Origin of the sequence: Pseudoxanthomonas putridarboris, from assembly GCF_038321125.1 — a bacterium.
In the GTDB taxonomy this organism is placed as follows: Bacteria; Pseudomonadota; Gammaproteobacteria; order Xanthomonadales; family Xanthomonadaceae; genus Pseudoxanthomonas_A; species Pseudoxanthomonas_A putridarboris.
This window is the reverse complement of the sequence record NZ_JBBWWT010000002.1, coordinates 463241-520911: the sequence shown is the minus strand read 5'-3', so window position 1 is coordinate 520911 and position 57671 is coordinate 463241. Positions and strand designations below refer to the sequence as shown.

General features: G+C 68.8%; 41 protein-coding genes and 2 tRNA genes (2 of these 43 running past the window's edge). 13 read left to right on the top strand and 30 right to left on the bottom strand.

Going from position 1 to position 57671, the window contains the following annotated elements:
- The 4 genes in view from AAD027_RS06335 to AAD027_RS06320 are tightly spaced (each overlapping or abutting the next) and all read right to left on the bottom strand, a layout consistent with a single transcriptional unit that may run on beyond the window.
- A protein-coding gene (locus AAD027_RS06335) for a serine aminopeptidase domain-containing protein (protein ID WP_341725169.1) crosses the window boundary here: on the bottom strand, window positions 1-410 show its 5' portion. The gene continues 445 nt to the left of window position 1, outside the view; 410 of the gene's 855 nt are visible here — the first part of the coding sequence; its start codon is at window positions 408-410; its stop codon lies beyond the left edge, outside the window.
- Window positions 410-1216, bottom strand: a complete 807-nt coding sequence (locus AAD027_RS06330; protein ID WP_341725168.1) for an alpha/beta hydrolase family protein — start codon at window positions 1214-1216, stop codon at window positions 410-412. Before AAD027_RS06330 ends, AAD027_RS06335 begins: the two co-directional genes overlap by 1 nt.
- Window positions 1216-7824 (bottom strand): amino acid adenylation domain-containing protein, encoded by a 6609-nt coding sequence (locus tag AAD027_RS06325; protein ID WP_341725167.1) that lies wholly within the window; start codon window positions 7822-7824, stop codon window positions 1216-1218. Before AAD027_RS06325 ends, AAD027_RS06330 begins: the two co-directional genes overlap by 1 nt.
- Window positions 7821-15335 (bottom strand): amino acid adenylation domain-containing protein, encoded by a 7515-nt coding sequence (locus AAD027_RS06320; RefSeq protein WP_341725166.1) that lies wholly within the window; start codon window positions 15333-15335, stop codon window positions 7821-7823. Before AAD027_RS06320 ends, AAD027_RS06325 begins: the two co-directional genes overlap by 4 nt.
- A gap of 144 nt (window positions 15336-15479) precedes the next feature.
- Here AAD027_RS06320 and AAD027_RS06315 point away from each other — a divergent pair, with 144 nt between their 5' ends.
- A complete protein-coding gene (locus AAD027_RS06315) occupies window positions 15480-16133 on the top strand; it encodes a J domain-containing protein (RefSeq protein ID WP_341725165.1) in 654 nt (217 codons plus the stop codon).
- Between the two features lie 12 nt (window positions 16134-16145).
- Here the strand turns inward: AAD027_RS06315 and AAD027_RS06310 are convergent, their stop codons facing one another.
- The 3 genes from AAD027_RS06310 to AAD027_RS06300 all read right to left on the bottom strand — a co-directional run bounded on the left by AAD027_RS06310 (window position 16146) and on the right by AAD027_RS06300 (window position 19899).
- A complete protein-coding gene (locus AAD027_RS06310) occupies window positions 16146-17501 on the bottom strand; it encodes a TIGR03013 family XrtA/PEP-CTERM system glycosyltransferase (RefSeq protein WP_341725164.1) in 1356 nt (451 codons plus the stop codon).
- Between the two features lie 162 nt (window positions 17502-17663).
- The gene (locus AAD027_RS06305; protein WP_341725163.1) at window positions 17664-18431 is read right to left on the bottom strand and encodes a 4'-phosphopantetheinyl transferase family protein; all 768 of its coding nucleotides are present in this window, start codon (window positions 18429-18431) and stop codon (window positions 17664-17666) included.
- A 13-nt stretch (window positions 18432-18444) separates the two neighbouring features.
- The gene (locus tag AAD027_RS06300; RefSeq protein WP_341725162.1) at window positions 18445-19899 is read right to left on the bottom strand and encodes a right-handed parallel beta-helix repeat-containing protein; all 1455 of its coding nucleotides are present in this window, start codon (window positions 19897-19899) and stop codon (window positions 18445-18447) included.
- A 271-nt stretch (window positions 19900-20170) separates the two neighbouring features.
- On the opposite strand from AAD027_RS06300, the gene AAD027_RS06295 reads away from it, so the two are divergent.
- Genes AAD027_RS06295 through AAD027_RS06275 form a run of 5 tightly spaced genes read left to right on the top strand, consistent with a single transcriptional unit; the run spans window position 20171 to window position 26767 of the window.
- On the top strand, window positions 20171-21349 hold the full coding sequence (locus AAD027_RS06295; RefSeq protein WP_341725161.1) for a glycosyltransferase: 1179 nt from the start codon (window positions 20171-20173) through the stop codon (window positions 21347-21349).
- 15 nt (window positions 21350-21364) lie between these two features.
- Window positions 21365-22564: a glycosyltransferase gene (locus tag AAD027_RS06290; protein ID WP_341725160.1), complete on the top strand. Its 1200-nt coding sequence runs from the start codon at window positions 21365-21367 to the stop codon at window positions 22562-22564.
- 56 nt (window positions 22565-22620) lie between these two features.
- The gene (locus tag AAD027_RS06285) at window positions 22621-24105 is read left to right on the top strand and encodes an alkaline phosphatase family protein (protein WP_341725159.1); all 1485 of its coding nucleotides are present in this window, start codon (window positions 22621-22623) and stop codon (window positions 24103-24105) included.
- A 36-nt stretch (window positions 24106-24141) separates the two neighbouring features.
- A complete protein-coding gene (locus tag AAD027_RS06280; RefSeq protein ID WP_341725158.1) occupies window positions 24142-25377 on the top strand; it encodes a glycosyltransferase in 1236 nt (411 codons plus the stop codon).
- Between the two features lie 40 nt (window positions 25378-25417).
- Entirely contained in the window at window positions 25418-26767 is a 1350-nt protein-coding gene (locus AAD027_RS06275; RefSeq protein WP_341725157.1) for a nucleotide sugar dehydrogenase, read from the top strand.
- A gap of 64 nt (window positions 26768-26831) precedes the next feature.
- Here the strand turns inward: AAD027_RS06275 and AAD027_RS06270 are convergent, their stop codons facing one another.
- The 9 genes from AAD027_RS06270 to lexA all read right to left on the bottom strand — a co-directional run bounded on the left by AAD027_RS06270 (window position 26832) and on the right by lexA (window position 35426).
- The gene (locus tag AAD027_RS06270; protein ID WP_341725156.1) at window positions 26832-28535 is read right to left on the bottom strand and encodes a hypothetical protein; all 1704 of its coding nucleotides are present in this window, start codon (window positions 28533-28535) and stop codon (window positions 26832-26834) included.
- A 148-nt stretch (window positions 28536-28683) separates the two neighbouring features.
- The gene (locus tag AAD027_RS06265; RefSeq protein ID WP_341725155.1) at window positions 28684-29151 is read right to left on the bottom strand and encodes a hypothetical protein; all 468 of its coding nucleotides are present in this window, start codon (window positions 29149-29151) and stop codon (window positions 28684-28686) included.
- 312 nt (window positions 29152-29463) lie between these two features.
- A tRNA-Arg gene (locus AAD027_RS06260) sits at window positions 29464-29540 on the bottom strand.
- 188 nt (window positions 29541-29728) lie between these two features.
- A tRNA-Ser gene (locus AAD027_RS06255) sits at window positions 29729-29821 on the bottom strand.
- A 77-nt stretch (window positions 29822-29898) separates the two neighbouring features.
- Complete coding sequence (gene csrA / locus AAD027_RS06250) at window positions 29899-30108, bottom strand: carbon storage regulator CsrA (protein WP_341725154.1); 210 nt, start codon at window positions 30106-30108, stop codon at window positions 29899-29901.
- A gap of 150 nt (window positions 30109-30258) precedes the next feature.
- The gene (alaS, locus tag AAD027_RS06245) at window positions 30259-32910 is read right to left on the bottom strand and encodes an alanine--tRNA ligase (protein WP_341725153.1); all 2652 of its coding nucleotides are present in this window, start codon (window positions 32908-32910) and stop codon (window positions 30259-30261) included.
- A gap of 93 nt (window positions 32911-33003) precedes the next feature.
- The gene (gene recX, locus AAD027_RS06240) at window positions 33004-33513 is read right to left on the bottom strand and encodes a recombination regulator RecX (protein WP_341725152.1); all 510 of its coding nucleotides are present in this window, start codon (window positions 33511-33513) and stop codon (window positions 33004-33006) included.
- 46 nt (window positions 33514-33559) lie between these two features.
- Window positions 33560-34594 carry a recombinase RecA gene (gene recA, locus AAD027_RS06235; protein ID WP_341725151.1) on the bottom strand — a complete coding sequence of 345 codons (1035 nt, stop codon included), beginning with the start codon at window positions 34592-34594 and terminating at the stop codon, window positions 33560-33562.
- A 190-nt stretch (window positions 34595-34784) separates the two neighbouring features.
- A complete protein-coding gene (gene lexA / locus AAD027_RS06230) occupies window positions 34785-35426 on the bottom strand; it encodes a transcriptional repressor LexA (RefSeq protein WP_341725150.1) in 642 nt (213 codons plus the stop codon).
- Window positions 35427-35526: 100 nt separating this feature from the next.
- Between lexA and AAD027_RS06225 the strand changes: the two genes are divergently transcribed.
- The gene (locus tag AAD027_RS06225; RefSeq protein ID WP_341725149.1) at window positions 35527-36075 is read left to right on the top strand and encodes a hypothetical protein; all 549 of its coding nucleotides are present in this window, start codon (window positions 35527-35529) and stop codon (window positions 36073-36075) included.
- Window positions 36075-36287 carry a helix-turn-helix domain-containing protein gene (locus tag AAD027_RS06220; protein WP_341725148.1) on the top strand — a complete coding sequence of 71 codons (213 nt, stop codon included), beginning with the start codon at window positions 36075-36077 and terminating at the stop codon, window positions 36285-36287. Before AAD027_RS06225 ends, AAD027_RS06220 begins: the two co-directional genes overlap by 1 nt.
- Window position 36288: 1 nt before the next feature.
- Here the strand turns inward: AAD027_RS06220 and AAD027_RS06215 are convergent, their stop codons facing one another.
- The 5 genes from AAD027_RS06215 to AAD027_RS06195 all read right to left on the bottom strand — a co-directional run bounded on the left by AAD027_RS06215 (window position 36289) and on the right by AAD027_RS06195 (window position 43683).
- Window positions 36289-37974, bottom strand: a complete 1686-nt coding sequence (locus AAD027_RS06215) for an ABC1 kinase family protein (protein WP_341725147.1) — start codon at window positions 37972-37974, stop codon at window positions 36289-36291.
- A 43-nt stretch (window positions 37975-38017) separates the two neighbouring features.
- Window positions 38018-38509, bottom strand: a complete 492-nt coding sequence (locus AAD027_RS06210; RefSeq protein ID WP_341725146.1) for a CinA family protein — start codon at window positions 38507-38509, stop codon at window positions 38018-38020.
- A gap of 136 nt (window positions 38510-38645) precedes the next feature.
- Window positions 38646-41276: a TonB-dependent receptor gene (locus tag AAD027_RS06205; RefSeq protein WP_341725145.1), complete on the bottom strand. Its 2631-nt coding sequence runs from the start codon at window positions 41274-41276 to the stop codon at window positions 38646-38648.
- Window positions 41277-41617: 341 nt separating this feature from the next.
- Window positions 41618-42559, bottom strand: a complete 942-nt coding sequence (locus tag AAD027_RS06200; protein WP_341725144.1) for an alpha/beta fold hydrolase — start codon at window positions 42557-42559, stop codon at window positions 41618-41620.
- Between the two features lie 32 nt (window positions 42560-42591).
- Window positions 42592-43683: an Acg family FMN-binding oxidoreductase gene (locus tag AAD027_RS06195; protein ID WP_341725143.1), complete on the bottom strand. Its 1092-nt coding sequence runs from the start codon at window positions 43681-43683 to the stop codon at window positions 42592-42594.
- Window positions 43684-43986: 303 nt separating this feature from the next.
- On the opposite strand from AAD027_RS06195, the gene mutS reads away from it, so the two are divergent.
- The 3 genes from mutS (at window position 43987) to AAD027_RS06180 (ending at window position 50180) form a co-directional block, all read left to right on the top strand.
- Window positions 43987-46587, top strand: a complete 2601-nt coding sequence (mutS, locus tag AAD027_RS06190; protein WP_341725142.1) for a DNA mismatch repair protein MutS — start codon at window positions 43987-43989, stop codon at window positions 46585-46587.
- A gap of 550 nt (window positions 46588-47137) precedes the next feature.
- Window positions 47138-49390, top strand: coding sequence for a catalase/peroxidase HPI (gene katG, locus AAD027_RS06185; protein WP_341725141.1), 2253 nt, complete (start codon window positions 47138-47140; stop codon window positions 49388-49390).
- Between the two features lie 172 nt (window positions 49391-49562).
- Window positions 49563-50180, top strand: a complete 618-nt coding sequence (locus AAD027_RS06180; RefSeq protein ID WP_341725140.1) for a DUF937 domain-containing protein — start codon at window positions 49563-49565, stop codon at window positions 50178-50180.
- Between the two features lie 233 nt (window positions 50181-50413).
- On the opposite strand, the gene AAD027_RS06175 is transcribed toward AAD027_RS06180, so the two are convergent.
- The 8 genes from AAD027_RS06175 to ffh all read right to left on the bottom strand — a co-directional run bounded on the left by AAD027_RS06175 (window position 50414) and on the right by ffh (window position 55934).
- A complete protein-coding gene (locus tag AAD027_RS06175) occupies window positions 50414-50821 on the bottom strand; it encodes an RNA-binding S4 domain-containing protein (RefSeq protein ID WP_341725139.1) in 408 nt (135 codons plus the stop codon).
- 19 nt (window positions 50822-50840) lie between these two features.
- The gene (locus tag AAD027_RS06170) at window positions 50841-51137 is read right to left on the bottom strand and encodes a hypothetical protein (protein ID WP_341725138.1); all 297 of its coding nucleotides are present in this window, start codon (window positions 51135-51137) and stop codon (window positions 50841-50843) included.
- Between the two features lie 108 nt (window positions 51138-51245).
- On the bottom strand, window positions 51246-51644 hold the full coding sequence (gene rplS / locus AAD027_RS06165; RefSeq protein WP_341725137.1) for a 50S ribosomal protein L19: 399 nt from the start codon (window positions 51642-51644) through the stop codon (window positions 51246-51248).
- 148 nt (window positions 51645-51792) lie between these two features.
- Window positions 51793-52563, bottom strand: coding sequence for a tRNA (guanosine(37)-N1)-methyltransferase TrmD (gene trmD, locus AAD027_RS06160; RefSeq protein WP_425605402.1), 771 nt, complete (start codon window positions 52561-52563; stop codon window positions 51793-51795).
- Between the two features lie 82 nt (window positions 52564-52645).
- A complete protein-coding gene (gene rimM, locus AAD027_RS06155; RefSeq protein ID WP_341725136.1) occupies window positions 52646-53173 on the bottom strand; it encodes a ribosome maturation factor RimM in 528 nt (175 codons plus the stop codon).
- Between the two features lie 38 nt (window positions 53174-53211).
- Window positions 53212-53469 (bottom strand): 30S ribosomal protein S16, encoded by a 258-nt coding sequence (gene rpsP / locus AAD027_RS06150; protein ID WP_341725135.1) that lies wholly within the window; start codon window positions 53467-53469, stop codon window positions 53212-53214.
- A 117-nt stretch (window positions 53470-53586) separates the two neighbouring features.
- Window positions 53587-54387, bottom strand: a complete 801-nt coding sequence (locus AAD027_RS06145; RefSeq protein WP_341725134.1) for an aminotransferase class IV family protein — start codon at window positions 54385-54387, stop codon at window positions 53587-53589.
- Window positions 54388-54563: 176 nt separating this feature from the next.
- On the bottom strand, window positions 54564-55934 hold the full coding sequence (ffh, locus tag AAD027_RS06140) for a signal recognition particle protein (protein WP_341725133.1): 1371 nt from the start codon (window positions 55932-55934) through the stop codon (window positions 54564-54566).
- A gap of 158 nt (window positions 55935-56092) precedes the next feature.
- On the opposite strand from ffh, the gene AAD027_RS06135 reads away from it, so the two are divergent.
- Together AAD027_RS06135 and AAD027_RS06130 are read left to right on the top strand one after the other, a co-directional pair.
- Window positions 56093-56884: a cytochrome C assembly family protein gene (locus AAD027_RS06135; RefSeq protein ID WP_341725132.1), complete on the top strand. Its 792-nt coding sequence runs from the start codon at window positions 56093-56095 to the stop codon at window positions 56882-56884.
- Window positions 56881-57399, top strand: a complete 519-nt coding sequence (locus AAD027_RS06130) for a demethoxyubiquinone hydroxylase family protein (protein ID WP_341725131.1) — start codon at window positions 56881-56883, stop codon at window positions 57397-57399. Before AAD027_RS06135 ends, AAD027_RS06130 begins: the two co-directional genes overlap by 4 nt.
- A gap of 145 nt (window positions 57400-57544) precedes the next feature.
- Here AAD027_RS06130 and radA read toward each other — a convergent pair whose 3' ends face one another.
- A protein-coding gene (gene radA, locus AAD027_RS06125; protein ID WP_341725130.1) for a DNA repair protein RadA crosses the window boundary here: on the bottom strand, window positions 57545-57671 show its 3' portion. 1268 nt of this gene lie beyond the right edge of the window; the window shows 127 of its 1395 coding nt (coding positions 1269-1395); its start codon lies beyond the right edge, outside the window — the gene reads right to left on this strand; its stop codon occupies window positions 57545-57547.

Genomic DNA, 57671 nt, shown 5'->3' with positions numbered 1-57671 from the left:
TCGCCATCGGCCAACCGGAAGGCGTCGTCGGCGCCGGAGCAGATGCCGGCCAGCACGAAGCGGCCGATGCCGGTCTGTTCGGCGACCAGGCGCATCGCGGCATCGGCTTCGGCATGCTTGCGCTCGGGCCCGGTGACCACGCCCACGCCGTTGGCGCTGTCGCCCAGGCCCGACTGGTCGAAGCGGAGCACCGCGAAGCCGCAGCTCGCCAGCGCGCGCGCCAGCTGCGCGTAGACGCGGAACGGACCGGCGCGATGCACCAGCCCCGCGTTGAGCAGGATCACCGCCGGACGCGCGTCGCCCACCTCGCGCGGGCGCGCCAGTATCCCGACCAGCCCTTCGCCGAAGACGTGCGCCGTCTCCACCACCCCGCCTTCCTGCAGCAATCCCGCCTCGGACTGCGACGGCATCATGCCCATTCGCCCACCTCCGCCAGACGCGCCGCCAGCCTGGCCGCCGCGCGGCGCGGGAACAACTGGTTCTCGAACTGCATCGGGTCGTCCCATGCCGGCGCGTCGCCGGTGTCCAGCGGCCACCACTCCGCCCGCACGCCCGACCGCGCCAGTCGGTCGATCCACGCCTGCATGCCTTCGCCCGGCTCCCAGCCCGTGACCAGTACGCGACTGCCCGCGGGCAGCGACGCATCGTGCAGGTCGCAATCGTGCAGCGCGCGCAGGAAGGCGGCATCCGGATCGAAACCGAGCAGATCGTCTTCGCCCGGTCCGGTGGTCGAAAACGGATAGCGGCCCACGCCGGTCAGCTGCGCCTGGTGCATGCGCTTCCACTCCGCCAGCAGCGCGGCGCCGGACAGGATCGGGTCCCACAGCACCAGGTCCACCGGTTCGGCCGAATGCGAAGCGGCGAGCAGCAGCCCGAACGCGCCGCTGCGCAATCCCAACTGGCGCACGCGGTGCGGCGTGCGCCCGTTCCACCAGCCAGCGGCGGCGGCGGCGTCCTGCGCCAGCCCTTCCAGCGTCATCTGCTGCGACGCGCCGCCGGAATCGCCGCTGCCGTACCAGTCGAAGCGCAGCGAGGACACGCCCGCGCCGGCCAGTTGCTCGCACAGCCACCACAGCGCGCGCTGCGTGGCGATGCCTTCCTGCAGCAGCGGCGGCGCCACGGTGACAGCGCGCGCGGCGTCGGCGCCATTGCCGGGACCATGCCGCATGCCCAGCAGCGTCCGTTGCGGCGGGCCGAAATACAGCGGTTGCACCATCAGCGCTTCTGCCCTGCTCCGCCGAACAGGCGGGTGATGCCCTTCAGCATGCGTCCACCCCAGCCGCCCTTGCGCGCATTCCCTGCCGACTGCGCCGCCGGCAGCGTCATCGCGATCTGTTCCAGCGTCTGCGTGGCCAGCGGCATCAGCTTGATGCGGAAGCCGGTATCGCGCGCCACCCGGTTGGCCATCTGCACGGCCAGCATCGAATGCCCGCCCAGGTCGAAGAAATTGTCCTGCGCGGAAGCGGGAATCCCCAGGATTTCCGACCACACCAGCACCATGTAGGACACGCGCGGGTCCTCGTCCGCGCCCGCCGCGGCCATCGCCACGAGCGCGGCCGGCTGCGCGATGGGAACCACCGCCGCCGGCGCCGCCGCCGCCACGACGGGGACGGGCGCCGCCTGCGCCTGCGGCGCGGGCAAGGCATTGCGGTCCACCTTGCCGTTGGGCAGCAACGGAATCGCATCCAGCACCAGCAGGTGCTGCGGCACCATGTAGCCCGGCAGCGCCTGCCGCAGCGACGCCATCAAGGCCGCTTCGTCGATGCGCCGGCCGGCGGCCGCCACCACGTACGCCACCAGCCGCACGTCGCCGGGCCGGTCCTCGCGCACGATGACCAGCGACCGCGACACCGACGGATCGGCCGCCAGCCGCGATTCGATTTCGCCCAGCTCGATGCGGTAGCCGCGGATCTTGACCTGGTGGTCCAGCCGGCCCTGGTGCTCCAGCACGCCATCCGGGCGCCAGCGGCCGCGGTCGCCGGTGCGGTACAACCGTGGCGACGCCGCATTGCCGCGGGCGACGAAGCGGTCGGGCACGAAGCGTTCCGCGGTCAGCTCGGGACGGTCCAGATACCCTTGGGTCACGCCATCGCCACCGATGAACAGTTCGCCGGTCACGCCCGGCGGACACAGCATGCCGCGCGGGTCCAGCACCCACACCGTGGTGTTGGCGATCGGCTTGCCGATATGGATGTCCACGGCGCCCGCGGCACCGGCCACGACGCGCGAGCAGGTCGACCACACCGTGGTTTCGGTAGGACCGTACATATTCCACAGCTCGGCGCAGCGCGGCAGCAGGGTGGCGGCCAGATCCTGCGGCAGCGGTTCGCCGCCGCACAGGGCCTTGAAACCGGGACTGCCGGGCCAGCCCGCGTCCAGCAGCAGGCGCCAGCTGGACGGCGTGGCCTGCATCACGGTGATGCGGTGGTCGCGGATCAGTGCCGCCAGCGCCTCGCCGTCCAGGGCGGATTCGCGGCTGGCCAGCACCACTTCGGCGCCGACCGACAGCGGCCCGTACAGTTCCAGCACGGCGATGTCGAACGAGGTGGTGGTGACGGCCAGCAAGCGATCGTCTTCGCGCAGGCCGGGCTCGCGCGCCATGCTGGCCAGGAAGTTGACCACCGCGCCGTGCGGCACGCACACGCCCTTGGGCTTGCCGGTGGAACCGGAGGTGTAGATGACGTAGGCGGTGGTGTCCGCCGTGCCCAGCGTGTTTTCGCGCACCGCGGCCACCTCCGGCGCGGCCGCGATCGATGCCGCATCGGCATCGAGCAGCAACAGGCGCTCGCGCGGCCACCGCAGCGGCGTGGCCAGATCGCCTTCGCCGACGATCAGGCGCAGGCCCGCGTCCTCGGCCATGAAATGCAGGCGGTCCGGCGGATACGCTGGATCCAGCGGCACGTAGGTCGCGCCCGCCTTCCACACGGCCACCATCGCGGCCACCAGGTCGGGCGTGCGGTCCAGGCAGACGCCGACACGGTCGCCGGGCCGCACGCCCTGCTGCACCAGTGCGTCGGCGATGCGTGCGCTGCGCGCGTCCAGCTGCGCGTAGGTCAGCGACCGGTTCTCGAAACGGATCGCCACGCGCTCCGGCGCACGCGCCGCCTGCGCGGCCAGCAGCGCATGCATCGTGCGTTGCGGCGGCGTGGGCGCGGCGGTGGAATTCCAGCTCGCCAGCTGCGAGCGGTCGTGCTCCGACAGCAGGTTGGCATCGCCGATGGCCTGCTCCGGCTGGTCGCACAGCGACTGCAACAGGGTGACGAAGCGGTCGCCGATGGCGCGCGCGCCATCGGCCGACAGGATGTCGGTGTTGTAGCCCATCGCGCCGGACAGGCCGTTGCCGTGCTCCAGGAACCAGATGCCCAGGTCGTGGGTCATGCCCTTCTGGAACATCAACAAATGTTCATGCTCCAGTTCGCCCCAGCGCAGGTTGCGCGCGCGCACGTCCTGGAACGAGAACAGCGCCTGGTAGATCGGCGAGCGGCTGGGATCGCGCGGCACCTTCAGTTCGCGCACCAGGTGCTCGAACGGCACGTCCGGATACTCGAACGCCTCCACCACGCCGGCCTTGATCTCCTGCACCAGTTGCAGGAACGGCATCGCCGGATCCAGCCGGCGCCGCAACGGCAGCATGTTGACGAAGAAACCCATGACCTTTTCCATGGCCTCGGAATGCCGGTTGCGGAACGGCAGCCCCACCACCAGGTCGCCCTGCCCGCTGAGCCGGTGCAGCAGCACGTAGTAGGCGGCCAGCACGGTCATGAACAGCGTCGCGCCGGCGCGCGTGCCCACCTGCCGCAGCGCCTCGGTGGTGGCCGCGTCCACGTGCACCCAGTCGGTACCGCCGTTACCGCTGCCCTTGGCCGGGCGCGGCTTGTCTTCCGGCAGGTGCAGCGGTTCCAGTTCGCCGGCCAGGTGCTGCTTCCAGTGCTGGATCTGCCGCTGGAGGGCGTCGCCTTCCAGGCGCTGCAGGTGCCACGCGGCGAAGTCGCCGTAACTGACCTCCAGTTCGGGCAGCGGCGACGGTTCGCCGGCGACGAACGCTTCGTACAGCGCGGACATCTCGGTGTAGAACACGTCGAACGACCACCCGTCCCAGATGATGTGGTGGGTCATGAAATAGAGGACGTGGTCCTCTGCGCCCAACCGGTAGAACCTGGCGCGGAACAGCGGCGCCTGGTCCAGCACGAAGGGCTGCGCGGTCTGCGCCTCCAGATCCTCCATCAGCGCGGCCATGCGCTGCGGTTCCGGCAGGTGCGACAGGTCGGTCAGCGGCAGCAGCGGCATGTCGACGCGGTCCAGCACCTTCTGCACGGCGGAATCGCCGTCGGGCACGATGATCGTGCGCAGCGAGGCCTGCCGGCGGACCATTTCCTGGAACGCGCGCTCGAACGCCTGCACGTCCATCGGCCCGTGCAGGCGGTGCGCGGACGGCGTGTTGTAGGTCACCCCGCCCGGCTCCATCTGCTCGAACACCCACAGCCGCTGCTGCATCAGCGTCATCGGCGCGGTGGACGGGTCGGCGCGACGCGGCACGGCCAGCGCCGCCGAGGCCGATTCGTGCGGCTGGGCCACCTTCTCGCGCAATGCATCGGATAGGTGCTGGGCGCTGGGCGCGTCGAACAGCAACCGCAGCGGCACCTGCACGTCCAGTTCGCGGCCCAGGCGCGCGCACAGCTGCGCGGCCAGCAGCGAATGGCCACCGAACTCGAAGAAACCATCGTCCATGCCCAGGCCGGGACGCCCCAGCACGTCCTCCATCGCCTGCAGCACGCGCGATTGCAAAGCGTCGCGCGGCCGCGCCGGCTCCGTCGCCACGGCCACGGCCGCGTTCGCCGCCGCCTGCGCCGGTTCCGGGGCAGGCAGCGACTTGCGGTCCACCTTGCCGTTGGGCAGCAAGGGAATCGACGGCAGGCGCACGAAATGCTGCGGCACCATGTAGTCGGGCAAGCGCTGCTTCAGGTGCGAGATCAGGGTGGCATCGGTCACCTCGATGGACGGCGCCGGCACCACGTAGGCGACCAGGCGCACGTCGCCGGGACGGTCCTCGCGCGCCATCGCGACCGCGCGCGACAGCGCGGGATGCGCCAGCAGCGTGCTTTCGATCTCGCCCAGCTCGATCCGGTAGCCGCGCACCTTGACCTGGAAATCCAGGCGGCCCAGGTGTTCCAGGTTGCCGTCCGCGCGCCAGCGGCCACGGTCGCCGGTGCGGTACAGCGTGGGCGCGGCGATGCCGGTGCCGAAGCCCTTGCCGGCGTCCGCGAACGCGTCGGGCAGGAAACGGTCGGCGGTTAGTTCCGGCCGCGCCAGGTAACCCAGGGTGACGCCTTCGCCGCCGATGCAGATTTCGCCCGGCACGCCGCGCGGACACGGCTGGCCGTGTTCGTCGAGGATCCAGACCTGGGTGTTGGCGATGGGCCGGCCGATGTGGATGTCGGGAAGGCCGCCCTGCCCCGCCCGCACGCGCATGCAGGTGGACCACACCGTGGTCTCGGTGGGACCGTACAGATTCCACAGTTCGCCGCAGCGCGGCAGCAGCGCCTGCGCCAGGTCCGGCGGCAGCGGTTCGCCACCGCACATCGCCTTGAAGTCCGGGCTACCCGGCCAGCCCGCTTCCAGCAGCAGGCGCCAGGTGGCCGGCGTGGCCTGCATGGCGGTGGCGCGCGAGGACTGCAGCAGCGCCGACAGCGCCGCGCCGTCGATCACGGTGTCCTTGCCGGCGAGGACGACTTCGGCGCCCACGCTCAATGGCAGCATCAGTTCCAGCACGGCGATGTCGAACGACAGCGTGGTGACCGCCACCAGCCGGTCGTCGATGGCCAGGCCGGGCTCGGCCTGCATCGCGGCGATGAAGTTGGAGACGGCGCGGTGCGGCACCTGCACGCCCTTGGGACGACCGGTGGAACCGGAGGTGTAGATGACGTAGGCGGGCGATTCGGGATCGGCCGCGCCGGCATCGCGTCCCAGGCGGCGCTCCGGCTGCGCGGCGAGTTCGTCCGCCAGGCCGTCCAGCGCCAGCACCGGGCGGCCGCGCAGATCGAACTGCGCAGCGTGGCGCTGCTGCGTCAGCAACGCCGCCAATCCGGCATCGCTGGCCATGTAGGCCAACCGGTCGGCCGGGAACTGCGGGTCCAGCGGCACGTAGCCGGCGCCTGCCTTGAGGATGCCCAGCAGCGCGGCCAGCATGTCGGCGCCGCGGTCCATCGCCAGGCCCACCAGCGCGCCGCGCTGCACGCCCCGCTGGCGCAGCAGGTGGGCGATGCGGTTGGCGCGCGCCTCCAGTTGGCGGTAGCTCAGCGCCTGTTCGTCGCTGCGCACGGCGGTGCGGTCCGGCGCGCGGTCGCACTGGCGCTCGAAATGCTCGTGCATGCGGCAGTTGCGATCGAAGGCGGTGGCCTCGGGTTGCAGCGCGGCGAGTTCGGCGAACGCCGGCGCGCCCACCAGCGGCAGCCGCGCGATGCGCTCGTCCGGGTTTTCGCAGGCGGCGCGCAGCAGGCTTTCGTAGGCGGCCAGCCAGCGGCGCACGGTCTGCGCGTCGAACAGGTCGGTGTTGTACTGGGTTTCCAGCCGCAGCTTGCCATCGACCTGCACGGCGTTGATGGACAGTTCGAAGTTCTCGTACCGGCGCGGATTGGTGGCGAAATCCAGGGCCAGGCCGGGGAAGCCGCTCTTCTCCTGGTCCAGCGCCTGGTCGATGTTGAACATCACGCTGACCAGCGGCAGCCGCGCGGGATCGCGCGCGATGCGCAGCTTCTTCAGCAGCGTACCGAAGGTGTAGCGCTGGTGCTCGATGGCATCCAGCAGCACGTCCTGCGCGCCGTCCAGCACGGCATTGAAACTGTCGCCGGCCTGCAGGTCGAAACGCAGCGGCAGCAGGTTGACGCAGTGGCCGACCAGGTGGTCGTGGCCGTCCACCGACTGGCCGGCGGCGGGAATGCCCACCACCACCTGCTCCTGCCCGGCGATGCGCGACAGCAGCGTGGCGAAGCCGCCCAGCAGCGTGGCGAACAGGCTGGCGCCGCGCCGCGCACCCAGCCGGCGCACCGCCGCCACCAGGTCCGCGTCGAGCACGTAGTCCTCGCGCTGCGAGGCGAAGCTGCGGCGCGCGGGACGCGCGCGATCGGTCGGCAGTTCCAGCACCGGCGCCTGGCCGGCGAAGCGCGACAGCCAGTACTGCTCGTCGCGCCTGAACTCGGGACCGGCGGGATGCAGCGCTTCGGCCAGCGCGTAGTCGGCATAGCTTTCCGCCCCGGGCAGGCCGGCGGGGCTGCCGGCAGCCTGTGCATAGGCGGCGCCCAGCTCGCGCACGATCACCCACCACGACCAGCCGTCGCAGACGATGTGGTGCGCGTGCATCAGCAGCACGTGTTCCTGCGGCGCCAGTTGCAGCAGTTCGGCGCGGAACAGGCGGCCCTGCTCCAGCGCGAACGGCGTTTCCACGCCGGCGCGCCTGCGCTCGGCCAGCTGCGCCGCGCGCTCGGCCTCGCCCAGTCCGGACAGGTCGGTGAACGGCAGCAGCAGCGGCGCCGGTTCCAGCACGCAGAAGGTCTCGCCGTCCGGACCGAAGCTGGCGCGCAGCGCGTCATGGCGCTCGGCCACGGCCTGCAGGGCCTGCTGCAGGCGGGCAGTGTCCAGCGCGCCGCGCAGGTGCAGCGACACCGATTCGTTGTAGGCCAGCGACGCATCGTCGCCCAGCCGCGCCGCCAGCCACAGTTCGCGCTGCGGCTCGGTGGTCGGCACCACGCGCGTCAGCGCGCCTCCGGCGAACGGATCGTAGTCGACGGCCACGGTCGCGTTCCGCCGCACGGCCATCGGCTCGCTCATGCGCCCACCTTCAGGTACTGGCCGGGGCTTTCGGGGTTGGGCACGTACCAGGCCGGCCGGCCTTCCGGGTCGCGGCCCAGGCGCGCGCCCGCCACGACGGGCTGGCCGGCATCCATCACCGTGCGCGAGGTGGCCGCGCTGCGCGGCAGCAGCTCGGCTTCCTGCAGTTCCTGCACCGATTCCTTGTAGGCCTGGATGATGGCCTGGAAATCCGCCTCGCTGTGCGCGGTGGTGAAGAAGCACGGGAAGTTGTCGAGGATGTGGATGCCGCGGCTGCGCATCATCGCGAACAGCAGGTCCTGCAGCGGATGGTCCTCGTCGAAATGCGTCCGCCACAGCGAGGCGAAGTGCTTGATCCGCACCGGCGCGCCCACCTGTTCGCAGAACGCGTTGATCTCCTCGGCCATCGCCGTGGTGCGCTCGTTGAGTTTCTGTTGCAGGGCGGCGCCGTGCGCCTTCATGTGCAGCAGCGAGGCCTTGGCCGCCGCCAGCGTCAGCGGGTGGCGCACGAAGGTGCCGGCGAAGTAGGTCACGCCCACCGTGGGCACCGATGCGTCGCCGTACTGCCAGTAGCCGCCGTCCAGCGCGTCCATGAACTCGCGCTTGCCGGCCATCACGCCGATCGGATAGCCGCCGCCGACGACCTTGCCGTAGGTGGCGAGGTCGGCCTTGATGCCGAACAGCGCCTGCGCACCGCCCGGGTGCGAGCGGAAGCCGGTGATCACCTCGTCGAAGATCAGCGCCGCGCCGGATTCGGCGGTGATCCTGCGCACTTCCTTCAGGAACTCGACCGGCTGGAAGTCCGGGCGCCGGCTCTGCACCGGCTCCACCAGCACCGCGGCCAGCTCGTGCGCGCGCTCGCGGATGATCTCCAGCGTCTCCGGCGTGCCGTAGTCCAGCACCAGCACCTTCTCCGCCGTGTTGCGCAGGATGCCCGGCGCAGCGGGTACCGCGCGCAGCTTCCTGGTGCCGCGCACGATCACTTCGTCGTTGATGCCGTGGTACGAACCGGAGAACACCACGATGGTCTCGCGGCCGGTCACCGTGCGCGCGATGCGCATCGCGCCCAGCACCGCTTCCGAACCAGTGTTGCACAAGGCGGCGCGGTCGTGGCCGGTCAGTTCGCAGACCAGTTGCGACACCTCGCCGGCCAGCGGATGCATCGGGCCGATCTCGTAGCCGTCGTCGAGCTGTTGCCTGACCGCATCGACGACGAAATCCGGCTGCCAGCCGAACAGGCTGGTGCCGAAACCGTTCAGCGCATCGACGTATTCGTGCCCGTCGATGTCCCACACGTGCGACCCCTTCGAGCGCTCGACGACAATCTGGTAGACGATCTCCTTGGTCAGCGGACGGAAGCCCGTGACCACGCGCGGGTCGGCCATGTGGGGGCGGTGCTGCTGGGTGTAGGCCTTCGACTTCGGGGTGCGCGCGGTGTAGCGGCGGATGAAACCGTCCAGGCGATCGCGCTGGTGGGCGTTCAGCTCGATGCCGCCGGCCGCGTCGATGCGGGCGATGGCGCCGAAGGCCTTCTTCACGTCGTAGCGCGTGTGCGCGAGCGCGGTGGCTTCCTCGTCCGTCGGCGTGGCGGCGGGTGCGGGCGTTGCGATCTGCGGTGCGGGCGCGGCAGCGGCGGGCGCGACCGGGACAGGTGCCGCCACCAGAACAGATGCGGCAATCGGAGCAGGCACCGCCGGCACCGCACCGGCCAGCAAGGCCAGCTGCTGCGACATCAACTGCATCTGCTGCGCGATCAGGCCGCGCAGGGCATCGCCGTCGCCGCCCATCGCGTGGGCAGGCATCGCCGCCGGCGCGAACGCCACCGGCGCGGCGGCGGGAACCGGCGGCAACGACACCGGCGTCACCGGCACCGACGTTGCCGCCGGTGCCGTGGCAACCGGCGCGGCCTGCGCGGGCGCGGCTTCGGGCGGAAGCTGCGCGTCCAGCGTCTGCGCCAGGCGATCCAGGCTGGCGCATTCGCCCATCAACTGGCGGAAGGTGATCTTGACCGGGAACTCCTTCTGCAACTGCAACGCCACCTGGGTCAGCATCAGGCTGTCCAGGCCCAGTTCGATGAAGTTGGCGTCGCCGTCGGCATCGGACAGGTCGAAGCCGGCGACATCCTCGAACACCTCCTTCAACTGCGCCACCAGGCGCGGCTTGCGGTCGGCGATGACGGGGGCGACGGGTTCGGACACGACGGACATCAGGGGCTCCAGGGTCGCGCGCGCGACGATGGTGGGATGGGGAACGACATTGCTGGCCACCGCGGCTTGCGGTTCCACCCAATAACGTTTTTTCTCGAACGGATAGGTCGGCAGGCACAGCCGGCGGCGCTGCGCACGGCGGTCCAGCCGCTGCGGCGACAGCGCCACGCCCTGGCTCCACAGCTGGCCCCAGGCGCCCAGCAACTGGGCATGCTCGCCGTCGGCGGCGTCGGCCAGCGACGCGACGGCGGCGATGCGCTGCTTCTGCAGCAGCGGCTGCTGGCGCGACAGGGTGGCCAGGGTGTTGCGCGGGCCGATCTCCAGCAGCGCGCGCCCGGGGACGTCCAATGCCCTGGCGATGGCGGTGGAGAAGCGCACCGGCTCGCGCAGGTGGCGCGCCCAGTAGTCGGGCGACGTGGCGGAAGCTTCGTCCAGCCGGTCGCCGGTGGCCGTGGAGATGATCGGGATGCGCGGCGCGTTGCGCGTCAGCGCTTCGACCTCCGCGCGGAACACCGGCACCACCGCGTCCATCATCGACGAATGGAAGGCATGCGACGTCTTCAGCGCGCGGCAGGCCACGCCCTCGCCTTCCAGTTGCCGCTGGAACGCGGCGACGTCCTCGTGCGGGCCGGCGACCACGCAGGCGCCCGGCGCATTCTCCGCCGCCGGCGACAACGCCGCCGGCAGCCGCGGCAGCAGCGCATCCAGCGGCAGCCGCACCGACAGCATCGCGCCGGAAGGCTGCGCCTGCATCAGGCGGCCGCGGCGTGCCACCAGCCGCAGCGCGTCCGGCAAGGCGAACACGCCGGCCAGCGTCGCGGCGACGAACTCGCCCACGCTGTGGCCGACCATCGCCGCCGGTTGCAGGCCCTGCGCCATCCACCAGCGCGCCAGCGAATACTCGATGCTGAAGATCGCCGGCTGCATGATCGCCGTGGGCAGCATCGCATCGGCGTCGTCGCCGAACACGATGCCGCGCAGGTCCCGGCCCAGTTCGACGTCCAGCACCCGCGCGCATTCGTCGAACGCCTCGCGGAACGCCGGTTCGCGTTGGTGCAGCGTGCGCCCCATGCCGGCGTACTGGCAGCCCTGGCCGGGGAACATGAACACCACGTCGGCCGCCTGCACGGGCCGGCTCTTGGCCGCGGCTGCGGCCAGGTCGGCGTTGCGCAGCTGTCCGATGGCGGCTTCCACCGTTTCCGCCGCCACTGCGACGCGGTGCGCGAACGCCTTGCGGCCCACCGCCAGCGTCCAGGCCACGTCCGCCAGGTTCTGCGCAGGCTGCGCTTCCAGGTGGTCCGCCAGCCGGGCGACCGCCTGCGCCAGCGCCGCGGGCGTGCGCGCCGACAACACGAGCAACTGCGCGCCGGTGGCCGGTTCGGACGGCGGCAGCGCCGGCGCTTCTTCCATCACCACGTGCGCATTGGTGCCGCCCACGCCGAACGAGCTGACGCCGGCGCGGCGCGGCTGCCCTTCCTGCGCCGGCCAGTCGTGCGTCCGCCCGTTGACCGTGAAGGGCGTGCGCGCGAAATCGATGACCGGGTTGGCCTGGGTGAAATGCACCGTGGCCGGGATGCGCCGGTGCTGCAACGCGAACGCGGTCTTGATGACGCCGGCCGCGCCGGCCGCCATCAGCGTGTGGCCGACGTTGCTCTTCACCGAACCGACGACGCAGAAGCCGGTGTCGTCGGTGCCCAGGCGGAAGGCGCGGGTCAGTCCCTCGATCTCGATGGGGTCGCCCAGCGGCGTGGCCGTGCCGTGCGTCTCGACGTAGCCGATGCTGCGCGGCTCCACTCCGGCGTCGGCCTGCGCCATCGCGATCACCGCCGCCTGCCCTTCGCTGCTGGGCGCGGTGAAGCTGGCCTTGTGGCCGCCGTCGTTGTTGACCGCCGAGCCGCGGATCACCGCGTAGACCGGATTGCCGTCGGCGATGGCATCGGACAGGCGCTTGAGCAGCACCACCGCCGCGCCATCGCTGAACACCGTGCCGGTGGCGGCCGCGTCGAAGCTGCGCGTGCGGCCGTCGGCCGACAGCATGCCGCCTTCCTGGTAGACGTGGCCGCTGCGCACCGGGCAGGTCACCGCGATGCCGCCGGCCAGCGCCATGCCGCAACGGCCGGCGCGCAGGCTGTCCACCGCCTCGCTGATCGCGACCAGCGACGTGGAGCACGCGGTGTGCACGCTGATCGCCGGGCCGGTCAGGTTGAGCTTGTGCGAAACGCGCGTGGCGATGTAGTCCTTCTCGTTGCCCAGCATCACCTGGAACGCGCCCTGCTTCTCGATCAGGTCCGGGTGCGCCAGCACGTTGCGCTGGTAGTAGCTGGCGTTGTACATGCCGGCGAACACGCCCACCGGCACTTCGGCGGCGTCGGGCACATGGCCGGCGCGCTCGATGCATTCCCAGCACAGCTCCAGGAACACGCGCTGCTGCGGGTCCATCAGTTCGGCTTCCTTCGGCGAGATGCCGAAGAACGCCGCGTCGAACTTGTCCACGTCCTCGAACACGCCGCGCGCCGGCACGTAGGCCGGATTCTGCCGCACCGCCTCGGGAATGCTGGCATCGAGTTCGGCGGCGCCGAAACGGCTGACGCCGTCGCGGCCTTCGCACAGGTTGTCCCAGAACGCCTCCACCGTCGGCGCGCCGGGGAAGCGGCCGGCCATCGCGACGATGGCGATGGGTTCGTCGTGCGCGCGGCGCGGCATGGAAAGACGCGCGGCCTCGATCGGCGCGCGCGCATCGCCCGCCATCGCCGCCGCCAGTTGCGCCGGCGTGGGCGAACGGAACAGCGCCATCGCCGAGACATCGCCCAGGTGCCGGCGACGCACGGCCTCCAGCACGCGGATCGCGAGCAACGAAGTGCCGCCCAGGTCGAAGAAGTTGTCGTGCCGGCCCAGTTCCTCCAGGTCCAGCACGTCGGCGAAGATCGCGCACAGCGCCGTCTCCACGTCGCCCTGCGGCGCGGCGTACACACCGGCCCATTCGGGGCGCTGCCGGCCCGGCGCCGGCAGCTTGCCGCGGTCCAGCTTGCCGTTGGGCGACAGCGGCAGCGCGTCCATCTGCACGTAGGCCACCGGCACCATGTAGTCCGGCAGCTGCGCGACCAGGTGCTGGCGCAGGCGCTCCAGGTCCACCGGCGCGTCGCGGTCCACCGGCGACAGGTAGGCCACCAGCCGCTTCAGCCCCGGCACGTCCTCGCGCGCCAGCACGCCGGCCTCGCGCACGCCGGGGAAGGCCATCACCTGCGCTTCGATCTCGCCCAGCTCCACGCGGAAGCCGCGGATCTTGATCTGGAAATCCTGACGGCCCAGGTACTCCAGCTCGCCGTTGGGCAGCCAGCGGCCGATGTCTCCGGTGCGGTACATGCGCGTGTCCAGGTCGGCGCGGAACGGATCGGGCAGGAAGCGTTCCGCGCTCAGGTCGGGACGCTTCAGATAACCGCGCGCGACCACCGGGCCGGCCAGGTACAACTCGCCGACGACGCCCTGCGGCACCGGCCGCCCATGCGGATCGAGCAGGTAGACGCGCGCGTTGGCGATGGGACGGCCGATGGTCGGCAGGCGCGGCCACTCGGCCGGGTCCTCCGCCAGCGTCAGCGCGGTGACCACGTGGGTCTCGGTGGGGCCGTAATGGTTGTGCAGGCGGCAACCGGGGATGTGCTGGAAGAAGCGCACGATCTTCGGTTCGATGCGCAACTGCTCGCCGGCGGTGATCACTTCGCGCAGGTCGCACTGCACGCGCGCGCCGGGCGGCAGCGCCGCGATGTGGTTCTCCAGGCCCTCGGCCAGCATCTGCAGCGCGAAGTACGGCAGGAACATGCGCTCGATGCGCTGCGCCACGATGAACTCGAACAGCTTGCCCGCGCTCAGGCGCGTGGCCTGGTCGATCAGGTGCAGCGCGCCGCCGGTGGACAGCGTGGCGAAGGTTTCCTGGAACGCCACGTCGAACCCCAGCGCCGCGAACTGCAACGTGCGCAGCGGCGCGTCGGCGCCTGGCTGGCGCAGCTGCCACTGGATCAGGTTGAACAGCGGGCCATGCGGCATGGCCACGCCCTTGGGCTTGCCGGTGGAACCGGAGGTGTAGAGCACGTAGGCCAGGTGCGCCGCGTCCAGCGGGCACTCGGCATCGTCCAGGTCGTGCGACGGCAGGCCGGACCACGGTGGCGAGGCTTCGCCCAGGTCGATCACCGCAAGCTGCGGCGGCAGTTCGCCCAGCACGTCGCGCGCATCCTGTTCCATGCCCGACTGGGTCAGCAGCACGCGCGGTTCGCTGTCGGACAGCGTGTAGCTCAGCCGGTCCGACGGATAGGTCGGGTCGAGCGGCACGTAGGCGGCGCCGGCCTTCAGCACCGCCAGCAGGCCCAGCACCATCTCGATGCCGCGGTCGACATAGATCGCGACGCGGTCGTCGGCGCCGATGCCAAGCCGTTTCAGGTGGCGCGCCAACCGGTTGGCGCGTTCGTTCAACTGCGCGTAGGTCAGCGTGCGCGCGTCCTGCACCACCGCCACCGCACCCGGCGTGCGCGCCGCCTGCGTCTCGAACAGGCGATGCACGCCGGTGGCGGCCGGATAGTCTTCCGCCGTGTCGTTGCCATGTTCGATGGCGGCGTGGGCCTGCTCCGGTTGCAGCAGGGCCAGCCGGGCCAGCGGCAGTTGCGGATGGATCGCGAGGTCCTGCAGCAGGTTGGACCAGTACGCGAGGAAGGACGCCAGCGTTTCCTCGGCGAAGGCGCCGTTGGCGCTGCACAGCGTGGCGGTATGCCCCTCGGGCGATGCCTCCACCGTCAACGCCAGTTCGCTGGCCTGCCCGACCTGCCACCAGGGCACGTCGTCCGCCGGCATCCAGGCGAAGCCGGCCTGCAGTGTTCCGGCACGGTCGCTGCCCGCTTCCGGCAGCAGCAGCTCGCCCAGCGCCCGCGCCGTCAGTCCGGTTTGCAGGGTCGCATTCGCGCGCTGCGCTTGCCGCTGCGCCAGCGACTCCGCGAGCGTGGTCTCCGGCCCGATGCCGAAACGCACGGGCAGGAAGCGCGGCGCATCGGCATCCGCCTCCGTGACCACCGTACCGATCACCACATCGTCCTGTCCGGACAACCGCGCGATCACCGCCGCCCACAGCGCCAGCGCGATGTCGCCGGGCGCGTGGCCCGTGCCTGCCGCTGCCTGCGCCAACGTCGCCACGGCGAGGGGTGCGCACTGCGTCCGCTGGCTGGAAGCCTTCGCGGCCAGGTGGCCCGGCAGTTCGAACCGGACATTCGCACCGACCAGCAGATCCTGCCAGTCGCCGTTTTTTTCATCGAATGCGTTCAACCGCTGCCCCCGTTCCTGCCAAGCCACTGGCGACTTCCTGTGTTCTTCCCACTAAACGCATGCCGGCGCGGGTTCAGGCCACATCGGACGCGGCTGCAAATGCGACGCCAGCCCGCTAGGATGTGGTGCGGAAGGACATGCACGATGGAAAACGACTTCACCCGCCTCTACGCACAGCTCGACCTGCCTCCGGACTGCGGCCTGGACGAGCTGAAGCACGCGTACCGGCGCCGCGTGGCGGAACTGCATCCCGACCGGCGGCAGGTGGGCGATTCCGCCGACAACGCACGACAGCTGGCGCAGCTGATCACGCTGTACAAGCAGGCGCTGCGCTTCCATGCACGGCATGGGCGCCTCCCGGGCGCGACCACGGAGGCGATCACGGACGCGCCATACTCCGCCGAACCCGCGCAGACGCCGTCTCCCGCGGTGGCGACGCCGCCGGCGTCCGGCGAAGCGACAGCGCGCGCGCGCAGCGGCTGGTTGATGGTGGCGTTGTGCGTGCTCGCGGGCGGCCTGCTCTGGACGGCCTGGGAAAACCACTCCACCGCCTCGTCCGACGAACCGGACGACGTGGACGTGGTCTACGCACCGCCCAAGTCCGGACCCGACCACCTCGTCATGGGGATGGACATGGAGGCGGTGCTGCAGGTGCAGGGCGCGCCCACCCGCCAGGGCAGCACGGTATGGGAGTACGGCCCTTCGTGGGTACGCTTCGAAGGGGACCGGCTGGTGGAGTGGTACAGCTCGCCGCTTTACCGGTTGAAGACGCGCGAGACGCGCGTCGGCAGCGACTGAAGGCGCGCCGCCTCAGCGCGCGCCGCGGCCGAACAGCACCACTTCGACGGTCTGCAACAGGATCATCAGGTCGAACACCAGGCCGTGGTTCTTGACGTAGAACAGGTCGAACTTCAGTTTCTCCTCGGCGTCCTGCACCGACGCGCCGTACGGATAGCGCAATTGCGCCCAACCGGTCAGGCCGGGCTTGATGCTGTGGCGCACGCCGTAATAGCGGACCTGCTCGTTCAGCATGTCGACGAAATGCGGGCGCTCCGGGCGCGGGCCGACGAAGCTCATGTGGCCGCGGATCACCGCGAACAACTGCGGCAGTTCGTCCAGCCGGGTCAGGCGGATGAACTTGCCCACCCGCGTGGTGCGGTCGTCGTTCTTGCTGGCCCAGATGGCCACGCCGCCCTTCTCGGCATCCTGCCGCATGCTGCGGAACTTGGTCAGTTCGAAGTGGCGCCCGCGCTCGCCCACCCGCGTCTGCCGGTACAGCACCGGGCCGCCGGACTCCGCGTACACCGCCAGCGCCACCAGCAGCATCACCGGCCAGGCCAGCGCCAGCAGCAGCAGGGCGGCGGACAGGTCGAACAGGCGCTTGCTGAGCCGGCGCGGCATCGAATAGTCGAAGCCGCCGGAGAACACCAGCCACGACGGGTCCACCACGCTCAGCTGCACGGTGCCCGATTCGCGCTCGAAGAACGTGGACAGGTCCACGACGGAGACGCCGTACTGCACGCACTTGAGCATCTCTTCCATCGGCAGCGCGCCGCGGCGTTCGTCCGGGGCGATGATGACTTCGTCCACGTCCAGCTCTTCCACCAGCGTGGCCAGCGACTCGCAGTCGGTCGCCAGCAATTCCTCTTCGCGCACCACCACGGCCTGTCCGGGAATCGGCACGAAGCCGACGATGACGAACGACTTGCGGTCCGCCTGCCGGCGCATGCGGCGGTTGATCAGGTTGGCGTTGTTGCCGGCGCCGAAGACCAGCACGCGCTGCCGCAACGCCTCCACCTGCAGCAGGTTCTGCATGGTCAGCCGCATGCCCAGCAGCGCCACGAAGCCCAGGCCCAGGGTCAGCGCCAGCGGGCCGCGGCCCACGTAGGTCTGGGGCACGGCGTAGAAGATCACCAGCAGGCCGATGCCGCCGAAGAAGAACGACAGCGCCAGCCGCAGCAGCAGGTTCGCGCGGTTGTGCCGGCCATGCGCCTGGTAGAGCCCGAACGCGGCCATCGCGCCGGTGATGACCAGCGCCACCAGCAGCGCGCGCAGCGGCGCGGTCTCGATGAAGACCGCATGCCCCTCCACGTCGCCCAGGAAGCGCAGCCAGGCGGCCGCCGCCACGCACAACATCAGCACCAGGACTTCAAGCAGCCAGATCATCCGCATGACACGGTTCTTCCGGCTCGACTGCACGTGCTTCATCGACTTCCCCTGAAACTGGCTCGCAGCCGCCAACGACGGACCGGACGGGTCGCCTGTTGCGCTGTCAGGACCTGAAACGCCGTCGGGGAGGCGATCCGGCCAAGCGGCGCCGCCGCGGCATCAATGCGGCGACAGCCGGATGGCCTCCACGCGCAGCGCGGGAGGCGCGGCGACCGCCAGCAGGAACCCGGCATGCAGCGGCAGGGTTTGCACGCGCAGGGCCTCGGTGCCTTCGCAGTCGCGGTACTCGCTTTCGGCCAGCCGGGTCTCCAGCACGGCGCCTTCCGCCGCGTGGAAGCCGTTCATTTCGCAGACCAGCCCCACTCCCACCGCCTTCAGGAAGGCTTCCTTCCTGACCCACAGCGCCAGCAGGTGTTCGTCGCGCGCCGGCGGCATCGCCAGTCGCGCCAGTTCGTCCGGATGCGCCACCTGGCCGGCGATCTCCGCCATCGCTCCGATGCGCTCGCGGGATTCCACATCGATGCCGACCACACCTTCGCTGCAGAAGGCGAACGCGGCCGCGCCGGCGGCATGGCTCAGGCTGGTGCGGCCACCCCTGTCGCCCAGCCGGGGACGGCCTTCAGCGTCGCGGCCCAGCGGAACCTCCTGCGGCGCGATGCGCCAGATGGCGGCCAGGAACAGCCGGTGCAGCGCATACGCAAGGATGAGTTGTTCGCGGTCCTGCGGCCGGCGCTTGCGGGCGACGCGCTCGCGCTCGGCCGCGCTCAGCAGGGTCTCGGCCTCGGCGCGCCACGGCATCCACTCCGACAGGTCGGCCATGGCGACCAGCGCATTGCCCGCTGTCGCGGGCGGCAGGCGGCAGCGGTGCCGGAAAACCTCCTGCAGCGCAGGCATCGCTTCGCTGTGGACGTGGGCATGGGAAACCATCGGCGGCATCCGCTCACTCCCGCGACGGCGGCGTCCAGCGCCGGGCATGCGGCGCGGGTGCCGGTCCGGCCCATTTCCTGAGCTTGCCGTCGCTGCCCGCCACCAGCGCGATGGGTGCATCGGCACCGGAAAGCGCGCCGATGTCGGGGGCGGCGGGGTCGTCCTGGCGCCGGCGTTCGCTGCCGGGCTCGATGCGGGTACGCAGCGGCGGTTCGAACAGCACCTCCGCCAACGGCGAAACGAAAGCGGTGGCGGACAGCGTGGCCGCCTGCGGCACGCCCCGGCGGACCAGCGGGCTGGCCGGCCCCGGCCGCAGCGACAACTGGTCGACATCGACCAGGCCGGGCGCTTCGCCGATGACGGTCTGCGTCCATTCCGGCGGCGCCGAGGCGCCGCGCTGGATCCAGTTGCCGCTGCCGGCGACGCGCCGGCCGTCGCTCCAGGGTGCGCGTTCCTGCGGCCCGCAGGGCTCGGGCGTGTCGTCCACGTCGTTCTCGCGCACCAGCGCCGGCGTGCCGCCGATGCTCTGGTAGACCACGTTGTTGTACATCTCCAGCGAGCCGGCGCCCAACTGCACCATCACCGCATTGGCCGGACCCGGCCGGTCGAAGACGATCGTGTTGTTGAGCAGCCGCACGTGCCCTTCGCTGCGGCCGTTGAGGTCGCCGCCGATGCGGATCGCGTTGGCCCAGCGCCCGGACTGGATGATGACGTTGCCCACCACTTCGGCATCCTCGCGCTTCAGCGCGGTGGTCCAGCCTTCCTGCTGCTCCCAGCAATCCGGTCCGATCAGTTCCAGCGCCTGGTAGGCCGCGCCTTCCAGCCAGTTGTAGTGGATCTCGCTGCGCTCGTGCCGCACCTTCACCAGGTTGCCGCCCCGCCCCGCATGCAGGTAGTTGAAGCGCATGCGGAACACCGAGCCGGGAAACGCGACCTCGTCCGACTGCATGTAGATGGGATGCTGGCCCATGCCATTGCCGCTGTTGCGGATCTCGCTGTATTCCAGTGTGAACGAACCGGACAACCGGTCCGCCCCCAGGATGCCGTGGCCGGGGCAGTCGCGCACGATGACGTCGCGCACGGTGATGCCATGCGCCTCGCTGAAGATGCAGCTGTTGGGCCCGCCGGTCACCTCGAAGCCCTCCAGCGTCACGTGGTTGGACTGCTGGAACTTGATGGTGTGGTACTGGCCGCCTTTCAGGATCGGGCGCTGCTTGCCCACGCCGCGCCGCCACTGGATGACCACCGGCGCCTCGGCGCTGCCGCCGTCGTCCTCGCCCACCACGATGCCGCCGTCGTACACCGCGTCGCCGTCCACCGCGATCACGTCGCCCGGCTCCAGGTCGTTCTCCCTGAACACGTCCGCCAACTGCGTGTACTGCCTGCCCGAGGGCCCCACCGTATAGGTCTTCGCGCAGACCGCCTGGGTGGCCGCCAGCCAGAGCAGCAGCGCACACGGAAGCAGCATGGATTTCGTCACGGTGGCGGGCACTCCGTCCGCTGTCGTCGGCGGTATCTGGAACCGAACGCGAACCGCACCCGCAACCGGCCGCACTCTGTCGCGGGCTGGCCGGTTTTCCGCCAGTACGCGTTGTTTCCCTACATACCGGGCACTCGGCGAAAGCCGGTGACGCCCACCACACGGAACGACGACAGGGGAGCGCAATGTCGCGTGCATTGCAGGAAACCGGGCATGACCGCAGGCCCGCACTGCAACGCACCGGCCACGACGAATCGCCATGAACAGGGGGCTGCGTGCGTTTTCAGACCACCGGGCGGAACCCGCACCGGAGATACGCCATGTCGCGCATGGCGTGCTGTCGCTGGACCTGGGCGGGCTGGAGCGCCTGGCGCTGGCGCTGGCGCGCCGCGGCCGCGAGCACGGCCATCGCGTCAGCATGATCTGCATCGACCGGCCCGGCCGGCTGGCCGACGACGCGCGCGCGCTGGGCGCGGAAGTGCATTCGCTGGACATGGCGGGGAACCGGTCCGAAGCGACGGCGCGGGCGGCCGAACTGTTCGCGCGCCTGCGGCCGGACGTGCTGCATACCCACCAGATCGGCGCGCTGTGGCACCTCGGGCGTGCCGCCCGCCGGCAGGGCGCGATGGCCGTCGTGCATACCGAGCACAGCGACCATGCCGCCCTGGCCAGCGGCCTGCGCAACCAGTTGAAGAGCCGGCTGTGGTGGCACCGCGCCGGCAGGCTGCCGGACCGTTTCTGCTGCGTGTCGGAAGACATCGCGCGCTCGGTGCGCCGCTGGCGCACGGTGCCGGGCGAGAAGGTCTGCGTGGTGGACAACGGCGTGGATACGGCGCTCTACGCCGACCGCGCGCCGCGCGAACCGCTGCGCGCATCGCTGGGGTTCGCGAACGACCAGCGGGTCATCGGCACGGTGGGCCGGCTCAACGAGGTGAAACGCCAGGACCTGTTGCTGCGCGCCTTCGCCCGCATCGTCCCCGAGTACCCGCAGGCGCGCCTGCTGCTGGTGGGCGACGGCCCCGAGAGAGAGGCGCTGCAGGACCTGACGCGATCGCTGGGCCTGGCCGACCGCATCGTCTTCGCCGGTTACCAGCCGCGCACCGAGCACTACCTGGCGGCGATGGACGTGTTCGCGCTGAGCAGCCGCCATGAAGGGCTGCCGCTGGCCTTGCTGGAAGCCTGGGCGTCCGGATTGCCGGTGGTGTCGTCGGCCGTCGGGGGCATCCCGCAGGTGGTCCGGCACGGCCACAACGGCTTGCTGTTCGACAGCGGCGACGAAGCCGGGCTGGCGGCCACGCTGGCGCGCCTGCTGGACGACCCCGCCGCTGCCGCCGGCCTGGCGACGGCCGGCCGCGGCACGGTCGAGGCGTCCCATTCGCTGGAGCGCACGGCCGAACGCTACGACGCCCATTACCGCGCCGCCCTCGCGCAGCGCTGAAACCTGCCGGCTCCCATGAGAATCCTCGCACTCACCAACCTGTATCCCAACCCGGTGCAACCGCACCGCGCGTCGTTCAACCGGCACCAGTTCCGCCTGCTCAGCGAACGGCACGCCCTGCAGGTCATCGCGCCCACGCTGTGGGTGGACGAATGGCAGCAGGGCAAGCGCAGCGGCGTGCGGATTCCCGCGCCGCGCCGGGTGGTGAACGAGGGCATCGTCGTCGACCATCCACGCTACTGGTACACGCCCAAACTGCTGCGCGGACTCTACGGGCGCTTCTTCATGGCGTCGGTGAGGAAGACCTTCGACCGCGCCGTGGAAGAGTTCGGGCCGGACCTGGTGTTCTCGCCATGGGCCTACCCGGACGGCTGGGCCGCCGTGCGGCTGGCGCACCGGCACGGCCTTCCCGCCGTGATCCAGGTGCACGGCAGCGACGTGCGCCAGTTGGACCAGTTCGGCGCGCGCGAAGGCGGCACGCGCGAGGCCATCGTGCAGGCCGACGGCGTGGTGGCGGTGTCGTCCGAACTGGCGCAGCGCGTGGTGGCTTTGGGCGCGGCGCAGGACAAGGTGCGCGTGATCATCGATGGCGTGGACAAGCAGGTGTTCCGCCCCGGCCCGAAGGAAGACGCGCGCCGGCGACTGGGCCTGGACCCGCGACGGCGGCACCTGCTGTTCATCGGCAACCTGCTGGACGTGAAGGGCGTGGACATCCTGCTGCACGCCTGCCGCGTACTGAAGGGCCAGCGCGGCGACTGGCAGTTGCACCTGGTCGGCGACGGCAAGCGGCGCGGTGCGTTGGCGCGGCTGGCCGAGTCGCTGGATATCCACGAACAGGTCGTCTTCCACGGCAGCCTGCCCCATCACACCCTGCCGACCTGGCTGCAGGCGGCGGACCTGTTCGTGCTGCCGAGCCGTTCCGAAGGCATTCCCAACGTGCTGCTGGAAGCCTCGGCTTGCGGCACGCCCTACGTCGCCAGTGCGGTGGGCGGCATTCCGGAAATCGCCGCGCTGGGCGCCAGCCGGCTGGTGCCGCCGGAGCAGCCCGCCATGCTCGCCGAGGCGATCGCCGCGATGCTGTCCGCGCCGCCCGCGACGCCGGCAACCGGTCCGCGCGACCGCGAACAGGCGGTCGAAGCCTTGTCGTCCTTCCTCGATGAAACGCTCCAGCGCCATCGCGCGGCCGGCAGCGTGTCCCATCATCGCGCCGCTTGACGTTTCCCCTTGCAGACAACCCTCAGACCGAGTCCTTCCCCATGAATCCCGCACCCGTGAAAAAACTCATCCTCGTGGAGATGAACGAGATCACGTGGCGTCTGGTCGACCCGCTGCTGGCCAAGGGCGAACTGCCCCACTTCGCCCGACTGATCGCGCGCGGCGCGCGTGCCGCGCCGGTGGCCGAGGAGGAAGGCGCCGACCTGGACCCGTGGGTGTCGTGGACCACGGTCTACACCGGCCGCAAAGTATCCGAGCATGGCGTGAAGTTCCTCGAGCAGCCACCGGAGACGGTGAAGGGTCCGCGCCTGTGGGACATCGTGGCCGATGCGGGCAAGCCGGTCGGCATCTTCGGTTCGATCATGTCGTGGCCGCCGCGCAAGGACGTCGAGGGATTCTGGGTGCCCGGCACGTTCTCGCCCGGCTACGAGACCTTCCCCGCCTCGCTCGAACCGATCCAGGAACTCAACCTGACCTACACCCGCGAACACATGCCGGTGGGCGGCGACGTGCGCCGCCGCATGGGCAAGCTGGAACTGGTGCTGAAGCTGAAGGCGCTGGGCCTGCGCGTCGCCACCCTGGCCCGCATCGCCGGCTTCTTCGCCCGCCGCGCCACCGGCGCCGCGCAGGCCTGGGAGAAGGTCAGCATGCAGCCGCTGATCAACTTCGATTTCTTCGAACGCCTGTGGCGCAAGCACCGTCCGGTCTTCGCCACGTTCCACACCAACCACGTGGCGCACTACCAGCACCGCTACTGGCGCGCGACCGACCCGGCGCCGTTCCTGGAAAAACCGGATGCGGAGGAAGTGCGCAAGTACGGCGGCGCCATCCGTTTCGGCTACCGGGTGGCGGACGAACTGCTGGGCCGCATCATGGCGATGGCCGACGCCGACACCACCATCGTGGTGGCTTCGGCGCTGGCGCAACAGCCCTACGTCACCGAGGAATTCCGCGGCGGACGCAGCGTGATCCGCATGCGCGACATCCACGCCGTGCTGGACCTGATCGGCGCGACCGGCCGTTGCCGCGCGTACTCGGTGATGGCGCCGCAATGGAACCTGGAATTCGACGACGCCCAGGTCCAGCAGGCGGCCGAACTGGCGCTGCAACAAGCCTACGTCGGCACGCCGGAACACCGGCTGTTCGCCTGCGCATCCGCCGGCAACACGCTGTGCATCAACATCCGCCAGAAGCTGCCGCGCCCGATCGACGGCGCCGCCGAATGCGTGTTCCCCACCACCGGCAAGCGCATCCGCATGGATGCGCTGTGCGCGGAGAAGGACCCCACCCCCAAGCAGGGCCACCACGACCGTACCGGCCTGCTGATCATGGCCGGGCCGGACATCGCGGCCGGCGTCGACCTGGGCGCGTGCTCCACGCTGGACCTGGCGCCGACGATGCTGAAGGCGCTGCAGCTGGATGCGCCCGCGCACATGACCGGCTATGTGTTGTCGGCCGCGTTCAAGGACCACGTCGCGTCGCCGGGGATTCCCGCCGGACACGCATCGGCCGCACGCGCCACCGTGGACGAGGCCGCCTGAGTGTCGACGGTCGCCCATCCCTCCCGCGGACGCCGCATGAAGATCCTGTTCCTGCACAAGCAGATCCTGTTTCCCCGCGATACCGGCGGCAAGATCCGCGTACTGAACCTGCTCAGGCATCTGGCGCGCTGGCACGACATCACCTACGTCTGCAACCTGCGCGCGGGCGAGGACAGATTCCTGCCGGACATGGAAGCGCTGGGACTGCGCATGGAAGCCGTGCCCGGCGAGACGTCGCCGCGCGGCGGCGTGCGCTTCATCGCCGAGGCCGTGGCCAACCTCGCTTCGCCGCGGCCCTACGCCGTGGACCGCAACTTCGACCCGCGCGTGCGCGACAAGGTCGCCGAACTGCTGGCACGCGAATCCTTCGACCTGGTGATCTGCGACACCGTGCAGATGGCCCGCCACACCATGGGCCTGCCGCTGCCGCCGACGGTGCTGTTCCAGCACAACGTGGAGGCGCAGATCCTGGAGCGCCATGCCCAGGTCAGCGACGGCCTGCTGCGCCGCACCTACATGTTCGACCAGTACCGCAAGATGCGCTCGTTCGAGCGCCGCTGCGGCAACCACTTCGATCACGTGATCGCGGTGAGCCGGCAGGACAAGGAAATCTTCCACCGCCGCTACGGCTGGAAGAACGTCGATGCCATCGACACCGCCGTCGATACGGATTTCTTCCAGCCGCAGACCGGACAGGAACGGCCGCACCGGGTGATGTTCCTGGGTTCGATGGACTGGCTGCCCAACCAGGACGGCGTGCGTTTCTTCGCCGATGAAGTCTGGCCGCGGGTGATCCAGCAGCAGCCCGACGCCGTGTTCCAGATCGTCGGGCGCAACCCGCCGCCCGCGGTGCAGGCGCTGACCGAGCGGCAGGGCATCGAAGTGACCGGCTCCGTGCCGGACGTGCGCCCGTACCTGGCCCAGGCCTCGGTCGTCGTGGTGCCGCTGCTGGTCGGCGGCGGCACCCGGCTGAAGATCTACGAAGCCATGGCGATGGCGCGCGCCACCGTCAGCACGACGATCGGCGCCGAAGGCCTGCCGGTCGTGCCCGGCGATCACTACCTGCAGGCGGACACGGCCGACGCCTTCGCCGCCGACATCCTGCGGCTGATGCAGGACTCCGCCCTGCGCGAGCGCATCGGCAACTCCGCCGACGCCTTCGTGCGGCAGCACTACGGCAGCGAGACCATCGCCCGCCAGTTCGAGGCTATCTGCGAGCAGGTGGTGCGGCGCGAACAGGCCGCGCTGCCCGCCTCGGCATCCGCGGCCTGACGGCCACGACACGCATTCCTTTTCCCAAGAGTATCCAGACATGAAACAAGTTGCGGTTTTCGGCATGGGTTACGTCGGTTGCGTCACCGCCGCCTGCCTCGGCCAGGATGGCCACTCGGTCATCGGCGTGGACATCGACGCTGCCAAGGTCGCCGAGGTCAATGCCGGCAAGGCGCCGATCAGCGAACGCGGCCTGGACGAACTGATGCAACAGCAGGTGGCCAGCGGCCGCCTGCGCGCCACCGGCGACACCGCGCAGGCGGTGCGGGAATCCGACATCGCGCTGATCGCGGTGGGCACGCCGTCCACCGAGGATGGCGCGGTCACCGTGCATATCCTGGAAAAGGTCATCGCCGACATCGGCGCCGCGCTGCGCGCCGATCCCAAGCCCTACCACGTGGTGGTCCGTTCCACCCTGCTGCCCGGCCTGCTGGAAACCCGCATGCGCGATGTGCTGGAACAGGCGCTGGGCCGTCCGCTGGGCACGGACGTGGTCCTGTGCAACAACCCCGAATTCCTGCGCGAAGGCTCGGCGCTGAAGGACTACTACCATCCGCCGTACGTGCTGGTCGGCGCCGAGAGCGAAGCCGCCGCGCAGCCCATCGTCGACCTGTACCACGCGGTCGATTCGAAGAAGTTCGTCACCGACTCGCGCACCGCCGCGCTGGTGAAATACGCATGCAACGCCTTCCATGCGGTCAAGGTCACCTTCGCCAACGAGATCGGCAGCGTCGCCAAGGCCATGGGCGCCGACGGCCACGAAGTGATGAAGCTGGTCTGCGAGGACACCAAGCTCAACGTGTCCACCGCCTACCTGCGCCCGGGCTTCGCGTTCGGCGGCTCGTGCCTGCCGAAGGACCTGCGCGCGATCAGCCGCTTCGCCGAACACGAAGCCCTGCGCCTGAACATGCTGTCCTCGGTGCTTGCCTCCAACGAGAGCCACCTGAAGCGCGCGTTGAAGATGGTCCGCGACACCGGCCATAAGAAGATCGGCCTGGTCGGCCTGAGCTTCAAGAACGGCACCGACGACCTGCGCGAGAGCCCGATGGTGGAGATGGTCGAGACCCTCACCGGCTGGGGTTACGCGGTGAAGATCTACGACCCCAACGTCATGCTCGGACGCCTGCGCGGGCGCAACCTGAGCTACATCGACCGCACCCTGCCCCACCTGGCGCAGATGCTGGTCGAAGAGACCGGCACCCTGCTGGACCACGCCGAAGTCCTGCTGCTGTGCACCGACGTGGCCAACGATTTCGACTGGCGCAACGCGCACCCGGGCCGCATCCTCGACCTGCGCGCCGATCTGGCCCGTCCGCAGCCCGTCTCCGCGCACGCCGGGCAAGACAGCACCCCAGCGACCGAAAAGGCGCCGCAAGCCGCGGTCGCGTGAGGTCCAAAAGAAATGCCACCGTCGCGGGACGGTGGCATTCGACGAACCCGGCGATGCGCCCGGCCTACTTGCAGATGGAGTCGCCGCCGTCCACGCTCTCATCGCTGTCGCAAAGGGCGACAGGACGCGGGTTCCAGCGCACGTAGCGCGTCTGCAGGCGCGGATTCGCATACTTGCGGACCTTGTTCGCGCCCGGCCTGTCTGCGACGACGGGTAGGTCCGCGCTGGCGAACGTGCCCGGCGACGACACCGGCCCGACCACCGGCGACGGCGTCGTGCTGCCGGCGGGCGCCACCGGCAGGCTGGGGATCGCGGCGCCTTGGCTCACCGCGCCTGCGGAACCGCTACCGCGCGAGGGCACCATCGGCTGCGAGCCGTTCACGAGAATCGGGCCCGCGGGCGGCGTGGAGCCTTCGCTGACTTCCAGCGCGCCGATGCTGATCCTGCCACCGGACAGGACGCGCGGCTTCTGCGCCCCGATCGCCATCTTGGCGCGCAGCGGTGGGTCGTACTGCGGGATCGCCAGCGGCGACGGGAACGGGAACGCCGAAGGCGTCGCCGGCGGATTGGCGCCGTTGCCCACCAGCGCGCTGCCCGACGTCGGCCGCAGTTGCAACTGGGCGATGTTGGCCAGGCCCGGATCGCTGCCGCTGCGCGTGCCCGTCCATTCCGAAGGCGCATCCGAGCCCGACTTCACCCAGTTGTTGCTGCCCGCCACCTTGCGGCCCGCCGTCCAGGCGGCGGAGCTCTGCGGCTCGCACGGCTCCGGCGTGCCCGCCGAGTTGTTCTCCTTCACCACCACCGGCGCGCCGCTGGTGGTCTGGTGGATGACGTTGTTGTGCATTTCCAGCGAACCGGCGCCCAACTGCACCATCACCGCGTTGGCCGTGCCGCTGCGGGTGAAGAGGATGGTGTTGTTGACCAGGCGCACGCGCCCCTGGCTGCGGCCATTGAGGTCGCCGCCGATGCGGATGGCGTTGGCCCAGCTGCCCGACTGGATGATGACGTTGCCGACGACGTCGGCGTCTTCGCGCTTCAGACCCGTGCTCCAGCCGTTCTGCTGCGTCCAGCAATCCGGGCCGATCAACTCGATGGCCTGGTAGGCGGAGCCTTCCAGCCAGTTGTAGTGGATCTCGCTGCGCTCGTGGCGCACCTTCACCAGATTGCCGCCGCGGCCACTGTGGATGTAGTTGTAGCGCATGCGGAACACGGAGCCCGGGAAGGCCACTTCGTCGGACTGCATGTAGATGGGATGGCGGTTGCTGCTGCTGCCGGCGTTGCGGATCTCGCTGTATTCCAGCGTGAACGAACCGGACAGCTGGTCCGCCGCCAGGATGCCGTGCCCGGGGCAGTCGCGTATCAGCACGTCGCGCACGGTGACGTCGTTGGCCTCGCTGAAGAGGCAGGTGCTGCTGCCGCCGGTGATCTCGAAACCCTCGAACACCACGTGGTTGGACTGCTGGAACTTGATGGTGTGCGTGCCGCCCTGCAGCACCGGCCGGGTCTGGCCCGCCGCGCGCCTCCAGCGGATGATGATCGGGTTGGCCGCGGTGCCGGCGTCGTCGGTATTGACCACGATGTTGCCGTTGTAGGTGGCGTTGCCGTCCACTTCGACGATGTCGCCGGGCGCGAGGTTGTTGCTGCTGAATACCGTCGAGAGCTGGGTGTATTGCCGGCCCGAGGGGCCTACGGTGTACGTTGCCGACCAGGCGACGGCGGGAAGGAACACCAGGGAAAGAGCCAGGGCGGCCCTGTTGAAACTACGCATGACTAACCGGACACGAGGCAGGGGACGTGCAAAACTATATCGGCGCCCCTGCAACCGCATGTGAAAAACGCCGGTCAATATCCGGATAGATGAATACCGTCACACATTAATATCAAAGGGTGGCGGAAAACCGCTGGTAATCGCCCGGTTATCGCCGCACGGCGAATATCTTCCCCGCCGCATGGGCATCCAGCAGTTCGCTTTTCGCGATGACGATCCTTTCGCTGTCGTCGAAATCGATGCCGGCGATATTCCCCTGCAGATCCTCCAGCGCCATGTTCCTGTCGGTCGAGGCGGCGTTCTCCGTCACCAGCGTGACCTCGTCGCCTTCCACCGCGACGACCTTCATCAAACCGAAGGCACGTCCGCTCCGCTCGAAATCCGCATCGGAGAAGTAAGTCAGCTCGGCCGCGTAATAATCCCCCACCGCAGGCGCCTGCAGCACGGCCACCTGCCGTTTCTGGTCGGCAGCGGTGCGTTGCCCGCAACCGGCCGCCATTATCGCCACGAGCAGGAGCAACCACGACAGCGCCCGCTTGTTGATTAATGATTCCATCGCCTGTCTCGTTACTGTGGAAATAAAAACCGATGCCGGACGAACAGGTCGATACCGCATCGTCCTGCCGGCTGGCGGCCGGATTCTGCCGAATGCGGGCGGATACGATCCGCGGCACTACCGCATCGATGCCCGGGAGATGCGTGCCGCCGTTTCCCGCGGCGATGCCGCCACGGGAACATCCCCTCATACGGGCCCGCGCATACAGGGATGACGAAGATCGATGGCGATGCCGGCCGCGGTACACGCACGATTCGCCCGTGCGCCATGATAGCGATGCGACGACAGCGGTCCGTGAAGCAGGACGCGGCGATGCCGGGAGCCGCCGGAAAGACAAAAGCCGGCAAGTTGCCTTGCCGGCTTCTGCTTGTATGGCGCGCCCGGAGAGATTCGAACTCCCGACCGCCTGGTTCGTAGCCAGGTACTCTATCCAGCTGAGCTACGGGCGCGTAAGAAGCGGAATTATGCGTGAAGCCGTTTCCGCTCGTCAACCTTTTTGCTGCACCGCCCGCCTGCGTTGGCGCACCCCTTGGCACGCGTCGTCGCCGGCGTTCGCAACCCGCGCTCCGCGCCATCATGAGGCACATTGAACACGTGCGGTTCCAGTCAGTACCGCAGTTTCTGGCTGCGCATCAACTGGCGGAGTGAGAGGGATTCGAACCCTCGATAAGGCTTTTGACCCTATACTCCCTTAGCAGGGGAGCCCCTTCGGCCACTCGGGCATCACTCCGGGTTTGTTGCACGCCGCAAGCCGAGCCGCGGCGGCCGCATAGGATAGCCGCTCGCCGCGCGGGCGGCAAACGGAATTCACTCCGCGGAAGAGTTTTCCGACGGGACAGGCGACGCGGCTTCCTCGCCGCGCTGGATGCGCTGGTAGATTTCCTCGCGATGCACGGCAACGTCCTTGGGCGCGGTGATGCCGATGCGCACCTGATTGCCTTTGACGCCGAGCACGGTCACCGTGACCGAATCGCCGATCATCAAGGTTTCGCCGACGCGGCGGGTCAAGATCAACATGTTTCTTCTCCGTAATCCGGCAAGGATAGTGCCGGGGGGCGCGCCAAGTCCGTGAAACCGGGCACGCGCTTCCTGGTACATTCATGAACCTAAAGCATGTTAGCGGTCAGGGGGCCACGGCCGCAAGCGGCGGAGCCCCGGTGTCGGGATTCAATCGAGTCGCTGCTGGACCCAGCCCGAGACGCCCTTCAGCGCCGAGGCAAGGGCGGGCCCGTCCTCGCCACCACCCTGGGCGAGATCCGGACGGCCACCGCCCTTGCCCCCGATCTGACTGGCGATGTGGGACAGCAGTTCCCCCGCCTTGACCTTGCCCATTGCGGCCCCGTTCACCCCCGCGACCAGCGCCGCCTTGCCGCCCTCGGCGCCGGCCAGCACGATGACCGAGTCGCCCAGTTGCTGCTTCAGCCGGTCCACGGCATCGCGCAGCGCCTTGGCGTCGAAACCTTCCAGCCGCGACGCCAGCACCCGGATGCCGCCCACGTCCACGGCCGCGCCGGCCAGGTCCGAGGTGGCACTGGACGCCGCCTTGGCCTTCAACGACTCCAGTTCCCGCTCCAGCTTCTTCTGGCGGTCGGTCAGGGCACGGATCTTGTCCACCACGTCGCTGGCATTGCCGCCCAGCAGCGCCGCGGCTTCGTCCAGGCGGCGCTCCTCGTCGGCGATGTGGTCCAGCGCACCCTGCCCGGTCAGGGCCTCGATGCGGCGCACGCCGGCCGATACGCCGCTCTCGCCGACCAGCTTGAACACGCCGATGTCGCCGGTGCGGGACACATGGGTACCGCCGCACAGCTCGGTGGAATAGTCGCCCATCCGCAGTACGCGGACGTTTTCGCCGTACTTCTCGCCGAACAGCGCCATGGCGCCGAAATCCAGCGCTTCCTGCATGCCCATGTGGTGCACTTCGGCTTCATGGTTGGCGCGGATCTGCGCATTGACGCGGCGCTCGACCTCGGCCAGCTCGGCCGCCGTGACGGGCTGGAAGTGGGAGAAGTCGAAGCGCAGCCGGTCCGGCGCCACCAAGGAGCCCTTCTGCTGCACGTGGGTGCCCAGCACTTCGCGCAGGGCGGCATGCAGCAGGTGGGTGGCGGAATGGTTGAGGATGGTGGAAGCGCGGCGGGCGCCATCGACCGACGCGACCACGTGGTCGCCGACCTTCAGCGCGCCCTTGGCCACACGGCCCAGGTGACCATGGAACTGCCCGGCGAACTTCTGCGTATCGGTCACATCGAACTCGACGCCCTGCTCGGCCAGCACGCCGATGTCGCCGACCTGGCCACCGGATTCGGCATAGAACGGCGTGTTGTCCAGGAACACGACGGCCTCATCGCCCGCCTCGACGGCCTGCACCGGTCGGCCGCCCTTGAGCAGCGCAACCACCTGCAGGCCGCCGGCATCGAGATGGTCGTAGCCCAGGAAACCGGTCGGCGCCATCTGCGCCACCAGCTCGGCCGGCAGTCCGGTATTGGAGGTGAACTTGCCCGCGGCGCGCGCGGTTTCGCGCTGCTGTTCCATCGCGGCGTCGAAACCGGCCATGTCCACGGCCAGGCCGCGCTCGCGCGCGATGTCGGCGGTCAGGTCCACCGGGAAGCCGTAGGTGTCGTACAGGCGGAAGGCATCGGCGCCCGGGATGACGCCATCCTTCACCCGCGAAGCGACGTCGTCGAAAATGCGCATGCCGGAGTCGAGCGTCTCGGCGAAGCGCTCCTCCTCTGCCTTCAATGCCTTTTCGACCAGTTCCCGCGCCGCCGGCAGCTCGGGATAGGCTTCGCCCATCAACTCGACCAGCGTGCCGACCATTTTGTGGAAGAACGGCTGGCGCACGCCCAGCATCCAGCCATGGCGCAGGGCGCGTCGGATGATCCGGCGCAGCACGTAGCCGCGGCCCTCGTTGGACGGCAGCACGCCGTCCACGATCAGGAACGAACAGGCACGGATATGGTCGGCGATCACGCGCAGCGACTTGTTCTCGCGGTCGGCGGTGCCGGTCAGCTCGGCCGCCTTGCCGATGAGGGCCTGGAACAGGTCGATTTCGTAATTGGTGTGGACGTGCTGCAGGATCGCCGCCAGGCGCTCCAGGCCCATGCCGGTGTCCACGCATGGCGCCGGCAGCGGCACCAGCGTGCCGTCGGGCTGGCGGTCGAACTGCATGAACACCAGGTTCCAGATCTCGATGAAGCGGTCGCCGTCCTCGTCCGGCGAACCCGGCGGGCCGCCGGCGATGTGCTCGCCATGGTCGTAGAAGATCTCGGTGCAGGGACCGCAGGGGCCGGTGTCGGCCATCTGCCAGAAATTGTCGGACGCATACGGCGCGCCCTTGTTGTCGCCGATGCGCACGATGCGGTCGGCCGGGATCCCGATCATGTCGTGCCACAGGTCGTAGGCCTCGTCGTCGGTGTGGTACACCGTGACCAGCAGGCGTTCTTTGGGCAGCTTCCAGACCTCGGTCAGCAGTTCCCAGGCCCAGGCGATGGCGTCCTTCTTGAAATAGTCGCCGAACGACCAGTTGCCCAGCATCTCGAAGAAGGTGTGGTGGCGCGCGGTATAGCCGACCGAATCCAGATCGTTGTGCTTGCCGCCGGCGCGCAGGCAGCGCTGCACATCGGCCGCGCGCACGTAGCTGCGCTTCTCCGCGCCCAGGAACACGTCCTTGAACTGCACCATGCCCGAATTGGTGAACAGCAGGGTGGGATCGTTGCCCGGCACCAGCGGCGCGGACGGCACGATGGTGTGCCCCTTGCTGGCGAAGAAATCGAGGAAGTCCTGGCGGATCTGGCGCGTGCTGGTTTTGGAGGGCGTGGTCATCTGGCTGGCATTGGCTGGCGGGCGCATCCCGGCACCGCGTCTCCCGCAAGATGCGGGCGCGGCCGGGCGAAGGCAACCCAATACCCTAGATTATCAGGCCGTGCCGTCCCAGTCGTCAGCTTCCGCCTGGCTCGCCGCGCGCACCGTGGCGCCGTCGAAGCCTCGGCGGATCAGGAAATCGGCGACCTTCCGGCGTTGCGCCATGTCGCCCTGGCCCACTGGACCGAAACGGCGGCGGACGAGGTCGCACGCCGTTTCGGTCCAATCGCCGTCGAAAGTGGCCATGGCCGCGGCGACCGCCTCGCGACCCAGCCCATGGGTCGCCAGTTCGGCGCGGATGCGCAACGGACCATAGCCACCGGAGACGCGGCTGCGGACCAGGGCTTCGGCAAAGCGCTCATCGCTCTGCCAGCCCTCGCCGGCCAACCGCTCCACGGCCGATCGCACTTCGGCCGGCTCCACCCCACGCGCGGACAGCTTGCGGGACAACTCCTTGCGGGAATGCTCGCGCCGGGTCAGCAGCCCCAGCGCACGCTGCAGCGGGGTCTGTTCCGCCGGCTTGCGCCGGCGCGATCGGCGACCGGCATCGTCATGCTCACCCATGCCGCGTTACTCCCGGACCGAGGGCTTCCCTGCCCTCCTGCCGAACTTACTCTTCGACCTCGTCGGCGGCGGCTTCGCGCGGGGCCTCGGCCGGCTGGAACTTCTCGCGCAGCTCGGCCTCCAGCTTGGCGGCGATCTGCGGGTTCTCGCGCAGGAAGGTGCGGGAGTTGTCCTTGCCCTGGCCGATCCGCTCGCTGCCGTAGCTGTACCAGGCGCCGGCCTTCTCCACCAGCTTGGCTTCCACGCCCATGTCGATCAGTTCGCCCTCGCGGCTGATGCCCTCGCCGTACAGGATCTCGGTGACGACCTGCTTGAAGGGAGGCGCCAGCTTGTTCTTGACCACCTTGATCTTGGTCTGGTTGCCGATGATCTCGTCGCCCTTCTTGATGGCGCCGATGCGGCGGATGTCCAGGCGTACCGAGGCGTAGAACTTCAGCGCGTTGCCGCCGGTCGTCACTTCCGGGCTCTGGCCCGGCATCATCACGCCGATCTTCATGCGCAACTGGTTGATGAAGATGACGGTGGTGTTGGAACGCTTGATGTTGCCGGTCAGCTTGCGCAGGGCCTGGCTCATCAGGCGGGCCTGCAGGCCGGGCAGCTGGTCGCCCATCTCGCCCTCGATTTCGGCCTTGGGCGTCAGTGCGGCCACCGAGTCGATCACCACGATGTCGATGGAGCCGGAGCGCACCAGCATGTCGGCGATTTCCAGCGCCTGTTCGCCCGTGTCGGGCTGCGACAGCAACAGGTCGTCGACGTTGACGCCCAGCTTGGCGGCGTAGATCGGGTCCAGCGCGTGCTCGGCGTCGATGAAGGCAGCGGTGCCGCCCTGCTTCTGGCACTGCGCGATGGCCTGCAGGGTCAGCGTGGTCTTGCCGGAAGACTCCGGGCCGTAGATTTCCACCACCCGGCCGCGCGGCAGGCCACCGATGCCCAGCGCAATGTCCAGCATCAGGGAGCCGGTGGGAATGATTTCCACGGGCTCGATGACCCGGTCGCCCATGCGCATCACCGACCCCTTGCCGAACTGGCGTTCGATCTGGGTCAGGGCCGCGGAAAGTGCGCGCTTCTTGTTCTCGTCCATCGTCGATTTCCTAGGTGATGTGCTCAAGTGGTGGCCAGTGTGGGGGCCGCCCATCGCACAGGCTGCGACTGGGTGGCTGGATCGAAAGATATTCCCCCGGCCGGTTTGGCCGGAATCGGGGGAAGGCATGTGGAATTGTCGGAAAATGCCGCAGCGGCATGCCGGTGGAACACCTTCACGGCGCAGGGCATCACCGGTTCGGCCTCACCAGCCCGCAGTACAGGCCTTCGATGGCGAAATCCTGGTCGGGCAGGACCTCGATCGGCGCATAGTCCGGATTGCGCGGCAACAGGCGGATGCGGTCCTTGCCGATCTTCAGCAGCTTGACGGTGATGGCGTCGTCGATGCGCGCCACCACGATCTGGCCGGTACGCGCGTCGCGGGTGCGATGCACGCCGATCAGGTCGCCATCGAAGATGCCTTCGTCGCGCATCGAATCGCCCTTCACCTTCAACAGGTAATCCGGGGCCGGGGCGAAGAAGGCGCGGTCAAGCAGGACGTAGTCGTGATGGTCGGCGTCGGCCCCGATGGGCGCGCCGGCCGCGACCTGCCCCAGCACCGGCACGCGGAGACCGTCGTCGTTCGACGCGGGGAACGACAGCTCCGGCTGCGGGGGCAGCGGCGCCTTGAGCAGGCGGATGCCGCGCGCGCGGCCGGGCACGCGCTCGATGGCCCCGGCCTGCTCCAACGCCTCCAGATGGTACTGGGCGGCACGCACGCCCTTGAAGCCGAAGGCCTTGGCGATTTCCGCCTGGGACGGCGGCATGCCTTCCGCCTCGATGCGCTCGGCGATCAGGGCCAGGATGGCGTGCTGGGTATCGGTCAGGTCCATGGTTAGTAGTAATACTACTAACTCCATGGGCAGCGCAAGCCGCTTGACAATAGTTAAAATTAATTTATGTTTTACGAAAATTATTCATTGAGAAATATCCATGAAGCCAGAAATCAAGATCATGCGCCACGGCGATCACCTGTCGTCGCTGGCTTCTGTCGGCATCGCCTGTGTGGCGATTTTCGGGTTGCTGCTGGTCTGCATGCCCTATCTGCCGAACTGGAACCCGCAGGCAACATCCTGGGCCACGATCGCCAAGGTCGAATGGGAACAGGCCGTACGCATGAATGCCGCAGGCAAGGCATGGCTGAGCCTGGCACATGCCATTTGGACCCTGGCCTATCTGCTGCCCCTGTTCGCACTGCGCAGGCTGGGGCGCGCCCTGTTCCGCGGCGAAGCCTTGACGCCGCCGGTCGCCAAGGCCTTCCGCTGGCTGGCGCATTCGTTGCCGCTGAATGCGCTGCTGTGCTTCATCGCCGGCATGTTCACCGGCATCGCGTCCGAGGTCAGCGGTGTGGAAGCGCGCACCTTCACGCTCGATATCGGTGGCTTCTACATCTTCCTCATCGCGACGCTGTGCCTTTACAGCGTCGCGCATCTGATGCGCCTTGCCGCCGAGGCCGCGGACGACTCCCGGAGCATCGTCTGATGCCCATCATCGTCAACCTCGACGTGATGCTGGCACGGCGCAAGATGAAATCGAAGGATCTCGCCGATGCCATCGGCATCAGCGAGACCAACCTGTCATTGCTCAAGCAGGGCCACGTGAAAGGCGTGCGCTTCGGCACGCTGGAAGCGATCTGCCGCGCATTGGACTGCCAGCCCGGCGACCTGCTGGAGTACCGGGAAGAACAGGCCTGACCTACCGCCGCCCGCTGCGCCAGACGGAAAAAAGGATCCACACGCCGCACAACGCGGCGCCGATGAAGCCCATCGCGCCCAGGGCCAGCAGCCAGCGGTTGGAGACGCCGCCGCCCACGCTGTTCATCACGATGGAGGAGCCGATGATCAGCGCGGCGGTGATGATGCCCATGGTCAGGCGGTTGGCCGCGCGGTCGACCTGCTCGCCGAAGGCCTTGAGCGTGTCGACCTCGATGTGCATCTGCAGCTTGCCGCGGCGCGCCGACTGCAGCAGCCGGTGCACGTCGCGCGGCATGTCGCGGAGCAGGTCCACCACGCCCGCCAGCGTGCGGCGGCCGCGGCGGACCAGCACGTCGGGCGAATAGCGTTCCAGCATGGCGCGCTCCAGGTACGGGCGCGCTTCGCTGGCCATGTCGAAATCCGGGTCCAACTGCCGTCCCAGCCCTTCCAGCGTCAGGAACGCCTTGATCATCAGCGCCAGGTCGGCGGGCAGGCTCAGGCCATGCTCGCGCAGTATCGCGGTGACGTCTACCAGCATCGCGCCCATGCGCAGGTCCTTCAGCGGGACGCCGCGGTACTGGTCCACGAACACGTCCGCCGATTCCTGCAGGCGCACTTCGTCGATGTCGTTGCCTTCCTCGGTCCAGTCGATCAGCACCTCCGCCACGTCGGCCGAGTCGTGCGCCACCAGCCCATGTAGCAGGCGCACGATCTGGAACCGCCGCTGCTCGGTGACGCGGCCGACCATGCCGAAGTCGATCACGCCGATGGCGCCGTCGGGCATGTAGAAGATGTTGCCCGGGTGCGGATCGGCGTGGAAGAAACCGTCCTCCAGCACCATCTTCAGCACGATGCCCGCCCCGGTGCGCGCCAGTTGGGCGCGGTCCAGCCCGATGGCGTCGACCGCGGCCAGGTCGCGCCCGGGGATGCCCTGCAACAGGTCCTGCACGTTGAGCCGTTCGCTGGTCCATTGCCAGTGCACGCGCGGGATGACGATGTCCTCCCGGCCGGCGAAGTTGGCGGCGATTCGCTCGGCGTTGCGGCACTCGGCGGCGAAGTCGAGTTCGCGGCGCAACGACCCGCTGAACTGCTGCACGATCCGCTGCGGGTGGTAGCGCCGCAGTTCCGGCAGGTTGCCCTCCACGATCACCGCCAGATGCTTGAGCAGCCGCAGGTCGGCTTCAACGGTATCGCGGATGCCGGGGCGGCGCACCTTCAGCACCACGGGATCGCCGTTGGCCAGCCAGGCGCGATGGGTCTGCGCCAGCGATGCGGCCGCCAAGGGCTCGCGCTCCACCCGGGCGAAGATCGTGTCCGGGTCGGCGCCCAGGTCCTCGTGCAGTTGCGGCAGGATCTCCTCGTACGGCAGCGCCGGCACGGCGTTCTGCAGTTCGCTCAATTCGGCGATCCAGGCCGGCGGCAGCAGGTCCACGCGCGTGGCCAGTACCTGGCCCAGCTTGACGAAGGTCGGCCCCAGGTCCTGCAGCGTGCAGCGCAACCGGGCCGGCGCCTCCATCCGCAGGCGCCCCTCCTCGACCGTCTGCCAATGCAGCAGGCGCCCGGCCTTTTCCAGCATGCCGGCCATGCCGATGCGCTTGACCACATCGCCGAAGCCGTAGCGGATCAGGACCGAGGCGATTTCCTGCAACCGCCCCAGATCGCGCACGGTGCCAAGCGTCTCCCACATCAGGCTGTCTCCGCATCGAGGGCATGGACGACGGCGGACACGGCTACACCTTCTCCAGCCCGCGCAGGGCGGCGGCCACCGTCTGCCTGCGCACCGATTCCCGATCGCCGTCGAAATGGAACACCTCGGCGCGCGCGTAGCCGCCGCGCCGCTTCCAGCCTATCCAGACCGTGCCCACCGGCTTGTCGGGACTGCCGCCGCCGGGGCCGGCGATGCCGGTGACGGCCACCGCCACGCTGGCGCCGGAATTGACCAGCGCGCCGGACACCATCTCGATCGCCGTCTCGCGGCTGACCGCGCCGTGCGTTTCAAGCGTCTGCGGGCGCACGCCCAGCAGGGCCTGCTTGGCCTCGTAGCTGTAGGCCGCCATGCCGCAGTCGAACCAGTCCGACGAGCCGGCGATGTCGGTCACGCACTTGGCGATCCAGCCACCGGTACAGCTTTCGGCGGTGACCAGATGGTCGCGCGTCTGCCTGAGGCGCTCGCCGAGGGCATGGGCGAGCCGGTTGAGCTCATCGTCACTGGGTCCGGACATTGCAAGACGTCATCTGCGCGGGGGATACGCCTGTTGTAGCCGATTTCCCGGACCCTGTCGCGTCGGCGGCGCCCGGCCTGAACGAAGACGGCCCGCCAGGGGCGGGCCGTCGGTGCCGCATGCCGCGTGGCGGAGATCAGTAGCGCACGCGCAGTGTCACGCCATACATCCTGGGCGCGCCGAGGAACGCGTTGTAGGTATTGAACGGATTGCCCGGATCGGGGAACAGGTTCTGCAGGGGTCCATCGAAACCCACCTGCACGTATTCCTCGTCGGTGATGTTGGTGCCCCACAGTTCGACCGTCCAGCGTCCGGCGCTGTCGCCGAAGCCGATGCGCGCATTGAGGATCGTGTAGGAATCCTGGTGCTTTTCGACATCGAGGTCCGAACCGGTGTTGTAGTCGGACATGTACTTCGCGCCGATGTTGAAGCGGCCGGTCAGGTTGTTCGAGAAGTCCCATTCGTAGGTGAGCGATGCCGAACCGGACCACTCCGGCGCGAACGGCATGGTCGCGCCCGGCAGCTTGTAGAGCGCGCCTGACGAACTCAACGGCGTCCCCACGGCGAAGTCGCCACCCGGGATGTTGTCGCCGAAGGTGGTGTCGGCATACATCAGGCCGCCCTGCAGCATCAGCCCGGGGACGCCCCTGGGCTGCCACAGGATCTCCGCGTCCAGGCCCTCGGAGGTCACTTCGGGGATCGAACGCACCACGAAGCTGGTGCCCAGGAAGCTGTTGAGCTGGAAGTCCTCGTACTTCTGGTGGAACAACGTGGCGTTCAGCAGCAGCGTGCCCCCAGCCCAGGTGGTCTTGGCGCCCAATTCGTAGCTGTCCACGAATTCGCCGGGGAACGACGTGTCGTTGACCGGAGTGATGCCCTGCCCGCTGCTCGAGTTGCCGTCGGCCGACTGCACGCGGTCGAGGTTGAAGCCGCCACCCTTGTAGCCGCGCGCGGCGGAGGCGTAGGTCATCACGTTCTCGTTCCAGCGGTAGGCCGCCTTGAGCGTGCCGGACCACTCCTTCTCCTCGCTTTCCTGGAAGGTGTTGCGCCCGTTGTGCAACGCGTTGGCCCACGGCAGGCACGAATAACCGATGATCTGGTTGGCGGCGCCGCCGATGATGGCCGCCTGGTTCGCCGGCGGCAGCATCGCAAGACCCGGGATGCGCTGGTAGAGCGCGGCGCCGACGCGGCCCGCCGGATTGGCGAGCATCGAGCCGCAGCCGATGCTTCCGTTCGGATTGCTGTAGACCGACGACAATTCCTTCTCTTCGCGGGTGTAGCGCAGGCCCAGCGTGAGGTCCAGCGCGTCGGTCGCGTGCCAGGTGTTGTTGGTGAACAGCGCCAGGCTCTTCGCGTTCTGCTTGTAGTGGTCCAGCGCGCCGAGGCCGGCGAAGTTGGTGCCGAACGGCTGCCCGCTCACCTGCGACAGGAACAGCGCGGGATTGGACATGTCCACGGCCAGGCCGAGGGGCGCGAGCTGCTGCGCCAGCGTACCGAGCACCAGATTGGTGATCAGCGACGACACGTACGGCTCGTAATGCGCGCCGATGCGATAGGTCTCGGTGCGATTCAGGTCTTCGTCGGAATAGAAGGCGCCGATCATCCAGTCGACCCGGTCGGTGGACCCGGTCAGGCGGAATTCCTGGCTGAAGGTCTCGAAGCCGGTGAACGACTCGTCCTTGCTCCCGTTGCGGTACAGGATGTCCGCGGTGCTGAAGTCGTAATCCAGGCCATTGATCGCCTGCCACTCGCGCGAGGCGGTGATCGAGGTGAGGGTTGCCCCGCCGAACCACGGCGAATCCCAGTTGATCTCCGCCGAGACACCCTTGTCCTCGATGTCCTGCGTGGTCGGCCGGTTGCTGTAGGCGACGCGGTCGAAGGGGTCGTCGCCCGGCGCCGCGACCGTCTGCTGGCCGGCCACGGCGTTGAGCACCAGCGCACTGGTGCCCACTGTGGTCTGCACGGCGGTGCAGCAATTCTCCTCGCGCTTGGTGAAATCGGCCGACAACTGGATGTCCAGGGTGTCCGTCGGCTCCAGCAACAACTTGCCGCGCACCGTGTGGTAGTTCTGGTCATAGTCCTCGGTTTCCCGGCGCGGGCCGTTGCCGGTGCGCACGTCCATCCAGCCGTCGCGCTTGCGCTTGGCGGCGTAGATGTTGAACGCGCCCACTTCGCCCACCGCGTCGTTGTAACTGCCGGAGACGCCCAGGCCGCCGTAGTTGCTGACGGTGACCTCGCCCTCGGCGCTCTGCACGTAGCTGGGGCGGCGGGTGACCACGTTGATCACGCCGGCCGAGGTGTTCTTGCCGAACACGGTGCCTTGCGGCCCTTTCAGCACTTCGATGCGTTCCAGTTGGCCCAGGTCGCCGAAACCGACGCTGTTGCGCGGGCGGTAAACGCCGTCGATCACCACGCCGACCGAGGATTCCAGGCCCACGTTGTCGCCGACCGTGCCGATGCCGCGGATGCGCGCGGTGGTGATGGCTTCGCTCTGCGTGCTGGTCACGGTCATGCCGGGCACCAGCACCTGCAGGTCCTTGATGTCGCGCACGCCGGTGTCCTGCAGCAACTGCTCGGAAATCGCGGTCACCGAGATCGGCACGTTCTGCGCGGTCTCTTCGCGCTTCTGCGCGGTCACCGTCATGGTGCCCAGCGTGGTGGGCTCTTCCTCCGCGGCTGCCTGCTGCGCATAGGCGTGCGGCGTGGCGCACAGGGCGGCGAAGACAGCAAGCGTGAGCGCTTTGTGCCTGGGCAATGCAGTGACCATGTTCTCCCCTCCCAAGGGTCGTGTTTCTGACGAATGGTGCTTGCAGCAATGACTATCGATGTCCGAGCGTCTGCTCTGTCTGTTCTCCGGCGGTCGTGCCGCCTGTGGCGTACGCAACTCCCCTTGCGTCGATGCGAAATTAACACCGGCTTCACAGATCGGCATTCTGCACTGCGTCGATACGCAGGCCGTTACTTTGGCATGGATAAGTCCTTGTTTTTCCGCACGATCGTGCAGAATCAGGCTTACGCTATGAAGTCCCATACGCATCGCCTCTCGATGCCGGCAGGTGCAGGCTCCATCCGCTCATCCTTGCCTGCGGCCGGTCATGGCGCCATGGCCTAGTCGGCCAGGCTGGCACGCACGAGAAAATCGTGAACCACCCGCCTCAGATCCTCGCCATGCCCGACGAGCAGGTGGCCGCCGGTGTCGTAGACGATCAACTCGGCGCCGGGGATCGTCTCGGCGGCGAACTCCGCGGCGGGCAGCGTATTGAACAGGTCGTCACGCGCCGTCACGACCAGCGTGGGCGCGGCGATGCGTTCCAGCGGCGGCCGGGCCGCGTCCGGCACGCTGTCGAGGTTGATCCCGGCCACGCGCCGTGACAGCGGCTGGACGCTGCGGACGATGCCGAGCACCGCCTCGCGTTCCGCTGGTGTCGCCATATCGAGCAGCGCGGGCTCCACGCCAAGGAAACGCACGAGCATCGACGGCGCGATCTTTTCGGCGGCCCACCACGTGAAGTCGGCGCCCGCGTTGACCAGCCGGAATGCCAGGGCGCTGCCGCGGCTGTCCTCGATCGCAACCGGGCTGTCCGGCGCGTAGGTGCCGGGCACGATCAGGATCAGCGCCGAAACCTTGTCAGGATGCCGCAGCGCCAGTTCGAGCGCCGAGCGCGCGCCGGCGGACACGCCCACCACCACGGCCCTGTCCACCGCCAGCGCCGAGAGCAGCGCCGCGTGGGCATCGGCCTGCACCGCGACGGATGCATCGGGGGGCAGCGGCGTGCCGAGATAGCCGAAGCGCGACGGGGCGATGACGCGGAACTCCGCGCCGAAGACGCCGGCGACGTTGGCGAGTCCCTGGTCCCAGCCGCCGCCCGCGCCATGGATCGACAGCACCGGCATGCCCTGGCCCGCTTCGGCATATTCGATCGGCCCGGCGACGGTGACCGCGACCGGTGCGCCTTCGGCGGCGGCCTGCGCCCGCCGCATGTCGCTGCGATAGGCGACAAACACCAGTGCAGCCACGAGGGCCAACGTGACGAAGACGATCGACAGCACCTTTCCGCTCCTTCGCAAGCCCACCTCCGGTTTTACTGGATCAGGACGGATGCCGGCGGACGGCGGGGCGAATAAGGAAGGGTCGGCCCGTAGCCGAAGCGCAGTACGAGATCCGGCCGCATACCGGGCGCCCCGACCAGCGCGGCCAGTTCCGGGCGCAGCCGCGCCACCTCGACGGGCTGGTTGATGAAGGCGTGCTTGAGCCCGAGCGTGGTCGCCGTCAGCGCGAACCGCTGGCAGGTGCGGCCGACGGCGACCCAGTGCGCCTTGTCCTCGCGTTCGGCGAGGAAGACCGCGATGCCCGCCGAGGAATCGATGTGCCGGGCGTACTTGTCGTTCTCGCCTGCGGCGTCGAAGAAGGCATCGAAGGCGCGGCGTCCCAGGACATCCGGCAGCGGCGGATTGCCGGTCGAGCCCGAGAACAACCCGTCGCCCCTCGCCATGGCGCTGCGCGGATTGAAGCGCAGCCACGCCTTCAGCTCGGCCATGAAAGCGGGATCGGCCATCTGCGCATCGTTGCCGGCGACCACCAGGTCGCGCGCCCGGTCGATCCGCGCGCGGTCGGTCAGGATGAGCGTGCGCACGCCCGGCATGCGAACAGCGCGTTGCAGCGCCTCGATATCGGCGGCGGCAACGGAGCGGCCGTCATACAGGGCGCGCGTGGACTGCCGCCGCGGTATCGCGGCCAGCAGCGGATCGGGACGCGGCCCGGATTCGGAGAAGGCATAGCGGACGCTGCCGTCCTCCTGCGACACCAACGTGCCGGGCCGTCCGCTCGCGGCACCGGCGATGGCGAGGTTCTCGGCCGCGCAGCCGAGGCTGACGAACAGGTGGTGGTCGTCCGGATCGACGGCGGGCGTGGCGCGCGCCAGGTCGGGCAGGATGTCGATCGAACCCGCCCCGACGCGGAACCGCCACGGCTGGGTGTTGTGGCTGTTGGCGGCAAGCGTCGCATGGCGGACAAGATCCCCTATCCCGGCGCGTGCCGGCAGCGGTGCCCGCAATCGTTCGGCATAGGCCTCGTAGTCGCCTGCCGAACCGACGGCCGAACGCCAGCCGAAGGCGCCAGCGCCCGCCAGCAAGGCCGCGCCACCCGCGCCGATAAGCACATTCCGCCGGTTCATCACGCCTCCTTAGTCGGCGCCAATGTACGCCCGTGGTGCGACGGGTCATTGATCTCGGTCAACACGACCCGCATGGGCGTGCCAGGGTGCAACCCGGCGTGGGAAGATAAGAGCGAACCGGCGCGGCGCTGCCGTGACTCCAGGACATCGATGTCGCCGAACTCGAACATACCCGTCAGGTGCGCAGCGGATCGAAGCGCGCCTGGGTTCGCTTTTGGCGTGGAATGGCATGGTTCGACGGCGGAATGCCCCGAACTTGTCCCAGGCACACGCTGCAACATCACTTAAACCATTGATTCGACGATGCAAAAACAGAATACCGCTGCGCACGCCTCCCACACGCCGCTGATGAAGCAGTTCTTCGCCGCCAAGGCGGAGTACCCGGATCTCCTGTTGTTCTTCCGGATGGGGGATTTCTACGAACTGTTCTACGACGACGCCCGCAAGGCGGCGCGGCTGCTGGACATCACCCTGACCCAGCGCGGCAGTTCCGGCGGCGCACCGATCCCGATGGCGGGCGTACCGGTGCATGCCTACGAAGGCTACCTGGCGCGACTGGTCGCGCTGGGCGAATCGGTGGCGATCTGCGAGCAGATCGGCGATCCGGCGCTGGCCAAGGGGCTGGTGGAACGCAAGGTGGTGCGCGTCGTCACCCCCGGCACGGTGACCGACGAAGCCCTGTTGAACGAGCGCCGCGACACCCTGCTGATGGCGGTGGCGCGCGGCCGCGGCGGGTACGGACTGGCCTGGGCCGACCTGGCCGGCGGACGTTTCATGGTCAACGAAGTGGAAAGCGACGACGCGCTAGAAGCGGAATTGTCGCGATTGGAGCCGGCCGAACTGCTGCTGCCCGACGAGGAAGGCTGGCCTGCCTTCTTCGCACAACGTACCGGCATCCGCCGTCGCGCGCCGTGGCTGTTCGACCCGGACAGCGGCCGCCGCCAGTTGCTGCAGTTCTTCGGCCTGCACGATCTGACCGGCTTCGGCATCGACGACAAACCGCTGGCCACCGCGGCCGCCGGCGCATTGCTGGGCTACGTGGAGGAAACCCAGAAGCAGCGCCTGCCGCACCTGACCGCGATCGCGGTGGAATCGGCCGGCGACGCCATCGCCATGAACGCCGCCACCCGCCGTCATCTGGAACTGGATACGCGCGTGGACGGCGACACCCGAAACACGCTGCTCGGCGTGCTGGATGCCACCATCACGCCGATGGGCGGCCGCCTGCTGCGCCGCTGGCTGCACCGCCCGCTGCGCGACCGCCGCGTACTGGGCGAGCGCCACCATGCCGTGGCCACGTTGATCGAACGTGGTGCCGAGACGGATCTGCGCGACGGCTTCCGTGCGCTGGGCGATGTCGAACGCATCCTGACCCGTGTCGCGTTGCGTTCCGCACGTCCGCGCGACATGTCCACCCTGCGCGACGGCCTGGCGTTGCTGCCGCAGGTGCGCGAACTGCTGGCTCCGCTGGATTCGCCGCGCCTGCAATCGCTGGCGAACGCGCTGGGCGAGCACGACGAAACCGCCGCCCTGCTGTCGGCCGCCATCGCGCCGCAGCCGCCGCTCAAGCTCAGCGACGGCGGCGTGCTGGCCGACGGCTACGACGCCGAACTGGACGAACTGCGCCGGCTCAGCACGCATGCCGACCAGTTCCTGATCGACCTGGAAGCCCGTGAACGCGAAAGCAGCGGCATCCCCACGCTGAAGGTCGGCTACAACCGCGTGCACGGCTACTACATCGAGATCAGCAAGGGCCAGGCCGACAAGGCGCCGGTGCACTACACCCGCCGGCAGACGCTGACCGGCGCCGAGCGCTACATCACCGAGGAACTGAAGAACTTCGAGGACAAGGTACTGTCGGCGCGGGAGCGTTCGCTGTCGCGCGAGAAGCTGCTCTACGAGGAACTGCTGGATACGCTCAACGCGCGCCTGGAACCGCTGAAGCACTGCGCCGCCGCGCTGAGCGAACTGGACGTGCTGGCCGCCTTCGCCGAGCGCGCGCAGGCGCTGGACTGGTCGCGGCCGGAACTGCACGAAGCGCCCGGCCTGCACATCGAACGCGGACGGCACCCGGTGGTGGAAGCGGTAAGGCAGGAGCCCTTCGAGCCGAACGACCTGCGCATGGACGAAGACCGCAGGATGCTGGTGATCACCGGCCCCAACATGGGCGGCAAGAGCACCTACATGCGGCAGAACGCGCTGATCGTGCTGCTGGCGCACATCGGCAGCTTCGTGCCGGCCAGCCGCGCGCGGATCGGCCCCATCGACCGCATCCTGACCCGCATCGGCGCCGGCGACGACCTGGCGCGCGGGCAATCCACCTTCATGGTGGAAATGGCCGAAACCAGCTACATCCTCCATCACGCCACGCCGCAATCGCTGGTGCTGATGGACGAGATCGGCCGCGGCACTTCGACCTACGACGGCCTGGCGCTGGCCGATGCGGTGGCCCGCCACCTGGCCGCGATCAACCGCTGCCACACGCTGTTCGCCACGCACTACTTCGAGCTGACCGCGCTGGCCGAGCCCGGCAGCGGCATCGCCAACGTGCACCTGGATGCCGTGGAGCATCACGACAAGGAGCGCGGCGATACGCTGGTCTTCATGCACGCGGTGAAGGACGGCCCCGCCGACCGCAGCTTCGGCCTGCAGGTGGCCGCGCTGGCCGGCCTGCCGAAGACCACCGTGCAGCAGGCCCGTCGGCGCCTGGCGGAACTGGAGCAGCGCGGGCGCGAATCGCATGCGTCCGACATGGCCCCGCAGGCGCTGGATGCCCCGCAACAATTCGGACTGTTCGCGCCCACGCCATCGGCCGCGCAGGAGGCGCTGGCCGCGCTCGATCCCGACGAGCTCACGCCCAAGCAGGCGCTGGAAGCGCTGTACCGGTTGAAGTCGCTGCTCTAGCCGGGCTTCCGCAACCGCACAAAAAAGCGACATCAACATTGTGGGAGCGACGTCAGTCGCGACCGGGAACTACACGTCGCGACTGACGTCGCTCCCACAAGGGTCGACAGGCACCGTTCCCCGTCCAGCACATCGGTACAACACCGGTGTAATCCGGGGGGAGTATCGTGTGGAGCGATACTAGGCCCTTCCGCAGCGCACCATTCAAGCCTGCTATCGGACTCTTCGCCAAAAACGATTTTCATTGATCGTTTGCATTGCCTAGTCTGACCAAGTCCCGCCAAGCCAACGAGAACGTCAGCCATGAGCGCACTCTCCCGGCGCGCGAAGCCGCCGCCCACGTCGTCGCCCCATGATCGTGCGGCCTTCGACGGACACCGTCTCCCGACCGCGCCCCGACCGCATCGCCGCTGCGACCGGGGCGACTGATCGAATCGCGGGCGCACGCCCACCGGCAGCCCGCATGCCCGCGCCACGATCCGTCGGCCCGCATGCGGGCCCGCCTCCCTTTCCGCAAAGCGTCATCCACCCAAAGCCAAAGGCAGAGACCATGTCAAACGAATCCAAGTGCCCGTTCCACGCGACCGCCGGTGGCGGCACCACCAACCGCGACTGGTGGCCCAACCAGCTGCGCGTGGACCTGCTGAGCCAGCATTCGTCCAAGTCCGATCCGCTGGACGGGAATTTCGACTACCGCGAGGAATTCAAGAAGCTCGACTACCACGAACTGAAGAAGGACCTGCGCGCGCTGATGACCGATTCGCAGGACTGGTGGCCGGCCGACTTCGGCCACTACGGCCCTCTCTTCATCCGCATGGCCTGGCATGCCGCCGGCACCTACCGCATCGCGGACGGTCGCGGCGGCGGCGGCCGCGGGCAGCAGCGCTTCGCCCCGCTCAACAGCTGGCCGGACAACGTCAGCCTGGACAAGGCGCGCCGCCTGCTGTGGCCGATCAAGCAGAAGTACGGCCAGAAGATTTCCTGGGCCGACCTGCTGATCCTCACCGGCAACGTCGCGCTGGAGACGATGGGCTTCCGCACCTTCGGCTTCGGCGCCGGGCGCGAGGACGTCTGGGAACCGGACCAGGACGTGTACTGGGGCCGCGAGACCACCTGGCTGGGTGGCGACGTGCGCTATGCCCACGGATCGGAGGGCGTCGAGAAGCCGGCCGACGAGGGCGTGCTCGTCTCCGACGACGATGCCGACGGCAAGGTCCACTCGCGCAACCTGGAGAATCCGCTGGCTGCGGTGCAGATGGGCCTGATCTACGTGAATCCGGAAGGCCCGGACGGCAACCCCGATCCGCTGCTGGCCGCGAAGGACATCCGCGACACCTTCGGACGCATGGCGATGGACGACGAGGAAACCGTCGCGCTGATCGCCGGCGGCCACACTTTCGGCAAGACCCACGGCGCCGGCCCGGCCGACAACGTCGGTGTCGATCCGGAAGCGGCCGACATCGAATCGCAGGGCCTGGGCTGGCACAACCGCTTCCGCACCGGCAAGGGCGGCGACACGATCACCAGCGGCCTGGAAGTGACCTGGACCACCACGCCCACGCTGTGGAGCAACAACTTCTTCGAGAACCTGTTCAAGTTCGAATGGGAACTGGAGAAGTCCCCGGCCGGCGCGCACCAGTGGGTGGCCAAGGACGCCGGCGAGATCGTTCCCGATGCCCACGATCCGTCGAGGAAGCGCAAACCGACCATGCTGACCACCGACCTGTCGCTGCGCCTGGATCCGATCTACGGTCCGATCTCCCGCAAGTTCCTCGAGAACCCGCAGGCCTTCGCCGAAGCGTTCGCCCGCGCCTGGTTCAAGCTCACCCACCGCGACATGGGTCCGCGCGTGCGCTACCTCGGCCCGGAAGTACCGAAGGAAGAGCTGATCTGGCAGGACCCGGTGCCGACGGTCGATCATCCGCTGATCGACGAACAGGACGCCAAATCGCTCAAGGCCAAGGTGCTGGCCTCCGGCCTGACGGTATCCGAACTGGTCGGCACCGCCTGGGCCTCGGCCTCCACCTTCCGCGGCGGCGACAAGCGCGGCGGCGCCAACGGTGCGCGTGTCCGTCTCGCGCCGCAGAAGGACTGGGCGGCGAACCAGCCGGAACAACTGGCGAAGGTGCTCAAGGCGCTGGAACGCATCCAGCTGGAGTTCAACCTGGAAGCCGGCGGCGGCAAGAAAGTCTCGCTGGCCGACCTGATCGTGCTGGCCGGCAACGCCGGCATCGAACAAGCGGCGAAAGCGGCGGGCTTCGACGTGACCGTGCCGTTCGCGCCCGGCCGCACCGACGCCAGCCAGGCGCAGACCGACGTCGAATCCTTCGCCGTGCTCGAACCGGTCGCCGACGGCTTCCGCAACTACGTCAAGGGCCGCTTCGCGGTGCCGGCCGAGCACCTGCTGATCGACAAGGCGCAGTTGCTCACCCTGACCGCTCCCGAGCTGACCGTGCTGATCGGCGGCCTGCGCGCGATCAACATCAACGTCGGCGGCGCCACGCACGGTGTGTTCACCGACAAGCCCGGCACGCTGAGCAACGACTTCTTCGTCAACCTGCTCGCCATGGGCACGGAGTGGAAGCCGACCTCGGACGCCAAGGACGTGTTCGAGGGCCGCGACCGCAAGACCGGCGAAGTGAAGTGGACCGGCACGCGCGTGGACCTGGTGTTCGGTTCGAACTCCGTGCTGCGTGCGCTGGCCGAAGTCTATGCGAGCGCGGACGCGCGGGAGAAGTTCGTCCAGGACTTCGTGGCGGCCTGGACCAAGGTGATGAATCTCGACCGCTTCGACCTGGCGTGATCCCAGCGCCGGGCTTCCCCGAAGCCGCATGCCTGTACGGGCATGCGGCTTTTTCGTTCCGGCGGGACGCCCGCCGGTCGGCTGGCTTTTATTGTGAGTCGGCGATCACACAATTTGGCGCTAGCATGGGTCCCTGCCACGCCACACACACGTCCAGGAGGACGACCGCACGATGAGCAACCAGTCCCTCGCAGAAGAACTCTTCGCCCAGTTGCAGGGCGCGCCCCTGCAGCAGGTATCCCAGCAATTGGGCATCGGTCAGATGCAGGCCTCCAACGCTGTCGGCGCGGCATTGCCGCTGCTGCTGGGCGCGCTGGGCAAGAATGCGGCCCAGCCGCAGGGTGCCGAGGCCCTGTTCGGCGCATTGCAGAAAGACCATGCCGGCCTCGATCTGGGCAACGTGCTGGGTGCGGTGCTGAGCGGCGGTTCGGCGCCCGGCCGGCAGGCGGATGGCGCGGCCATCCTGGGACATATCTTCGGCGGCGCCCAGCCGCGCGCCGAGGCCAGCCTGGGCCAGGCCACCGGCCTGGGCAGCGACAAGTCCGCCATGCTGATGAAGATCCTGGCCCCCATCGTGTTGTCGTTCCTGGCCCAACGCTTCCTGGGCCAGGGCAGCGCCAATCCGAACGCCTTGAGCCAGATATTGGGCCAGGAACGCCAGGTGGCGCAGCAGCAGGGCGGCCTGGGCGGCGGATTGCTGGGCGCCGTGCTGGACCAGGATGGCGATGGCCAGTTGGGGCTGGGCGACATCCTGAAGATCGGCAGCGGGATATTCGGCGGCGGTCGCTGACGGGGTTCGCCATCGGATGCACGCGTGAAGAGGCGCCCTCGGGCGCCTCTTTTGTTTGCGTACCGGAATTCTCGCCCTCTGCACAAAAGCATCGCGCCCAAGGGAACCTCCGTTCCTTGTAGGGGCGCCCTTGGGCGCGATGCTCTTCTCCCCGCAAGCGGAAAAGGATTCCCGCACCGAATCCGGATGTCGCTCTATTTCGCCTGTACCGGGTGGCCCGGTCCCGATCGGGATCAAAGAGCGTCGATGTCGCCCAGCGCACGGATCAGCCGCCGCGCACGCTTGTCCGGACGCGATTGCGGCGCCTGGTAGCCGGCGCGTTCGGCGCGCCGTGCCGCCGATGCGGCCTCGCGCCTGAGTTTCGACGCTTCCGATTCGACATAGAGTTTCTGCGCCGCCGCGGCGGGACCGCGCTGCTCGCTGAGTTCCAGCACGTCGATCTCGAAGCGCTCCTCGCCCCTAGCGATCGCCAGCGCATCGCCCACGCGCACGGCGCGCGACGGCTTGGCGCGCTGGCCGTCGATCTCGATCTTGCCCGTTTCCACCGCCTGCTTGGCGAGGCTGCGGGTCCTGAAGAAGCGCGCCGCCCACAGCCAGACATCGAGCCGGACGGAAGCGGAGGCTGGCGTGGTTTCGGTCATGGAATCCTGAAAGGGGGTTCTACGGTCGCGGTTTCGGCGGCGAAAGCGGAATGCGGACCTCGGCCTCGGTCCGCAGGGCGCGTTGGCAGGCCTTGGAGACATGGTAGTCGCGCACGGCCTGCTGCTGTTCCTGGGTGGCGTCGCGCGGCATGGGCTGCGAGGCGGCAGCGCGCGCCTCATCCGTACACCAGGGAAAAGGCGTGGCCGGGTGCGGATCGTGCGAAGCGATGCCCGCATCGCTCGCGCAGGCCGTCAATCCCATGCACATCGCCATCGCCATCGCCATCGCCGGCCAGTAGCGTGGATGCCTCCGCATGACCTTTTCTCCGCAGGAGCTTCCACGACAGTCTGCCGCCAAATCGCGAAGCCGGAAACGCGAACGGCCACCCGAAGGCGGCCGTCCGGACAACGCTTAAGGCGCTGTTTATTCGGCGGAAGCGGCAGCGGCCAGGCGGGCCTGCTTGGCGGCGGCGTTGGCGGCCAGGTCTTCCTTGATGCGGGCGGCCTTGCCTTCCAGGTCGCGCAGGTAGTACAGCTTGCCGGCGCGGACCTTGCCGCGGCGCTTCACTTCGACCGAGTCGATGGTGGCGCTGTGGGTCTGGAACACGCGCTCCACGCCGTAGCCGTGCGAGATCTTGCGCACGGTGAAGGCGGAGTTCAGGCCGGCGTTCTTCTTGGCGATGACCACGCCCTCGTACGCCTGCACGCGTTCGCGGTTGCCTTCCTTCACCTTGACGTTGACGACGACGGTGTCGCCGGGGCCGAACGCGGGCAGCTCGCGCTGGATCTGGGAGGCTTCGAATTCCTGGAGGAGCTTGCTCATGTTGGCACCGATACTTGTAGGCGTGGTCGTGTCGTTCGACAACGGAAACTGATGCAGTCGCCGGATTGCGCTGCACGATATTGTTATGGGGTCCCGGGCGTGAACCGCCCAAGGGTCGCGCATTCTAGCCGATTCCGGCCCCGCGTGGCTAGGGCTGGCCCGGCTCGCCCTTCTCCGGCCCACCCCGCTCCTGGCGGAAGGCCTCCAGCAGGGCCCGGTCGGCCTTGGACAGGCGGGTTTCGTCCAGCAGGTCGGGCCGGCGCAGCCAAGTGCGGCCCAGCGACTGCTGCCGGCGCCAGCGGGCGATGGCGGCATGGTCGCCGGAGCGCAATACCGCCGGCACCTCGCCCAGCGGGTGAGTGCTGGGGTGGGTGTAGTGCGGGCAGTCCAGCAGGCCGTCGCCCTCGAAACTGTCCTGAACGGCCGAGTCCGCGTCGTTCAGCGCCCCGTCCTGCAGCCGGGCCACCGCGTCGATGACCACCGCCGCGGCCAGCTCGCCGCCGCTCAGCACGTAATCGCCGATGGAGATTTCCTGGTCCACCTCGGCGGCCAGGAAACGCTCGTCCACGCCTTCGTAGCGGCCGCACAGCAGGATCAGGCGCGGCTGCGTGGCCAGTTCGCGGACGAGTTTCTGCGTCAGCGGCCGTCCCTGCGGGCTCAGGTAGATCACCGGCGCCGGCGCCGGATCGGCCGCGCGCGCCGCCGCCAGGCAAGCCTGCAGGGGCTCGATCATCATCACCATGCCGGGCCCGCCACCAAACGGGCGGTCGTCCACCCGGCGATAACCGCCCACCGCGTAGTCGCGCGGATTCCAGCCCTGCAGCGCCAGCAGTCCCCGCTCCTGCGCGCGCCCGACCACGCCCACGGCCGCGGCCTGGGCGATGAATTCGGGGAACAGGGTCAGTACGTCGATGCGCATCGAGCGGCGGAATTGGAGATTCGGGATTCGGAATCCACAGCATACCCGCCACACGGGCCGCGGCGCCTTGGACCGGTTGCGCTCAGAACTCTGGATCCCAATCGACCGTGATCAGCCCGGCGTCGAAATCGACGCTGCGGACGAACTCGGGCTCGACAAAGGGAATCAACCGCTCGCGGTCGCCGCGCGCCACCAGCACGTCGTTGGCGCCGGTGGAGAACAGATGCGAGACGGTGCCGAAATCGGTGCCGTCGGCGTTGACCACGCGCAGGCCTTCCAGATCGACCCAGTAGAACTCGCCCGGGCTGGGCGGCGGCAACGCCGAACGCGGGACCAGGATTTCCAGCCCGCGCATGGCTTCCACTTCGTCGCGGTCTTCCACGCCCGGCAGCGTGGCCACCAGGTGCTTGCCGGAGGCCTTGCCGCGCGCGCCGGAGAATTCGCGCTCGCCGCCGTTGGCGTCGCGCAGCGTCCACGGCTGGTAGCGGAAGATGGCCTCGCGCGGCTCGGTCCAGGATTCGATCTTGATCTGGCCGCGCACACCAAAAGCGCCCAGAAGCCTTCCCAGCAGAATCATTTTCTGCGGGGTCGGTGGGCGCTCGGTGCTCATGCGAACGGAAGGCCGCGCGATCCGCGCGGCCGCGTCACTCAGGCCGCCGGGGCGGACTTGGACACTTCCTTGTACAGGCTGCGGACCTTTTCGGTCAGCTGCGCACCGTTGCCGACCCAATGATCGACGCGGGCGACATCGAGTTCGATGCGCTTTTCGTTGCCGGCGGCGACCGGGTTGTAGTAACCCACGCGCTCGATGTTGCGGCCGTCGCGCGCGCTGCGCGAGTCGGTGACGATGATGTGGTAGAAGGGGCGCTTCTTGGCGCCGCCGCGGGTGAGACGGATCTTGACCATGGTGTTTTCCAGTGTTGCCCAGTCGCCAGAATGGCGAGGTAAGCCGGTTATTCTAAGCCATTGAAAGCGGCAGGAAAACCCACCCCCTGCCCTGCCGCCGGGCACTCTCCGGCCGGTTCACGCCAATGGTTGCCAGGGCTGCCGGTCCAGCGCCACCTGCAGGCGCGCCATCAGGGCCGTATCAGCGTCCAGTGCGACACCGTCGATGGCCGTGACCGGCTGGATCCCGCTGGCATTGCAGGCGAAGGCGGCAGGGAAGTCCCCTGCCTCGCCCAGCGCCACCCGACGTACCTGTTGCGGCACACCCGACGCTTCCAGGCCGGCCTGCAGCAATTGCTCGCAGACCCCGCGCAGCGCCGGCCCGTCCGGCCACACGACCCGTTCGCCGTCCCAGAGCCCCAGGTTCCAGATCGAGCCCTCGACCATCGCGCCATCGGGCCCCACGAAGAGCGCATCGTCGAACCCGTCCGCCAGCGCGCGGCGGCGGTAGTGGAACAGCTGGAACGTGCCGACATGCTTGATATGCGGCAGCGGGCGGACGAAATCGTACGACTTCACCCGCAGCGCCGGCTTGGCCTGGGTGGCCGCGGGCGACAGCGACACCAGCAGGTCCGTCGCCACGTCCCGGCCCGCGTCGCGATAATCGAACTGCCGCGAGAACACGGTCAGCCGCAGCGAGGCATCGGACAGTCCCGCGCGTTGCAGCGCGGCGTGCGCTTGTCGCTGGACATCGACGGTATCGAGTTCCGTGCCGAACAGTTCCCGCGTGGCCGCCCGCAATCGCCGCAGGTGCAGGTCCAGGCCCTGCACCGCGCCGCCGCGCACCTGCATCGAGGTGAAGTGGCCGTAGTTGCCCAGCGCCAGCGCGCGGAGGTCGTCCGCGGTGGCGGGTTCACCGTTGAGGAAGGCCATGGGCATGCAACCGACTCCGGATTCCACCTGTAGGAGCGACGTAAGTCGCGACCGCGCCCCGATGGCAATTCAGGATGCACGATTTCAAGCGCGCCGCAGCGCGTCCGGATGGCGAACGATCCTTTTCCACCGTCATTCTGGCCGCGCGGTCGCGACTCACGTCGCTCCTACAGGGACGACGCTCAACGGAACGGCATGCCGCCGCGGGCGCCCATCATGCCCTTCATGCCGCGCATCAGGCCCTTCATGCCGCCGCCGGCCAGCTTGCCCATCATCTTTTCCATCTGCTGGTACTGCTTCATCAACTTGTTGACGTCGGCCGGCGTGGTGCCGGAACCGCGCGCGATGCGGGCGCGGCGCGAACCGTTGAGCAGCGCCGGGTTGCGGCGCTCCTTCTTGGTCATGCTGCCGATGATGGCGATCATGCGCGGCACTTCCTTGCCCTGCTGCACCTGCTGTTTCACGTGCTCGGGGATCTGGCCCATGCCCGGCAGCTTGTCCATCAGGCCGCCGATGCCGCCCATGTTCTGCATCTGCTCCAACTGGTCGCGCATGTCGTTGAGGTCGAACTTCTTGCCCTTGATGACCTTGGCGGCCAGCTTCTCGGCCTTCTCGCGGTCCACGTTCTGCTCGACCTGCTCCACCAGCGACAGCACGTCGCCCATGTCCAGGATGCGATTGGCCACGCGCTCGGGGTGGAACACGTCCAGGCCATCGGGCTTCTCGCCCACGCCGATGAACTTGATCGGCTTACCGGTGATGTAGCGCACCGACAGCGCCGCGCCGCCGCGCGCATCGCCGTCGGTCTTGGTCAGCACCACGCCGGTCAACGGCAGCGCCTCGTTGAAGGCCTTGGCGGTGTTGGCGGCGTCCTGGCCGGTCATCGCATCGACGACGAACAGCGTTTCCACCGGCGCGACCGCGGCGTGCAGCGCCTTGATCTCGGCCATCATCGCTTCGTCGATCGCCAGGCGGCCGGCGGTATCGACGATCAGCACGTCGACGAAGGACTTGCGTGCATCGTCGATGGCGGCGCGCACGATGGCTTCGGGCTTCTGCCCCGCATCGGACGGGAAGAACAGCACGTCCACCTGCTGGGCGAGCGTCTTCAACTGCTCGATGGCGGCCGGGCGGTACACGTCGGCGCTGACCACCATGACCTTCTTCTTGCGCTTCTCGCGCAGGTGCTTGGCCAGCTTGCCGGCGGTGGTGGTCTTGCCGGCGCCCTGCAGGCCGGCCATCAGGATGACGGCGGGCGCGGGCACGTTGAGGTTCAGGTCGCTGGCCTGCGATCCCATCACCGCGGTCAGTTCGTCGCGGACGATCTTGATCAGCGCCTGGCCCGGGGTCAGGCTCTTCAGCACTTCCTGGCCCACCGCGCGCACCTTGATGCGTTCGATCAGCGCCTGCACCACCGGCAGCGCCACGTCGGCCTCCAGCAGCGCGATGCGGACCTCGCGGGTGGCCTCGCGGATGTTCTCCTCGCTCAGGCGGCCACGACCGCGCAGGCGCTCGACGGTGCCGGAAAGACGCTGGGTGAGGGATTCGAACATGGGAAAGCGGCACGAAAGGAAAGCGGAGCCGGATTATAGCCGCCCGCCCTCCCATCCGAAGGAGCGCCCCATGGGCGCGAGTTCTTCGTGGTGCCTGCCCAAGAGCTCGCGCCCATGGGGCGCTCCTACCGGTGGCCCGGCTATGCGACACTCTGCCGATGACAATCGTTCTCATCGCCGTTGCGCTTTATCTGCTGGCCACCGCCCTGCTGGTCCGTTCGGTGGTCCAGGACAAGGTGGAAGGCCAGCGCCAGTGGTTCTGGCCGGCGCTGGGCGCGGTACTGCTGCACGGCGTCTACCACCTGCTGGTCGCCTGGCGCACCGCCGGCGGCCCGGACATGCATTTCTTCGCCGCGCTGTCGCTGGTGACGCTGGGCATGGCCGGCATGACCACGCTGGTCGGCGCGCAGGGACGGATGGCCGCGCTGGGGGTGATCGCGTTCCCGCTGGCCGCGGCCCTGCTGCTGACCTACCACCTGAACGGCCACAAGCCCAGCGACGGACTCGACTGGCGCGTGCAACTGCACGCCTGGATGGCGCTGCTGGCCTACGCCACGCTGGCGATCGCCGCATTGCTGGCGGTCATGCTGTGGGCGCAAGAGCGCGCCCTGCGCCGCCGCGAGTTCCATGTCTGGTTGCGGGCGCTGCCGCCGCTCACGGAACTGGAGGAACTGCTGTTCCGCACGATCCTGGTGGGCTTCCTGCTGCTGACCGTCACGCTGCTGACCGGCGCGCTGTTCGTGCAGGACTTCTTCGCCCAGCGGCTGGCGCACAAGACCGTGCTCAGCGTGCTGTCGTGGCTGGCCTTCGGCGCGCTGCTGTTCGGCCGCTGGCGCCACGGCTGGCGCGGCGGCAAGGCCGTGCGCTGGACGCTGGCGGCGATGGCGCTGCTGCTGCTGGCGTTCTTCGGCAGCAAGTTCGTGGTCGAACTGGTGCTGCGGCGAGGATGAGCCCATCGCTGGGCGACCGCATCCTGAAGGTCGACCATGCGGGCGAGCACGGGGCGGTCAACATCTACCGCACCCAGATACTCGTTTCCCGGTTCACCGCCCCACGACTGACCGCCACGCTGCGGGAATTCATGGCCCATGAAATGCGTCATCGCGCGTTGTTCGAGGAACGCCTCCAGGCACGCGGAGTGAGGCGGTGCCGCAGTTATCCGCTATGCGGCCTGGGCGGCTATGTCCTGGGGTTGGTTACCGCGCTGTTGGGCAGAAGCGCCATCGCGGCCACCACCCATGCCGTCGAGGACGTGGTGCTCGGGCACCTGGAAGCCCAGGTGGAACGACTGCGCCACCTGGATCCGGACGCCTGCGCGGCTGTGTCCGACATCATCGCCGACGAGCGCGAACATCACCGGCACGGCGAACGCCTGATGCGCGCCGGCGATTTCTGGCCCGCGCTGATAACGCCCGTGGTACGCGCATCGACCGAAGCGGTGATCTGGCTGGGCATGCGGCTCTAGTCCAGGCCAAGACCCTCCATGGACTTTCTTTCATTGGGAGGAGTGCTTCTTGTGGGAGCGACGTAAGTCGCGATGAAGCTTTACCGGTACTCCGTCGCGACTTACGTCGCTCCCACAACGCAAGCAAGATGATCGGCGGCCCGCCCTAGCCCGCCGCTTCCAGCGCCTGCGACAGGCGCTCCACCGCGACGACTTCCAGCCCCTTGAACGCGCCCGACTTGGGCGCGTTGCCCTTGGGCACGATGGCGCGCTTGAAGCCGTGCGTGGCGGCT

What these genes read in the sequence shown, in the direction of transcription:
- AAD027_RS06145 (WP_341725134.1), bottom strand. Translation starts at nt 54,387, where the DNA reads ATGCCCATGGCCTTCCTCAACGGTGAACCCGCCACCGCGGACGACCTC.
- mutS (WP_341725142.1), top strand. Translation starts at nt 43,987, where the DNA reads ATGCAAAAACAGAATACCGCTGCGCACGCCTCCCACACGCCGCTGATG.
- lexA (WP_341725150.1), bottom strand. Translation starts at nt 35,426, where the DNA reads ATGGACCTGACCGATACCCAGCACGCCATCCTGGCCCTGATCGCCGAG.
- AAD027_RS06225 (WP_341725149.1), top strand. Translation starts at nt 35,527, where the DNA reads ATGAAGCCAGAAATCAAGATCATGCGCCACGGCGATCACCTGTCGTCG.
- AAD027_RS06275 (WP_341725157.1), top strand. Translation starts at nt 25,418, where the DNA reads ATGAAACAAGTTGCGGTTTTCGGCATGGGTTACGTCGGTTGCGTCACC.
- katG (WP_341725141.1), top strand. Translation starts at nt 47,138, where the DNA reads ATGTCAAACGAATCCAAGTGCCCGTTCCACGCGACCGCCGGTGGCGGC.
- recX (WP_341725152.1), bottom strand. Translation starts at nt 33,513, where the DNA reads ATGGGTGAGCATGACGATGCCGGTCGCCGATCGCGCCGGCGCAAGCCG.
- AAD027_RS06205 (WP_341725145.1), bottom strand. Translation starts at nt 41,276, where the DNA reads ATGGTCACTGCATTGCCCAGGCACAAAGCGCTCACGCTTGCTGTCTTC.
- AAD027_RS06130 (WP_341725131.1), top strand. Translation starts at nt 56,881, where the DNA reads ATGAGCCCATCGCTGGGCGACCGCATCCTGAAGGTCGACCATGCGGGC.
- AAD027_RS06175 (WP_341725139.1), bottom strand. Translation starts at nt 50,821, where the DNA reads ATGACCGAAACCACGCCAGCCTCCGCTTCCGTCCGGCTCGATGTCTGG.
- AAD027_RS06135 (WP_341725132.1), top strand. Translation starts at nt 56,093, where the DNA reads ATGACAATCGTTCTCATCGCCGTTGCGCTTTATCTGCTGGCCACCGCC.
- recA (WP_341725151.1), bottom strand. Translation starts at nt 34,594, where the DNA reads ATGGACGAGAACAAGAAGCGCGCACTTTCCGCGGCCCTGACCCAGATC.
- AAD027_RS06265 (WP_341725155.1), bottom strand. Translation starts at nt 29,151, where the DNA reads ATGCGGTATCGACCTGTTCGTCCGGCATCGGTTTTTATTTCCACAGTA.
- csrA (WP_341725154.1), bottom strand. Translation starts at nt 30,108, where the DNA reads ATGTTGATCTTGACCCGCCGCGTCGGCGAAACCTTGATGATCGGCGAT.
- AAD027_RS06310 (WP_341725164.1), bottom strand. Translation starts at nt 17,501, where the DNA reads ATGATCTGGCTGCTTGAAGTCCTGGTGCTGATGTTGTGCGTGGCGGCG.
- AAD027_RS06325 (WP_341725167.1), bottom strand. Translation starts at nt 7,824, where the DNA reads ATGAGCGAGCCGATGGCCGTGCGGCGGAACGCGACCGTGGCCGTCGAC.
- AAD027_RS06180 (WP_341725140.1), top strand. Translation starts at nt 49,563, where the DNA reads ATGAGCAACCAGTCCCTCGCAGAAGAACTCTTCGCCCAGTTGCAGGGC.
- AAD027_RS06290 (WP_341725160.1), top strand. Translation starts at nt 21,365, where the DNA reads ATGAGAATCCTCGCACTCACCAACCTGTATCCCAACCCGGTGCAACCG.
- AAD027_RS06280 (WP_341725158.1), top strand. Translation starts at nt 24,142, where the DNA reads ATGAAGATCCTGTTCCTGCACAAGCAGATCCTGTTTCCCCGCGATACC.
- trmD (WP_425605402.1), bottom strand. Translation starts at nt 52,563, where the DNA reads ATGCGCATCGACGTACTGACCCTGTTCCCCGAATTCATCGCCCAGGCC.
- rimM (WP_341725136.1), bottom strand. Translation starts at nt 53,173, where the DNA reads ATGAGCACCGAGCGCCCACCGACCCCGCAGAAAATGATTCTGCTGGGA.
- AAD027_RS06195 (WP_341725143.1), bottom strand. Translation starts at nt 43,683, where the DNA reads ATGAACCGGCGGAATGTGCTTATCGGCGCGGGTGGCGCGGCCTTGCTG.
- ffh (WP_341725133.1), bottom strand. Translation starts at nt 55,934, where the DNA reads ATGTTCGAATCCCTCACCCAGCGTCTTTCCGGCACCGTCGAGCGCCTG.
- AAD027_RS06305 (WP_341725163.1), bottom strand. Translation starts at nt 18,431, where the DNA reads ATGGTTTCCCATGCCCACGTCCACAGCGAAGCGATGCCTGCGCTGCAG.
- rplS (WP_341725137.1), bottom strand. Translation starts at nt 51,644, where the DNA reads ATGAGCAAGCTCCTCCAGGAATTCGAAGCCTCCCAGATCCAGCGCGAG.
- AAD027_RS06330 (WP_341725168.1), bottom strand. Translation starts at nt 1,216, where the DNA reads ATGGTGCAACCGCTGTATTTCGGCCCGCCGCAACGGACGCTGCTGGGC.
- alaS (WP_341725153.1), bottom strand. Translation starts at nt 32,910, where the DNA reads ATGACCACGCCCTCCAAAACCAGCACGCGCCAGATCCGCCAGGACTTC.
- AAD027_RS06295 (WP_341725161.1), top strand. Translation starts at nt 20,171, where the DNA reads ATGAACAGGGGGCTGCGTGCGTTTTCAGACCACCGGGCGGAACCCGCA.
- AAD027_RS06210 (WP_341725146.1), bottom strand. Translation starts at nt 38,509, where the DNA reads ATGTCCGGACCCAGTGACGATGAGCTCAACCGGCTCGCCCATGCCCTC.
- rpsP (WP_341725135.1), bottom strand. Translation starts at nt 53,469, where the DNA reads ATGGTCAAGATCCGTCTCACCCGCGGCGGCGCCAAGAAGCGCCCCTTC.
- AAD027_RS06215 (WP_341725147.1), bottom strand. Translation starts at nt 37,974, where the DNA reads ATGTGGGAGACGCTTGGCACCGTGCGCGATCTGGGGCGGTTGCAGGAA.
- AAD027_RS06315 (WP_341725165.1), top strand. Translation starts at nt 15,480, where the DNA reads ATGGAAAACGACTTCACCCGCCTCTACGCACAGCTCGACCTGCCTCCG.
- AAD027_RS06300 (WP_341725162.1), bottom strand. Translation starts at nt 19,899, where the DNA reads ATGCTGCTTCCGTGTGCGCTGCTGCTCTGGCTGGCGGCCACCCAGGCG.
- AAD027_RS06220 (WP_341725148.1), top strand. Translation starts at nt 36,075, where the DNA reads ATGCCCATCATCGTCAACCTCGACGTGATGCTGGCACGGCGCAAGATG.
- AAD027_RS06170 (WP_341725138.1), bottom strand. Translation starts at nt 51,137, where the DNA reads ATGCGGAGGCATCCACGCTACTGGCCGGCGATGGCGATGGCGATGGCG.
- AAD027_RS06270 (WP_341725156.1), bottom strand. Translation starts at nt 28,535, where the DNA reads ATGCGTAGTTTCAACAGGGCCGCCCTGGCTCTTTCCCTGGTGTTCCTT.